48 protein-coding genes and 1 pseudogene (1 of these 49 cut by a window edge) are annotated in these 57,382 nt (G+C 74.1%); 27 read left to right on the plus strand and 22 right to left on the minus strand.

The window, feature by feature from the left end:
* Nucleotides 1-2,517, plus strand: a 2,517-nt coding sequence (locus ABZ885_RS01955; RefSeq protein WP_360182168.1) for a molecular chaperone Hsp90, incomplete at its 5' end; no start/stop codon positions are given.
* Between the two features lie 53 nt (nt 2,518-2,570).
* On the opposite strand, the gene ABZ885_RS01960 is transcribed toward ABZ885_RS01955, so the two are convergent.
* The 3 genes from ABZ885_RS01960 to ABZ885_RS01970 all read right to left on the minus strand — a co-directional run bounded on the left by ABZ885_RS01960 (nt 2,571) and on the right by ABZ885_RS01970 (nt 5,964).
* Nucleotides 2,571-2,804, minus strand: a complete 234-nt coding sequence (locus ABZ885_RS01960) for a hypothetical protein (protein ID WP_360182171.1) — start codon at nt 2,802-2,804, stop codon at nt 2,571-2,573.
* 222 nt (nt 2,805-3,026) lie between these two features.
* Complete coding sequence (locus ABZ885_RS01965) at nt 3,027-5,603, minus strand: HAD-IC family P-type ATPase (RefSeq protein WP_360182174.1); 2,577 nt, start codon at nt 5,601-5,603, stop codon at nt 3,027-3,029.
* Nucleotides 5,604-5,655: 52 nt separating this feature from the next.
* Nucleotides 5,656-5,964, minus strand: a complete 309-nt coding sequence (locus ABZ885_RS01970) for a DUF2530 domain-containing protein (RefSeq protein WP_360182177.1) — start codon at nt 5,962-5,964, stop codon at nt 5,656-5,658.
* A 246-nt stretch (nt 5,965-6,210) separates the two neighbouring features.
* On the opposite strand from ABZ885_RS01970, the gene ABZ885_RS01975 reads away from it, so the two are divergent.
* Nucleotides 6,211-7,671, plus strand: a complete 1,461-nt coding sequence (locus tag ABZ885_RS01975; protein WP_360182180.1) for an NCS2 family permease — start codon at nt 6,211-6,213, stop codon at nt 7,669-7,671.
* Between the two features lie 78 nt (nt 7,672-7,749).
* Here the strand turns inward: ABZ885_RS01975 and ABZ885_RS01980 are convergent, their stop codons facing one another.
* Both ABZ885_RS01980 and ABZ885_RS01985 read right to left on the minus strand, forming a co-directional pair.
* Entirely contained in the window at nt 7,750-8,109 is a 360-nt protein-coding gene (locus tag ABZ885_RS01980) for a hypothetical protein (RefSeq protein ID WP_360182183.1), read from the minus strand.
* Between the two features lie 19 nt (nt 8,110-8,128).
* Entirely contained in the window at nt 8,129-8,896 is a 768-nt protein-coding gene (locus tag ABZ885_RS01985; protein WP_360182186.1) for a transcriptional regulator, read from the minus strand.
* A 332-nt stretch (nt 8,897-9,228) separates the two neighbouring features.
* On the opposite strand from ABZ885_RS01985, the pseudogene ABZ885_RS01990 reads away from it, so the two are divergent.
* Nucleotides 9,229-9,492: pseudogene (locus ABZ885_RS01990) on the plus strand (methyltransferase domain-containing protein); the annotation flags it as partial.
* A gap of 248 nt (nt 9,493-9,740) precedes the next feature.
* Nucleotides 9,741-10,097, plus strand: a complete 357-nt coding sequence (locus tag ABZ885_RS01995; RefSeq protein ID WP_360182317.1) for a hypothetical protein — start codon at nt 9,741-9,743, stop codon at nt 10,095-10,097.
* An 80-nt stretch (nt 10,098-10,177) separates the two neighbouring features.
* Here ABZ885_RS01995 and ABZ885_RS02000 read toward each other — a convergent pair whose 3' ends face one another.
* From ABZ885_RS02000 to ABZ885_RS02020, 5 genes are all read right to left on the minus strand, one after another.
* Nucleotides 10,178-10,672, minus strand: a complete 495-nt coding sequence (locus ABZ885_RS02000; RefSeq protein WP_360182189.1) for a SitI3 family protein — start codon at nt 10,670-10,672, stop codon at nt 10,178-10,180.
* Nucleotides 10,673-10,746: 74 nt separating this feature from the next.
* On the minus strand, nt 10,747-12,090 hold the full coding sequence (locus ABZ885_RS02005) for a putative T7SS-secreted protein (protein WP_360182192.1): 1,344 nt from the start codon (nt 12,088-12,090) through the stop codon (nt 10,747-10,749).
* Complete coding sequence (locus ABZ885_RS02010; RefSeq protein ID WP_360182195.1) at nt 12,090-12,416, minus strand: hypothetical protein; 327 nt, start codon at nt 12,414-12,416, stop codon at nt 12,090-12,092. The genes ABZ885_RS02005 and ABZ885_RS02010 overlap by 1 nt, the downstream gene beginning before the upstream one ends.
* 128 nt (nt 12,417-12,544) lie before the next feature.
* Nucleotides 12,545-13,033, minus strand: a complete 489-nt coding sequence (locus tag ABZ885_RS02015; protein ID WP_360182198.1) for a SitI3 family protein — start codon at nt 13,031-13,033, stop codon at nt 12,545-12,547.
* 84 nt (nt 13,034-13,117) lie between these two features.
* A complete protein-coding gene (locus ABZ885_RS02020; protein ID WP_360182296.1) occupies nt 13,118-13,561 on the minus strand; it encodes a VOC family protein in 444 nt (147 codons plus the stop codon).
* Between the two features lie 158 nt (nt 13,562-13,719).
* Between ABZ885_RS02020 and ABZ885_RS02025 the strand changes: the two genes are divergently transcribed.
* On the plus strand, nt 13,720-14,622 hold the full coding sequence (locus tag ABZ885_RS02025) for a DUF4231 domain-containing protein (protein ID WP_360182201.1): 903 nt from the start codon (nt 13,720-13,722) through the stop codon (nt 14,620-14,622).
* A 61-nt stretch (nt 14,623-14,683) separates the two neighbouring features.
* Here ABZ885_RS02025 and ABZ885_RS02030 read toward each other — a convergent pair whose 3' ends face one another.
* Nucleotides 14,684-15,079, minus strand: a complete 396-nt coding sequence (locus ABZ885_RS02030) for a VOC family protein (RefSeq protein ID WP_360182204.1) — start codon at nt 15,077-15,079, stop codon at nt 14,684-14,686.
* Between the two features lie 226 nt (nt 15,080-15,305).
* Between ABZ885_RS02030 and ABZ885_RS02035 the strand changes: the two genes are divergently transcribed.
* Together ABZ885_RS02035 and ABZ885_RS02040 are read left to right on the plus strand one after the other, a co-directional pair.
* Complete coding sequence (locus tag ABZ885_RS02035) at nt 15,306-15,740, plus strand: MarR family transcriptional regulator (protein WP_360182207.1); 435 nt, start codon at nt 15,306-15,308, stop codon at nt 15,738-15,740.
* Between the two features lie 123 nt (nt 15,741-15,863).
* A complete protein-coding gene (locus tag ABZ885_RS02040; protein ID WP_360182210.1) occupies nt 15,864-17,387 on the plus strand; it encodes an MFS transporter in 1,524 nt (507 codons plus the stop codon).
* A 55-nt stretch (nt 17,388-17,442) separates the two neighbouring features.
* On the opposite strand, the gene ABZ885_RS02045 is transcribed toward ABZ885_RS02040, so the two are convergent.
* Nucleotides 17,443-17,979, minus strand: a complete 537-nt coding sequence (locus ABZ885_RS02045; RefSeq protein ID WP_360182213.1) for a GNAT family N-acetyltransferase — start codon at nt 17,977-17,979, stop codon at nt 17,443-17,445.
* A gap of 74 nt (nt 17,980-18,053) precedes the next feature.
* Here ABZ885_RS02045 and thpR point away from each other — a divergent pair, with 74 nt between their 5' ends.
* Nucleotides 18,054-18,671 (plus strand): RNA 2',3'-cyclic phosphodiesterase, encoded by a 618-nt coding sequence (gene thpR, locus ABZ885_RS02050; protein WP_360182216.1) that lies wholly within the window; start codon nt 18,054-18,056, stop codon nt 18,669-18,671.
* A gap of 234 nt (nt 18,672-18,905) precedes the next feature.
* On the opposite strand, the gene serC is transcribed toward thpR, so the two are convergent.
* Together serC and ABZ885_RS02060 are read right to left on the minus strand one after the other, a co-directional pair.
* On the minus strand, nt 18,906-20,024 hold the full coding sequence (gene serC / locus ABZ885_RS02055) for a phosphoserine transaminase (RefSeq protein WP_360182219.1): 1,119 nt from the start codon (nt 20,022-20,024) through the stop codon (nt 18,906-18,908).
* A 162-nt stretch (nt 20,025-20,186) separates the two neighbouring features.
* The gene (locus ABZ885_RS02060) at nt 20,187-21,287 is read right to left on the minus strand and encodes a citrate synthase 2 (protein ID WP_360182222.1); all 1,101 of its coding nucleotides are present in this window, start codon (nt 21,285-21,287) and stop codon (nt 20,187-20,189) included.
* 414 nt (nt 21,288-21,701) lie between these two features.
* On the opposite strand from ABZ885_RS02060, the gene pdxH reads away from it, so the two are divergent.
* The 11 genes from pdxH (at nt 21,702) to ABZ885_RS02115 (ending at nt 39,794) form a co-directional block, all read left to right on the plus strand.
* A complete protein-coding gene (gene pdxH / locus ABZ885_RS02065) occupies nt 21,702-22,334 on the plus strand; it encodes a pyridoxamine 5'-phosphate oxidase (protein WP_360182299.1) in 633 nt (210 codons plus the stop codon).
* 234 nt (nt 22,335-22,568) lie between these two features.
* Nucleotides 22,569-22,751 carry a hypothetical protein gene (locus ABZ885_RS02070; protein ID WP_360182225.1) on the plus strand — a complete coding sequence of 61 codons (183 nt, stop codon included), beginning with the start codon at nt 22,569-22,571 and terminating at the stop codon, nt 22,749-22,751.
* A gap of 154 nt (nt 22,752-22,905) precedes the next feature.
* Nucleotides 22,906-24,300: a TIR-like protein FxsC gene (locus ABZ885_RS02075; protein ID WP_360182228.1), complete on the plus strand. Its 1,395-nt coding sequence runs from the start codon at nt 22,906-22,908 to the stop codon at nt 24,298-24,300.
* Nucleotides 24,297-28,316 carry an FxSxx-COOH system tetratricopeptide repeat protein gene (gene fxsT, locus ABZ885_RS02080; protein ID WP_360182231.1) on the plus strand — a complete coding sequence of 1,340 codons (4,020 nt, stop codon included), beginning with the start codon at nt 24,297-24,299 and terminating at the stop codon, nt 28,314-28,316. The genes ABZ885_RS02075 and fxsT (ABZ885_RS02080) overlap by 4 nt, the downstream gene beginning before the upstream one ends.
* 215 nt (nt 28,317-28,531) lie before the next feature.
* Nucleotides 28,532-28,717 carry a hypothetical protein gene (locus ABZ885_RS02085; RefSeq protein WP_360182234.1) on the plus strand — a complete coding sequence of 62 codons (186 nt, stop codon included), beginning with the start codon at nt 28,532-28,534 and terminating at the stop codon, nt 28,715-28,717.
* 41 nt (nt 28,718-28,758) lie between these two features.
* Nucleotides 28,759-31,188 (plus strand): FxsB family cyclophane-forming radical SAM/SPASM peptide maturase, encoded by a 2,430-nt coding sequence (locus tag ABZ885_RS02090; RefSeq protein WP_360182237.1) that lies wholly within the window; start codon nt 28,759-28,761, stop codon nt 31,186-31,188.
* Between the two features lie 291 nt (nt 31,189-31,479).
* Nucleotides 31,480-32,253, plus strand: a complete 774-nt coding sequence (locus ABZ885_RS02095) for an AAC(3) family N-acetyltransferase (RefSeq protein ID WP_360182240.1) — start codon at nt 31,480-31,482, stop codon at nt 32,251-32,253.
* Nucleotides 32,254-32,459: 206 nt separating this feature from the next.
* Nucleotides 32,460-33,284: an AAC(3) family N-acetyltransferase gene (locus ABZ885_RS02100; RefSeq protein ID WP_360182243.1), complete on the plus strand. Its 825-nt coding sequence runs from the start codon at nt 32,460-32,462 to the stop codon at nt 33,282-33,284.
* A gap of 147 nt (nt 33,285-33,431) precedes the next feature.
* Nucleotides 33,432-34,802, plus strand: a complete 1,371-nt coding sequence (locus ABZ885_RS02105; protein WP_360182246.1) for a TIR-like protein FxsC — start codon at nt 33,432-33,434, stop codon at nt 34,800-34,802.
* Nucleotides 34,803-34,936: 134 nt separating this feature from the next.
* Nucleotides 34,937-38,791, plus strand: a complete 3,855-nt coding sequence (gene fxsT, locus ABZ885_RS02110) for an FxSxx-COOH system tetratricopeptide repeat protein (RefSeq protein WP_360182302.1) — start codon at nt 34,937-34,939, stop codon at nt 38,789-38,791.
* A gap of 37 nt (nt 38,792-38,828) precedes the next feature.
* Nucleotides 38,829-39,794, plus strand: a complete 966-nt coding sequence (locus ABZ885_RS02115) for a D-glycerate dehydrogenase (RefSeq protein WP_360182249.1) — start codon at nt 38,829-38,831, stop codon at nt 39,792-39,794.
* Here the strand turns inward: ABZ885_RS02115 and ABZ885_RS02120 are convergent.
* From ABZ885_RS02120 to ABZ885_RS02130, 3 genes are all read right to left on the minus strand, one after another.
* A complete protein-coding gene (locus tag ABZ885_RS02120; protein WP_360182305.1) occupies nt 39,784-40,668 on the minus strand; it encodes an alpha/beta hydrolase in 885 nt (294 codons plus the stop codon). The genes ABZ885_RS02115 and ABZ885_RS02120 overlap by 11 nt on opposite strands.
* Nucleotides 40,669-40,755: 87 nt before the next feature.
* Complete coding sequence (locus tag ABZ885_RS02125; RefSeq protein ID WP_360182252.1) at nt 40,756-41,667, minus strand: DUF4231 domain-containing protein; 912 nt, start codon at nt 41,665-41,667, stop codon at nt 40,756-40,758.
* A gap of 167 nt (nt 41,668-41,834) precedes the next feature.
* A complete protein-coding gene (locus ABZ885_RS02130) occupies nt 41,835-42,599 on the minus strand; it encodes an SIS domain-containing protein (RefSeq protein WP_360182255.1) in 765 nt (254 codons plus the stop codon).
* A 220-nt stretch (nt 42,600-42,819) separates the two neighbouring features.
* Between ABZ885_RS02130 and ABZ885_RS02135 the strand changes: the two genes are divergently transcribed.
* The gene (locus ABZ885_RS02135) at nt 42,820-43,512 is read left to right on the plus strand and encodes a metal-dependent transcriptional regulator (protein ID WP_360182258.1); all 693 of its coding nucleotides are present in this window, start codon (nt 42,820-42,822) and stop codon (nt 43,510-43,512) included.
* 569 nt (nt 43,513-44,081) lie between these two features.
* Here ABZ885_RS02135 and ABZ885_RS02140 read toward each other — a convergent pair.
* Entirely contained in the window at nt 44,082-44,735 is a 654-nt protein-coding gene (locus ABZ885_RS02140; protein WP_360182308.1) for a bifunctional DNA primase/polymerase, read from the minus strand.
* Between the two features lie 360 nt (nt 44,736-45,095).
* Between ABZ885_RS02140 and ABZ885_RS02145 the strand changes: the two genes are divergently transcribed.
* A complete protein-coding gene (locus tag ABZ885_RS02145) occupies nt 45,096-46,472 on the plus strand; it encodes a transcriptional regulator (protein WP_360182261.1) in 1,377 nt (458 codons plus the stop codon).
* A gap of 273 nt (nt 46,473-46,745) precedes the next feature.
* Nucleotides 46,746-47,945 (plus strand): hypothetical protein, encoded by a 1,200-nt coding sequence (locus ABZ885_RS02150; protein ID WP_360182264.1) that lies wholly within the window; start codon nt 46,746-46,748, stop codon nt 47,943-47,945.
* 65 nt (nt 47,946-48,010) lie between these two features.
* Here the strand turns inward: ABZ885_RS02150 and ABZ885_RS02155 are convergent, their stop codons facing one another.
* Nucleotides 48,011-49,312 (minus strand): ABC transporter substrate-binding protein, encoded by a 1,302-nt coding sequence (locus tag ABZ885_RS02155; RefSeq protein WP_360182267.1) that lies wholly within the window; start codon nt 49,310-49,312, stop codon nt 48,011-48,013.
* Between the two features lie 173 nt (nt 49,313-49,485).
* On the opposite strand from ABZ885_RS02155, the gene ABZ885_RS02160 reads away from it, so the two are divergent.
* Both ABZ885_RS02160 and purU read left to right on the plus strand, forming a co-directional pair.
* Complete coding sequence (locus ABZ885_RS02160; protein WP_360182269.1) at nt 49,486-50,001, plus strand: hypothetical protein; 516 nt, start codon at nt 49,486-49,488, stop codon at nt 49,999-50,001.
* A gap of 169 nt (nt 50,002-50,170) precedes the next feature.
* Nucleotides 50,171-51,037, plus strand: coding sequence for a formyltetrahydrofolate deformylase (gene purU, locus ABZ885_RS02165; RefSeq protein ID WP_360182272.1), 867 nt, complete (start codon nt 50,171-50,173; stop codon nt 51,035-51,037).
* Nucleotides 51,038-51,133: 96 nt separating this feature from the next.
* Here the strand turns inward: purU and ABZ885_RS02170 are convergent, their stop codons facing one another.
* Nucleotides 51,134-52,336 carry a zf-HC2 domain-containing protein gene (locus ABZ885_RS02170; RefSeq protein WP_360182275.1) on the minus strand — a complete coding sequence of 401 codons (1,203 nt, stop codon included), beginning with the start codon at nt 52,334-52,336 and terminating at the stop codon, nt 51,134-51,136.
* Nucleotides 52,333-53,190 carry a sigma-70 family RNA polymerase sigma factor gene (locus tag ABZ885_RS02175; RefSeq protein ID WP_360182278.1) on the minus strand — a complete coding sequence of 286 codons (858 nt, stop codon included), beginning with the start codon at nt 53,188-53,190 and terminating at the stop codon, nt 52,333-52,335. Before ABZ885_RS02175 ends, ABZ885_RS02170 begins: the two co-directional genes overlap by 4 nt.
* A gap of 566 nt (nt 53,191-53,756) precedes the next feature.
* On the opposite strand from ABZ885_RS02175, the gene ABZ885_RS02180 reads away from it, so the two are divergent.
* Nucleotides 53,757-54,266, plus strand: coding sequence for an ATP-binding protein (locus tag ABZ885_RS02180; RefSeq protein WP_360182281.1), 510 nt, complete (start codon nt 53,757-53,759; stop codon nt 54,264-54,266).
* A gap of 475 nt (nt 54,267-54,741) precedes the next feature.
* Here the strand turns inward: ABZ885_RS02180 and ABZ885_RS02185 are convergent, their stop codons facing one another.
* Nucleotides 54,742-55,719 (minus strand): helix-turn-helix domain-containing protein, encoded by a 978-nt coding sequence (locus ABZ885_RS02185; protein WP_360182284.1) that lies wholly within the window; start codon nt 55,717-55,719, stop codon nt 54,742-54,744.
* A gap of 217 nt (nt 55,720-55,936) precedes the next feature.
* On the opposite strand from ABZ885_RS02185, the gene ABZ885_RS02190 reads away from it, so the two are divergent.
* Nucleotides 55,937-57,235, plus strand: coding sequence for an MFS transporter (locus tag ABZ885_RS02190; protein ID WP_360182311.1), 1,299 nt, complete (start codon nt 55,937-55,939; stop codon nt 57,233-57,235).
* Nucleotides 57,236-57,256: 21 nt separating this feature from the next.
* Nucleotides 57,257-57,382 carry the 5' portion of a GNAT family N-acetyltransferase gene (locus ABZ885_RS02195; RefSeq protein WP_360182287.1) on the plus strand. The gene runs 402 nt beyond the window's last position, so the window shows 126 of its 528 coding nt (coding positions 1-126); it begins with the start codon at nt 57,257-57,259; its stop codon lies beyond the right edge, outside the window.

Here is a 57,382-nt window from a genome sequence, read left to right on the forward strand (position 1 = left end):
GGGCAGCTGCGGCGGACCGTCTGGCAGACCGCCGGCGCGTCCGGCGGCCTGGACGCCGGGCTGCTCGCCGACCGCCCCACCGAGGAGCGCGCCCGCCCGTACTGGACGGTCACCTGGGCCGTCCCGGTCGGCGCCGACGGCGGCCCGCAGCGGCCCGCGGTCGCCCCGGTGCTGCACGCGCCCACGCCCAGCGACGAGCCGCTCGGCCTGCCCGCGCTGCTGATCGCCTCCTACCCGCTGGACTCCACCCGCCGGCACGTCGCCCCCGGCCCGCTCACCGACTTCCTCACCGAGCGCGCCGCCGACGCCTACGCCGACCTGCTGCGCGCCCGCGGCGCCGACCTCGGCTCGCTCGGCCTGGTGCCCGGCCCGCTCGGCGACGGCGCCCTGGACAACGCGCTGCGCGCCGCGATCCTCTCCCGGCTGCCCGGCACGCCGTTCCTGCCCCACCCCGGCCGGGTCGAGGAGGACACGCCCGCGCTGCGGCCGCGGGACGCCACGCTCCTGGAGGGCGCGGACGGCTCGGTGGTCGAGGCGCTGGCGCCGATCTTCCCCGGGCTGCTGCCGGCGGGCCTGGAGCGCCGGACCGAGCTGCGGGTGCTGAACGTGCGCCGGGTGCCGCTGGCCGAGGTGGTCGACCAGCTCGGCGGCCTGGACCGCGAGCCCGCCTGGTGGCGCAACCTGTACGCGGCGCTCGGCGCGGCCGACCCGGAGGCGCTCGGCGCACTGCCGGTGCCGCTGGCCGACGGGCGGACGGTCACCGGCCCGCGCCGCGTCCTGCTGCCCTCCGACGACGCCGACTGGGCGGCCTTCCCCGGCTACCCCGGGTCGCTGGCCGGCGCGCTGGCCCTGCTCGACCTGCGCCTGGCGCACCCGGAGGCGGCGCACCCGCTGCTGGCCAAGCTCGGGGCGGGCACCGCCACCCCGGCCGGCGTGCTGGACACGCCCGAGGTGCGGGCCGCCGTCGCCCGCTCCTACGCGCTGGCCGAGGACGACCTGGAGGCCGCCGTCGACCTCGCCGACTCGGTGCTCTCCCTGGTGAAGGCGGCCGCCCCGGCGGTCGGCGAGCACCCGTGGCTGGCCCGGCTGGCGCTGCTGGACGACGAGGGCGAGCCGGCCCGCGCGGGCGAGCTGATCCTGCCCGACAGCCCGCTGGCCGCGGTCGCCCGGGAGGACGACGCCGGCTGGGTGGACGACGAGCTGCTGGACCGCTGGGGCCCGGACGTCCTGGCCGCCGCGGGGGTGCTGGCGGACTTCGTGCTGGTCCGCGCCGAGGACGTGGTGCTCGACCCGGACGACCTGGAGCGGCTCGACCCGACCGCCCCCGCCGACCGGGCCGCCGGCGGCCACCCCACCGGCCTGCTGGACGAGGCGCCGGACGGCCTGGCCGAGTGGGCCGAGGACGCCCTGGAGGCGCTGCACGCCGACGACGAGGACGCGGTGGGCGTGCCGCCGGTCGCCGCCGAGCTGCTGGCCGTCCGCGACCTCGACCTGGTGGACGACGACGCCTGGCCGGAGGCGCTGGCCGCGCTGGCCCGCCCGCCGTACCGGGACGCCGTGGTCAACCCCGTCCGCACCCTGCTGCCCGACGGCTCGTACGCCGACCTGCCGCCGTACACCGCCTGGTGGCTGCGCGACCACCCGGTGCTGGACGGCCGCGAGCCGGCCGGCCTGCGTGCGGCGGGCGCCGACCCGCTGCTGCGCGGCCTCTACGACGAGGCCCGGACCACGCTGGACGAGCAGTTCCTGCACGCGCTGGGCGTGCGCACCACGCTGGCCGCGCTGCTGGCCGAGCCGCACGGCCCGGAGGAACTGCTGGACCGGCTGACCGACCCGGCCTCCGAGGTCGGCCACCGTCAGCTGCACGGCATCCACACGGCACTGGCCCGGGTCGAGGCCGAGCGGGTCGAGCCGCTGGACGTCGTCCGGGCGCTGCCCCCGCTCGACCCGGAGACCGGGCGCCGGCCGGCCCGCACGGTGCTGGTGGACGCCACCGAGGCGGTCGTCGCGGACGCCCCCGACCTGGTGCAGCTCCTGCACCCGTACCCGCTGCTGCCGGTCGCCCCGGCGCTGGCCGCGGACCTCGCCGAGCGGCTGCACGTCTCGCTGGCCAGTGAGGTGGCCGGCGGCCGGGTGCTCTCCGAGGGCGTGCTGCACCGGGTGCCCGCCGTGGTCCGGGAGCTGCTGCCCGGCTGCCCGGTGGCCTACGAGGAGCACGAGGAGCTGCTGGTGGTCGGCCCGGACGGCGACGAGGCCGCCGTGGACTGGCGGTGGGACACCGCCGCGGACACCCCGGAGGCGCCCTACGACCCGGATGCGGCCGAGGCGGAGGACGAGGACGACGAGTTCGAGCTGCCGCCGGTGGCCGGGCTGCTGCACGCGGCCACCCCGGAGGGCCTGGCGGCCGGCCTGGCCTGGTCGGTCGGCCAGTGGCACCGCCGGTTCGAGGTGCTGGCCGCGCTCACCGAGCCGGACCGCGCCTACGAGCTCTCCGCCGCCCGGGACTTCGAGGGCTAGCGGGTCGGCGGGCTACGAGGGCCGGCCGGTCGTCGGGCCGGCGGGTCAGCGGGTCAGCGGGTCCGTCCTCCGGGGCGGACCCGCCCGCCGCGCCGGAGCCTCCGGTAGAGGCCGGCCGTCGTCGCCGGCCAGACCACCGCGACCAGCAGCTTCGCCGCCCTGGGCACCCACGGCTCCGAGGGGACGGCCACCGCCGTGGCCGTCATCACCCAGCCCGCGCCCAGCAGCGCCGACACGGTCAGCCCGGCCGCCAGCAGGCCGCCGAGGAAGGCGGTGAACGCCTCCACCTGTCCGGTCTCGCGCTCCGCCTGCCCGGCTCGGGGCTCCGCCCGCCCGCTCCCGCGCTCCGCCTGCCCGGCTCGGGGCTCCGCCCGCCCGCTCCCGCGCTCCGCCTGCCCGGTTTCGCGCTCTGTTTCCCCGCCCCTGCCCCGGTCGGTCATGTCGGCACCCCCTGGAGGCATCATCCACGGCGGGCGGGCCGTCCGGGCGCAGACCGCGGGACCGGCGTGTCAGGCGTCCGCCCTGCGCCTCATGAAGCGCCAGGTGATCTCCAGCGTCACACCGGCGATCAGCGCGATGACGACGGCGATCCACGGGTCCCGGGTGCCGGCCAGCGAGAGCTCGAAGAAGTCCGACAGCGCCGGCACCATCAGGACCAGCGCGAACGCGCCGGCCATGGTGCCGATCAGCAGCAGCCGCCACCAGTTGTACGGGCGGGCGACGATGGCGAGCACCCAGAGCGCGACCAGGAACAGCGTCAGGGTGGCCACGCTGGTGTCGGCCTCGAGGTCGGTGGCGTGGTTGGCGCGGGCCAGCGCGTAGGCGACGAAGGTCGCGGTGCCCGCGATGATGCCGCCGGGCACGGCGAACCGCAGGACGCGGCGCACGAAGCCGGTCCGGGCCCGCTCGTTGTTGGGCGCCAGCGCCAGGAAGAAGGCCGGCACGCCGATGGTGAGCGTGGAGAGCACCGTGGAGTGCCGGGGCAGGAACGGGTACGGCGAGTGCGTGAAGATCACCAGCAGGGCGAGCAGCACCGAGTAGACCGTCTTCACCAGGAAGAGCCCGGCGACCCGCTCGATGTTGCCGATCACCCGGCGGCCCTCGCCGACCACCGAGGGGAGGGTGGCGAAGGAGTCGTTCAGCAGCACGATCTGGGCGACCGCCTTGGTCGCGTCGCTCCCGGTGCCCATCGCCACGCCGATGTCGGCGTCCTTGAGGGCCAGCACGTCGTTGACGCCGTCGCCGGTCATCGCCACGGTGTGCCCGCGGGACTGCAGCGCGCCGACCAGCTCGCGCTTCTGCTGCGGGGTGACCCGGCCGAACACCGTGGTCCGCTCGGCGGCGTCGGCGAGCCCGGCGGGCTCGGCGGGCAGCGTCCGGGCGTCCAGCGGGTTTCCGGCCCCGGGCAGGCCGAGATGGGCGGCGACCGCGCCGACCGAGACGGCCGCGTCGCCGGAGATCACCTTCGCCTGGACCTGCTGCCCCTCGAAGTAGCGCAGGGTGTCGGCGGCGTCCTGCCGCAGCCGCTGCTGGAGCACCACCAGGGCGAGCGGCTGGAGGCCGTCGGCCGGGTCCGGGGCGTCCAGCGGGACGGGCGTGCGGCCGAGCAGCAGGACCCGCAGGCCCTTCGCGCCCAGCTCGTCCACCTCCGTGAGGGCGGGGTGCCCGGCCGGCAGCAGCACGTCCGGCGCGCCGAGCAGCCAGCTGGCCTCGCCGCCCTGTGGTTCCAGCAACTGCACGCCGCTCCACTTGCGGGCGGAGGAGAACGGCATCGCCTCGATCACCCGCCAGCCGTTGCCGCCGCCGTTGCTCCCGGCGCTGCCGCTGCCGTCGCCGCTGCCGTTGCCGTCGTCCGTGCCGTAGGCGTCGATCACGGCCTGCATCGACGGGTTGGGCCGGGCGTCGGCGCCGGCCATCACGCCGAGCGCCTGCTTGATGACGGCCGGGTCGGCCGGGTCGGCCGGGGCCTGCCGGGCGGGCGGGGCGTCCGGGGCGTCCGGGGCGTCCGGTCGCTGCCGGCCGTCGGCCCCGGGGACCTGCGGCAGGGTGCGCAGCTCCACCACGTCCATGCCGCCCTCGGTCAGGGTGCCGGTCTTGTCCAGGCAGACGGTGTCCACCCGGGCCAGCCCCTCGATCGCCGGCAGTTCCTGCACCAGGCACTGCTTGCGGCCGAGCCGGACCACGCCGATCGCGAAGGCGACCGAGGTCAGCAGCACCAGCCCCTCGGGGACCATCGGCACGATGCCGGCCACCATCCGGCGGACGGCCTCCTTCCAGTCCCGGCCCTCCACCGCGAGCTGGCTGATGACCAGGCCGACGGCGGTGGGGATCAGCAGCCAGGTGATGAACCGCAGGATGCTGTCGATGCCGCTGCGCAGCTCCGACGCGACCAGGGTGAACCGGCTGGCCTCCTCGGCGAGCTGCGCCGCGTAAGCCTCGCGGCCCACCTTGGTGGCGGTGAACGCGCCCGCGCCCGCCACCACGAAGCTGCCGGACATCACCTGGTCACCGGGCTGCTTGAGGACGGGGTCGGGCTCGCCGGTGAGCAGCGACTCGTCGATCTCCAGGCCGTCGGCCTCGGTGACCTCGCCGTCGACGATCACCTTGTCGCCGATGCCGAGCAGCACGGTGTCGTCCAGCACGATCTGTCCGGTGGGGATCTGCTGCACGGTGCCGTCCCGGCGGACCTGCGGCCTGGCCTCGCCGATCAGCGCGAGGCTGTCCAGGGTCCGCTTGGCGCGCAGCTCCTGGACGATGCCGATCGCCGTGTTGGCGACGATGACCAGGCCGAACAGGCCGTCCTGGATCGGACCGACGACCAGGATGATGCCGAACATCACGCCGATGATCGCGTTGAACCGGGTGAAGACGTTGGCCCGGACGATCTCCCGGGCCGAGCGGCTGGACCGCACCGGGACGTCGTTGACGTCCCCGCGGGCGACCCGTTCGGCCACCTCGGCGCTGGTGAGGCCGCCGCGCCGTCCGGGCAGCAGCCCGAGCGGGTGGGCACCGTCGTGGCGGGTGCTCTCGCTGTCGCGGTCCCGGTCGCCGGGCGTTTCGTCCGCGGGCTGCGCAGGCTGCGTCATGGCACCGACTCTACGGGCGCCTTATGTCCGATGCGTGCTACTAAAGGGCTATTCAGTCCGACCGGGTGGCCGGGTCCGCGCCGTTCCCTTCGGCGGCCGACTCCGCGGCGGCGGCCTCGGCCGCGCGGCTGCGGGCGATGGCGTCGCGGCGGGCGCGGCAGTACCAGAGGCCGATCAGGCCCAGGCCGGCGCCGGACAGGCAGATCCACGGCCAGCTGCCGTGGCCGTGCTCGGAGAGCGTGCTCTGGAAGGGGACCAGCGCCAGGAAGGCGGCGAACCACAGCACCGTGCCACCGCCGACGATGGCGACGTCGTTGGCCTCCAGCGGCGGGGGCGAGGGGTGCAGCGGGGTCTTCGGCATGCGCCCTAGCGTACGGCTCCGGGGCGCGGTGTCCGCTACTGTGCCGGATGCGTTCGCTCCGCTTCGGGTGCCGAAGGGTCTACGCGCGAAGATAGCGTGTGTGCGATCGGGGAACCCATACTGAGGCTTCCGGTTGGCCGTGCCATGCCCAGGACGCCTGTGTTCACGCCCGTCCCGCCGGGTTGCGCCCGGCCACCGTCGCTCCGGGCGTCCACCCCTCCTCAGCCCCCACCAGAGGACGCACGCATGCCTGTGGCCCAGCCGACCACCCAGTCGCCCGAGCCCGCCTCCACCGCGCCGAAGCCCCCCGCCGGCGCGCTGGACCGCTACTTCCGGATCACCGAGCGCGGCTCCACGCTGCCGCGCGAGATCCGCGGCGGCATCGCCACCTTCTTCACCATGGCCTACATCCTGGTGCTGAACCCGATCATCCTCGCGAGCGCCACCGACATGACCGGCGCCCACCTGGACAGCGCCCAGCTGGTCACCGCCACCGCCCTCACCGCGGGGCTCACCACCCTGCTGATGGGCGTGATCGGCAACGTCCCGATCGGCCTGGCCGCCGGCCTCGGCGTCAACACCATCGTCGCCCTCCAGCTCGCCCCCAAGATGACCTGGCCGGACGCCATGGGCATGGTGGTGCTGGCCGGCTTCGCGATCCTGGTCCTGGTCGCCACCGGCCTGCGCGAGCGGGTCATGAACGCCGTCCCGCTCGGCCTGCGCAAGGCCATCGCGATCGGCATCGGCCTCTTCATCGGCCTGGTCGGCCTGGTCGACTCCGGCTTCGTCAGCCGCATCCCGGACGCCGCCCACACCACCGTCCCGGTGCAGCTCGGTGGCAACGGCCACCTGCTCGGCTGGCCGGTCCTGGTCTTCGTGCTCGGGCTGGTGCTCACCCTGGTGCTGATCGTCCGCAAGGTCCCCGGCGCGATCCTGCTCTCCATCGCCGCGATGACCGGCCTCGCCGTGGTGATCGACAAGCTCGCCGACATCCCGGCCCTCAACTGGGGCCTCACCGTCCCGACCTGGCCCGGCAACCCGGTCGCCGCGCCCGACTTCGGCCTGGTCGGCAAGGTCAGCCTGTTCGGCGGCTTCGAGAAGGTCGGCGCGCTCACCGGCGTGCTCTTCGTCTTCACGGTGCTCATGTCGTGCTTCTTCGACGCGATGGGCACCATCCTCGGCGTCGCCGACGAGGCCCACCTGCTGGACGAGAAGGGCGACCTGCCGGGCATCAACCGGATCCTCATGGTCGACGGCATCGCCACCGCCGCCGGCGGCGCCACCTCCTGCTCCGCCAACACCTGCTACGTCGAGTCCACCGCCGGCGTCGGCGAGGGCGCCCGCACCGGCTTCGCGTCGGTCGTCACCGGCCTGCTCTTCGTGGTGGCCCTCTTCCTCACCCCGCTGGCCACCATGGTCCCCGCCCAGGCCGCCACCCCGGCCCTGGTCGCCGTCGGCTTCCTGATCCTGGCCAACTCGGTCAAGGAGATCGACTGGGCCGATTACACCCTCTCGATCCCGGCCTTCCTCACCATCGTGATGATGCCGTTCACCTACTCCATCACCAACGGCATCGGCTTCGGCTTCATCACCTTCTGCCTCCTCCGCCTTGCGGCCGGCCGCGGCCGCGAGGTCCCCGCCGCCATGTACGCGGTGTCGGCGGTCTTCGCCTTCTACTACCTCATGCCGGCCCTCGGCCTGCTGTGATGCACGGCTGAGCCGTGGATGCCGTCGGCCCCGTCCTCCACGGAGGACGGGGCCGACGCCGTGTCCGGGGGCCGGCCTTCAGACCTCCTGCTCGATCCGCTCGAAGATGTCCGCGTCGGTCTCCTGCTGCCAGCCGGGGAGCGCGTCCCAGTCGGCGACGTAGCCGGGCTTCGGGTCCTCGATGTGCTTGTAGATCTGGGCGATCCAGCACAGGGCGACGAACCGGCCCTTCTGCTCCCGGTTCAGCTTGGCGGTCGTGCCTCCGCTCACGACGACGAAGTCTCGGACCTGGCCGAACACGGCGGCGGCGCACCGGCGCTCCCACTCCGGGGTCTCCTCCCACGGCGTGACATACCCCGGCTTCGGTTCACCGGGGAAGTGCTTCGTGACCCCGGCGATCCACGCCTCGCGGAAGATGCGACCGTCTTCGTTCTGCATGCTGAATCCTTTTGTCGTTTCAGGATGGGATTGCGGGCAGGCTCGCGATCTGACTGCTCAGGGTGGAAACGCGCCGGTCGTTCATGAACGGCTCAAGATGCCCCAGTAAGCCCTGTGGTTTGCGGCTCACGTATCCCGATCCGCTCTGCCGGACGAGCTCCAGGGCTTGACCGGCGTAGGACAGCAGATGATCGGTGTCCTTGCGTTGGACTCCGAGTATCGCGAGATCAGTGAGAACGCTCCCCTGGCGGCGCAAGGAAAGCGTCTGGCTCAGAGCCTCTGTCAGTGCCTTCTCGGCGAGATCGGGCCGCCCGAGTGCGATGTAGCAGGTGCCTCGCTCCTCGGCCAGCCGCGAACCGTCGAACCTGAGCCAGCCGCTGTTGTGAACCCGGCCACTCAAGGCGTGAACCTGCCCGGCATGGTCCAAGGCTCGTGTGCAGGAGTCGAGATCGCCCAGACCGGCAAAAACCTCGGCCTGGACGGCAGCGACCCAATGGCGCGTTGAGAGCTCCTGGTCACCGCGCTGAGCCAGGGAGGATGCGGCACTGAGCATCGGCACGGCCTTGGCGAACTTCCGCTCGTGCAGGCTGATGAAGGCGTGCCGTGTCAGCGCGCATGCCCACAGGTCGTGGGCGGCGGCTTCCCGGGCTGCGCTGGCCGCGAGCGTGTAGCAGTGTGCGGCATCGGTATATCGATTGCCGTCGAAGAAGACCTCTCCGGCAAGCTGGAACAGGTCCGCAGCGAGGGTGCAGAGCTGCCTGTGTGCGGCTTCCCCGTGCGTCCGCACAAGGACGGCGACAAGAAGTGACGCCCGCTCAGGCTGAGGAGCAGGCCGCCTCGCGTGGCCTGCTCCGCTCCGTCGCTGATGATCTCGGACGCGGGATCCCGGACGAGTGGGTCAAGGCGTTCACGGCGGTCCCTCGACACCTGTTCATCCCGGACCGGATCTGGGTGGGTGACGACAACGAGCCGCTGAGCCGCGCCGAGGACCCTGGTGGATGGCTGAGCGCCGCGTACGCGAACGCCCCGGTGGTCACACAGGTGAACGACGGTGCCGAACCGTCGGACGGTGAAGTGTGGCCGTCCTCGTCCGCGTCGATGCCGTCGGTCGTGGTTCGCATGCTGGAGGACCTCGATGTCCGTGAAGGCCTGAAGGTACTGGAGATCGGGAGCGGCACCGGCTGGAACGCGGGCCTCCTCGCGTACCGCCTGGGCGAAGCCAACGTGACCACGGTCGAGGTGGACGCGCAGGTGACCGCCGCTGCCCGGGCCGCGCTGGTCCGGGCCGGACTGCACCCCGAGGTGATCTGTGCCGACGGCGGCGCCGGCCGGCCGGCCGGTCAACCCTTTGACCGGATCATCTCCACCTGCGCCGTGAACCGGGTGCCGACCGCGTGGCTCGATCAGGTGCGCGCCGGCGGGGTCATCCTCACACCATGGGAGAACCCCTGGATCGGCTGGGGAACGCTCCGGCTGACAGTGCACGACGACCGCGCGGAGGGCCGGTTCTTGCCGTACGGCTCGTTCATGCTGATGCGCGGTCACCGCTCCGATCTGCGCATCTTCCGTGATGTGGTGTGCGATGAGCACGTACCCCGAACGAGTCGGCGACCGATCTGGACCCCTGGGCGGTGGCCGGCCCGGACCTCGACGCCCGGTTCGCCATCGGCGCCCGCCTCGGGGACGTCTGGCACGCCCGCCAGCATGACCCGGACGTCGAGGGGGTCGCGGTGCGGTTGTGGCTCGCCACGACCGATGCGTCGTCCTGGGCGGCCGTGGACTGGGACGGCACCAAGGGCGCAGGCAGCTTCACCGTCTGGCAGTACGGCAGGCGGCGGTTGTGGGACGAGACCGAGGCCGCCTACCGGTGGTGGATCGACACCGGTCGTCCTGGCCCGGAGCGGTTCGGCCTCACGGTGACGAAGGAGGGACAGGCCGTCTGGCTCGACGTGCCTTCCGATCGTGCCCGGGCCGCCGGTCCGGTCTGAGTGCAGCAGGTGAGCGACGGGCCCGCTCCCCACGCTGGTGGGGAGCGGGCCCGTCGTAGTTCCAGGGGGCTCGTGCGGGCTCAGTCGTCCTCGGGGAACTCGAACTCGTGGGACTCCCGGCGGTAGGGCGCGGGGACCTCGGCGAGGCGGTTGGCGGGCCAGAGGTCGGCGCGCTCGCTGAGGCTCAGTGCGCCGTCCAGACGGACCAGCCAGACGTCCTCGTAGTCGAGGTGGAGGACCGCGTCGCCCGGCACCCGGGAGAGCAGGGCGACGGCGAGGCGGACCATGTCGTCCTGCTGGCCGGAGATGTCGTCGTCCTTGCCGAGCCGGAGGGCGACCGAAACGGTCGGGGTGAAGGCACGGCCGCCGATCAGCGGGTCGCCCCACGGGGTGGGCTTGCGCGTCACCACGCGCGTCCAGGTGCCGTACGCCGTGGTCGCGCCGTCGTCGAGCAGCACGTCGGCGGTCGTGGACGGGTCGAAGAGCCGCAGCGAGCGGGCGACCTCGGCGAACTCCTGGGCGACCGCGGCCGTCGGCAGCGGGGTCACGAGTTCGAGGCTGTAGGAGATGGCCATGTTCGTCTTTCTCTGTGTGGCTCTTACCGGCTCGGTCCGGCGGAGAACGGCTTAGGGAGCAGTCCGGACAACGCCTAGGGGTACAGGGGGACCACGTTGCCGGCCTTGTCGATCACGGTGACCTCCTTGAGACCGTCGATCGGCCAGTCGTTCAGCTGCTTGCGCATGGCGGCCAGGTCGACGTCGCTGTCGGACAGGTTCAGCACGATACGGTCCGCCTGGCCCTCGTCCACCTTCTTCTGCATCCCGGTGGCGATCGAACGCGGGTTCTTGGCGGTGGGCGCGTAGCAGTCCATGACCTCGCCCTCGACGCGGTAGTCGGGGTTCTTGGTCGTGTCGGTCAGTTTCGGGTTCTGTTCGACCTTGTAGCCGTTCTTCGCCAGGATGTCGGCCGACTCGTTCTCCCGCGTGAACGCGCGCCTGGTCGTGTCGTCGGCGTTCTTGGGGATGTTGGTGGTGTGCCCCTCCGGGGTGGCGTTGGGGTCGGTGGCCCGCGAGGGCTGGGTCCGGACGTTCGGTGTGCTGCTCCCGCCGCCTCCGCCGTTGCCCTCCATGTGGACCCGGTTGGGTCCCACCGCGTCCTGGGCGATCTGACTCGCACCCACGCCGGCCAGGCCGAGGCCGGAGGCGATGACGCCGGCGGACACGACGTTGAGCGGCACGCCGAGGGCCGCGCCGGCTCCGGTGAGGTCGAGGCCGAAGCCGAGGACCTCGCCGCCGGCGCCCAGGGCCGCGAGGCCGAGGCCGCCGGCCACCTCCAGGGCCGCGCCGGGGTTGTGGAGCATCGCGTTGCCGACGGAGGCCAGGTCCTCGACGGCGACCTGGCCGACGTCGAGGAGGAAGTCCCCGGCGTCGGAGAAGAAGTCGCCGATGTCGTCGAGCCAGTCCGGCTCCTCGGGGGCCTTGTCGCGCACCTTGGCGATCTTGTCGGCGGCGGTGTCGCCCGCGCTCTTGAGCTGGCTCCGCGCGGTGTCGAGCGTGTGCCGGGCCGTCCCGCGGGCGCCCTCGCCCGGGTCGGTGAACGGCAGGTCGTGGCCGGCGTCCTTCACCGCGTCCTGGTGTTCGGACTTGGCCTTGCTCGTCGCGGCCTGGGCCGCGTCCCACTGCCGGATCGCGTCCGCGGCCTGCCCCTGGGCCCAGGCGAGGGTCGTCCCGTAGGCGGTGAGGGCGGTGGCGGCGTCGTGGAAGCAGTCGCCCGCGTCCAGCCACTTGGTGGGTTCGCCCTCGAAGGCCTCCCGAAAGGCGTCACCCGCGTCCCCGGACCACCCGTCCGTGGTGTCGATCTTCTTGAGGCCTTCGCCGGCCGAGTGCAGGGTGTCGCCGTAGCTCTTGAGCCAGGCGCTGGTCGAGGAGACCGAGTCCGGGTCGCCCGGAACCAGTTCCTTCGGGTCGGAGGTCTCTCCCAGTTCCTTCGCCACTACTTCGCCCCAGGATCCTTGCCGCTGTCGCGGCTCAACGTGCCGTCGAGATGGCCGACGATGCGGCCGTCGACCTCGCGGTAGGCCTTCACGCTCGCGTTCAGCCGCTGGGAGACCGCCTGGCCGTCCTTCGCCAGGTTCTCCACGCCGATCTCCCAGCGGGTGCAGAACTTCTCCAGGACGTCGGCCAGGTGACCGTGCCCGATGTCGTCCTTCTTCGGGTCGAGGTCGCTGACCTTCTTGAACTGCATCTTCGCCAGGGTGTCGGTGATGCCCGAGGCCGCGGCCTCCAGCGCACCCAGGTCGACCTTGAATCCCTCCGCCATGGACCCTCCCCGTCGTCCTCTGTTCGGCCGGCCCTACGAACGGCCAGTTGATAGGAACGCCAATCCTATGATCCCGGTTCCGAACGGGTCATAAGTGTGCAGACTGTGAAGAAGCCTCGGTCGGTTGCTCACTCCTGCGCGGAGAACTCGTAGGACTCCCGGCGGTAGGGCCCGGGCATGCCGGCGAGCCGGTTCGGCGGCCAGCAGTCGGAACGCTCACCGAGGATCAACTCACCGTCCAGGCGGACCAGCCAGACCACCTCTGACTGGAAGTGAAGGACGGCGGCACCGGGGATCCGGGCCAGGATTCCGGCAGTGAGACGCGTCATGTCGTCCTGCTGGCCGACGATGTCGCCCTCCTTGTCGAGGTCGAAGGACACCGAGACGGTGGGCGAGAAGACGCGGCCTCCGATGAGTGGGTCCCCCCAGGGGATCGGCGTCATCGGCGTCACGTAGACCGAGGTGCCGTGGGCCGTGACGGCCCCGTCGCCGACGAGCGCCCTGGTGGTCGCCGACGCGTCGAACAGCCGGAGCGGCCGGGCAGCCTCGCCGAGCTTCCGGGCGACCTCGTCCACGGAGAGCGGGGTCGTCAGTTCGAGGCTGTAGGAGAGAGGCATGTTCGTCTTCCCTCGGGTGTCGGGGCGGAGTGGACCGGGGTGTCGGCGTTCCCGGTCCGATGATCCCGGATCGGACCCGGGGCCTCAGTGCACGCAGAACTCGTTGCCCTCGGGGTCGGACATGACCGTCCAGGAGCCGCCCGGCTCGTCGACGTGGCGCAGGACGGTCGCGCCGAGGGCCTGCAGGCGATCCACGGTGGCGGGGCGGGCGTCGGGGCCGGGGTGCAGGTCGAGGTGGAGGCGGTTCTTGGCCGTCTTGGGCTCGGGGACCTGCTGGAAGAGGATGCGCCGCCCGAGACCGGTGCCGGTGGCGGGGTCGAACGGCTCCCCGGGGTGGCGGACGGCGGCGAGGGTGCGCCAGGCGGGGCGGCCGCCGTCCTCGGTGAGCTGGTCGGGGGTGATCGCGCCGGCCTGGAGCAGGCGCCCGATGAGGGCGCTGTGGTCCTCGACCGCGTAGTCGAGGGCGGCGGCCCAGAAGGCGGCCTGGCGGTGCGGGTCGGCGCAGTCGATGACGAGCTTCCAGTGCAGAGACATGTAACCAGTTCTACCGGTTACCCGGGTGACGGGCAATCACCGGCGGGTCCCGGGTGTCAAAAAGCTCTTCGTGTAGGGCAGTTGATGGTGGGCATACTGCCTGGACGGGAGACGGGGAGGGGGCTCGACCGATGGTGCAGGAAGATCCGCCCGTGGGTGACGAGGCGAAGCTGCTGCCGGAGCTGTTCTGGACGGCCGACCGGGCGTCGGTGGACGGCCAGCGGCAGACGCTGCGCTGGTACCGCGGACTGATCGCGATGCTGGTGATCGCCGCCGTGGTGGGCTCGCTGCCCGGGCCGGAGCACCGCGGGGACGGCGACATCACGCCGCTCTTCTCGGTGGTCGCGTTCCTGGTCGCCGGGTACTTCTGGTCCCGGCTGCGCCGCAGCAACCCGCAGGGGCGCTGGTACGAGGCCCGGGCGGCGGCCGAGTCGGCCAAGACGCTCGCCTGGAAGTACGCGGTGCGGGCCCGGCCGTTCGACGGCCCCGCCGAGTCCGGGGACGTGGACCGCGGCTACCTGCTCCAGGTGGAGGACGTGCTGCGCGCCTTCGAGGACCCGGAGATCGTGCCGCCGGAGACCGTCCCGGAGATCACCCCCGAGATGCGGCGGGTCCGGGCCGGCAACCTGACCGCCCGCCGGACGTTCTACCTGCGCACGCGGGTCGAGGGCCAGCGCACCTGGTACCGCTCGCGGGCCGAGGCCTGCGAGTCGCAGGCGGTCTCCTGGGGCCTGGGGGTCGCGGCGCTCATCATCATCGGTGCGGCGGCGGCCATCGCGCAGGCGGTCGGCGCGCTGCCGGTGCACGTCTTCGGCGCCAGCTCGGCGGCGGCCGCGGCGGTGATCGCCTGGACCCAGCTGAAGCAGCTGCGCCCGCTGGCCGCCGCGTACCAGCTGGCCGCGCGCGAGCTGGAGAACGTCGGCAACCAGCTCTCCGACCTGGACCTCAAGGCCCCGGACGCCGAGCAGCGCTGGGCCCGGCTGGCCGCCGAGGCGGAGGACGCGGTCTCCCGGGAGCACACCACCTGGCGGGCGCGCCGGGCCTTCCCGCGCTGACGGCGGGCCGGGTGGGGAACGGGCGCGCGCGGGGCGCGGCAGGCCGCCGGCCCCTTGGAGGTCACTCCAAGGGAGCTAGTCCGAACGGGTGGCCGGCCGGGTCGATCAGCACCTTGAGCGTGCGGCCGTGCTGGTACTGGGGCTCGGTGGCGCCGAGCGCGAGCGCCCGGGCGGTGGCCTCCTCCAGGTCGTCGACGTAGAAGTCCAGGTGGAAGTGCTTGCTGCCGTCCGGCTCGGTCCACGGCTCCGGCCGGTACCCGGCGACCCGTCCGAAGCCCAGCGGGCTGCCGCCCTCCGGGTTGTCCAGGATGGCGAAGTGCTCGTCCACGTGCCGGGTCTCCCATCCGAGCAGCTCGCCGTAGAAGGCGGCCAGGGCGACCGGGTCGGCGCAGTCGATGGTGACCATGGCGAGGCGGGCGAAGCCGGTGTCGCTCTGCTCGGTGGCGAGGTCGGACATTTCTGGTCGGCCCTTCTCCTGAGGGATGGGGTTCTCCTGAGGGGTGGGTGCGGAACCCGTCATGACCAGCATCGCGCTCGGCGCCGTGCGCGGCGCGGCAAGGCGGCGCGGCAAGGCGGGGCGGGGGAGCGGAGGGGCGGGCCGGGGCGGGCGCGGCCGGTGGGGCCGGCGGTGCGGCGGGGAAAGCAATTTTCCTTAGCGAGAGTAATGACGTAGGCTAAAGAACATGCCCGAGATGTCCGAGCAGGACCTCGCAGCCGTCAGTCAGCTGCGGTCGTCCACCATGCGCCTCTCCCGTCGCCTGCGTCACCAGCGGGTCGAGGAGTCGCTCAGCCCTACCGAGATGGGGGTGCTGGGCACCCTCGCACGCTGCGGGAAGGCCACACCGGGTGAGCTCGCCCGGAAGGAGCACGTCCAGCCGCCGTCGATGACCAGGATCGTGGCGATGCTGGAGGAGAAGGGCCTGGTGCGGCGCGAGCCGCACCCGGAGGACCGCCGTCAGGTGGTGGTCAGCAGCACCGAGCAGGCGGAGGTGATCCTCCAGGAGAGCCGCCGCCGGCGCAACGCCTGGCTCGCCGAACTCGCCGAAGGGCTCGACGAGGAGGAATGGGCCGTCCTCCGGGAGGCCGCGCCCGTGCTGTACAAGCTCGCACATCTCTGAGGCACACCCGTTCCGGTCAGCCGCCGGAGGACGAAGGAGAACCGCATCACCGCAGGACCGACCACCGACACCAGGAGCGCGACGGCCCCCCGACGGGTCGTCGCGCCGCGAGGGGAGACCACCGTGACACCGCCGGCCGCAGCCAGCGCCGCCGCCATCCGTACCGACGACCCGACCACCGACCCCGCCGCGGACAGTGCCGCGGCCGCCGACGCCCAGGCACCCGCCCCGACGGGGCTGCCCGGCAACGGCGACGACGACCCCGACGAACGCACCGCGGCGGTCCACTCCGCCGCTCCAGGCCGGTCCCGCCCGGCCGCATCTCCCACAGGCGCCCGCTTCACCAGGCCCGGGGGGATGTTCTCCTCCCTGCGCGTCCGCAACTACCGCTACTACTTCGCCGGCCAGGTGGTCTCCAACACGGGGACCTGGATGCAGCGGATCGCCCAGGACTGGCTGGTCCTCAGCCTGACCGGCAGCCCGCTCGCCGTCGGCATCACCACCGCGATGCAGTTCCTGCCGATGCTGCTGCTCGGCCTGTTCGGCGGCGTGCTCGCCGACCGGATGCCCAAGCGCCGCCTGCTGGTCTACACCCAGGGTGCGATGGGCCTGCTCGCCGCCGGCCTCGCGGTGCTGACCATCGCCGGCGTGGTGACGCCGTACTACGTGTACGCGTTCGCGCTGCTGCTCGGCCTGGTCACCGTGGTCGACAACCCGGCCCGGCAGGCCTTCGTCGCCGAGATGGTCGGCCCGAAGGACCTCGCCAACGCGGTCAGCCTGAACGCCGCCAACTTCCAGACCGCCCGGCTGGTCGGCCCCGCCGTCGCGGGCCTGCTGATCGCCGCGGTCGGCAGCGGCTGGGCGTTCGCGGTGAACGCGCTCTCCTTCGCCGCCGTGATCGGCGGCCTGCTCGCGATGCGTGAGAGCGAACTGCGCCCGACCGAGCCGATCGCCCGCGAGAAGGGGCAGTTGCGGGAGGGGCTGCGGTACGTGAAGGAGCGGCCCGAGCTGCTGCTGCCGATGGTGCTGGCCGGCTTCATCGGCACCTTCGGGTTCAACTTCCCGACGCTGCTCTCCGGTTTCGCCTACGACACCTTCCGGGTGGGCGCCGGGCAGTACGGCCTGCTGAACACCGCGATGGCGGTCGGTTCGCTGGCCGGCGCGCTGATCGCGGCCCGCCGGGGCGCGCCGCGGCTGCGCCGGCTGGTGGGGGCGGCGCTGGCCTTCGGCACGCTGGAGGTGGTGGCCGCGTTCGCGCCCGGCTACTGGACCTTCGCGGTGCTGCTGACCCTGGTCGGGGTGTTCGGGCTGAGCTTCAACACCTCGGTGAACTCCGCGCTGCAGCTCGCCACCGACCCCGCGATGCGCGGCCGGGTGATGGGCCTGCTGGTGCTGGTCTTCACCGGCGGCACGCCGATCGGCGCGCCGGTGGTGGGCTGGGTGACGGCCTCGTACGGGCCCCGGCTCGGGCTGCTGGCCTGCGGGCTGGTCTCGGCCCTGGCGGCCGGCGTGGTCGGCCTGGTGCTGGCTCGCAGCGCGGACCTGCGGGTCCGGTTCGACCTGCACCCGGGCCGCGGCGGCCGGGTGGTGGCCTTCGTGCCGCGCACCCGCACCACCGCCAAGTCCGAGCTGGCCGCGGCCTGCTGACGAGGGGTGAGGGCCCCGGGGGCGTCCGCTCCCGGGGCCGGTGGCCGTCCGGCGGTCAGAGCCGGATCTCCAGGACCTGGCCGGGCCAGGGCCCGGCCGGCTGCTCGACCTCGAAGGACTCGGTCTCGGTGAAGCCGAGTGCCCGGTACTGGCCGACCAGCTTGCGGTCGGCGCCGGCGTAGCAGTCCACCCGGACCAGGCCGATGCCGCGGCGGCGGGCCTCGTCGAGCGCGTCGGCGATCAGCGCGGCGCCGATGCCCGAGCCCTTCCGGGACCGGTCGGTCACCAGGTTGCGGATGTACAGCTCGCGCTCCGGCACCGCCGGGATGTACGCCCCGCGCTCCTCGGAGACGACGCAGCAGCCGACCGTGCGGCCCTCGTCGTCCACCGCGAGCCGGATCAGGAACGGCTCGCGGGTGTACTTCTCGACGTGCTCGGTCCTGGCCGGGTTGGTGCTGAACGGCTGGTCGCCCCACTGGCCGGTGCGGCCCTGGGCGGCCAGCCAGGCCACCGCGCCGTCGAGCAGGGCCAGGATGTCGGCGGTGTCGTCGGGGCCGCCGGTGCGGATCTTCGTCGTGTTCACGGTTGTCACAGAGGCCGTTCTAGCCCAAACGGCCCCGCGCGGGAAGACGTCGCCGTGCTGCGCGCGGGCGGGATGATGGCTGTATGAGGCTCTTCGTGGCGGTGCTGCCGCCGGCCGAGGTGTTGCAGGGGCTCCACGACGCGGTGGCGCCGGTGCGCGGGCTGCCCGGGGCGGAGCGGCTGCGCTGGACCACCGTCGAGGGCTGGCACCTCACGCTGGCCTTCCTCGGCGAGGTGCCGGAGCAGCGGCTGCCGGAGCTGGAGGCCGGGCTGGCCGCGGTGGCGGAGGTGAACCCCGTGCACCGGCTGCGGGTCTCCGGGGCCGGGCGGTTCGGCGACCGGGTGCTCTGGGCCGGCGTGGACGGCCAGACCTGGGCGCTGCGGCGGCTCGCCGAGGCGGTGTACGAGGCCACCGCGGACGTGACCGGCGAGACGGACGCGTTCGCCTTCCACCCGCACCTGACCCTGGCCCGGGCCGGCTCCTCGCGCGGCCACCGCCGGGCGGTGCAGCGGGTGGCCGCGGCGGAGCTGGACGGCCTGGCCGCGGCGCTCGCCGACTACCGGGGGCCGGAGTGGGAGGCCGCCGAGCTGCACCTGATGAAGAGCGAACCGGACCGCGGTGCCATGCACTACGCAACGGTCCGCGCCTGGGATCTGGCCGCCTGGGGCCGCCCGGGGGGCGGTTCCGGCCTCGGCGTCTGACCTCGGCGTCCGGCCGCCGCCCGGGCACGGGTACGCTCGATGACCGTGGACCCCAAGACTCGCATGCGTATCGTGACCGGCGCCCTGGTGCTGCTGCTGGCCGTTGTGGTGATCGGCGCGCTGGTCAACAAGTAGGCCGGCCGGCCGTGGACGCGCAGAGGGCCACCGCCCGCAGGCGGTGGCCCTCAGCCGTGCGTCGCGCCGGCCGAAGCCGGGCGTCGTGTCGGCGACCGGTCAGAGCTGCTCGACCACGTAGTCGATGCAGGCGGTGAGCGCCTCGACGTCCGCCGGGTCGATCGCCGGGAACATCGCGATGCGCAGCTGGTTGCGGCCCAGCTTGCGGTACGGCTCGGTGTCGACGATGCCGTTGGCACGCAGTGCCTTGGCGACGGCGGCGGCGTCCACCGCGTCGTCGAAGTCGATCGTGCCGACCACCTGCGAACGCTCGGCCGGGTTGGCCACGAACGGGGTGGCGAACGAGGACTTCTCGGCCCAGCCGTACAGCCGGGACGAGGAATCAGCCGTACGGGCGACGGCCCAGTCCAGGCCGCCGTTGCCGTTCAGCCACTCCAGCTGGTCGGCCAGCAGGAACAGCGTGGCGATCGACGGGGTGTTGTACGTCTGGTCCTTCGAGGAGTTGTCGATGGCCGTCGGCAGGTCGAAGAACGGCGGGATGTAGCGGCCGGAGGCGGCGATCTCGGCGGCGCGCTCCAGGGCGGCCGGGGAGAAGGACGCCAGCCAGAGCCCGCCCTCGGAGGCGAAGGACTTCTGCGGCGCGAAGTAGTAGACGTCGGTCTCGGTGATGTCGACCGGCAGGCCGCCGGCGCCCGAGGTGGCGTCCACCAGGACCAGCGAGCCCTCGTCGGCGCCGGCCGGGCGCCCGATCGGCATCGCGACGCCGGTGGAGGTCTCGTTGTGGGTGAGTCCGTAGACGTCCACGCCCGCCTCGGCGACCGGCAGCGGGTGGGTGCCCGGGGCGGTCTTGAGCACGGTCGGCTCGGCCAGCCACGGGGCGGCCTTGACCGAGGAGGCGAACTTGGACGAGAACTCGCCGAAGTCGAGGTGCTGGGACTTCTCCCGCACCAGGCCGAAGGCCGCGATGTCCCAGAAAGCGGTGGAGCCACCGTTCCCGAGCACCACCTCGTACCCCTCGGGGAGGGAGAAGAGGCTGCTCACGCCCTCGCGCACGCGCTTGACCAGGTTCTTCACCGGGGCCTGGCGGTGCGAGGTGCCGAGCAGGGAGGTCTCGGTGGCGGCGAGGGCACTCAGGGCCTCGGGGCGCACCTTGGACGGGCCGCAGCCGAAACGGCCGTCTGCGGGCTTGATGTCAGCGGGGATCTGGATCTGAGCCACGCTCGGCAGCCTACCGGCCGGCGCCCGGAAAGTGGGGCGGTTGTCCGTTCGCTGAGATGTGATCTTTTCGGCCCCCGGACACGTGGACAGCGGACCCGGTGGAATGCCGGATCCGCTGTCCCCGCAGCACTTTTCGGGACCTGTCGGGACAGGCCGGGCGGGTCAGTGCGCGATGGCGTCGTAGCCCTCGATGTCGCGCGGGCTGCGCGGGCCGGGGCCGATGTAGCGCGCGGCGGGGCGGACCAGCCGGCCCGTGCGCTTCTGCTCCAGGATGTGGGCCGACCAGCCGGCGGTGCGGGCGCAGGTGAACATCGAGGTGAACATGTGCGCCGGGACCTCGGCGAAGTCCAGCATGATGGCGGCCCAGAACTCGACGTTGGTGGCCAGCACGCGGTCGGGGCGGCGGTTGTGCAGCTCCTCCAGCGCGGCCTTCTCCAGCGCCTCGGCGACCTCGAAGCGCGGCGCGCCGAGCTCCTTGGCGGTGCGGCGCAGCACGCGGGCGCGCGGGTCCTCGGCGCGGTAGACGCGGTGGCCGAAGCCCATCAGGCGCTCGCCCTTGTCCAGCGCGTTCTTGACCCACGTGGTGGCGTCGCCGGTGCGCTCGATCTCCTCGATCATGCCGAGCACGCGGGACGGCGCGCCGCCGTGCAGCGGGCCGGACATCGCGCCGACGGCGCCGGAGAGCGCGGCCGCGACGTCGGCGCCGGTGGAGGCGATGACGCGGGCGGTGAAGGTGGAGGCGTTCATGCCGTGCTCGGCGGCGGACGTCCAGTAGGCGTCGATGGCCTTGACGTGCTTCGGGTCCGGCTCGCCGCGCCAGCGGATCATGAAGCGCTCGACGACGGTCTCGGCCTTGTCGATCTCGCTCTGCGGGACCATCGGCAGGCCCTGGCCGCGGGCGGACTGGGCGACGTAGGAGAGCGCCATCACGGCGGCGCGGGCCAGGTCGTCGCGGGCCTGCTCGGCGGAGATGTCGAGCAGCGGCTTGAGGCCCCAGACCGGGGCGAGCATGGCGAGGGCGGACTGCACGTCGACCCGGATGTCGCCGGAGTGGACCGGGATCGGGAACGGCTCGGCGGCCGGCAGGCCGGGGTTGAACTTGCCGTCCACCAGCAGGCCCCAGACGTGGCCGAAGGAGACGTGGCCGACCAGGTCGTCGATGTCGACGCCTCGGTACCGCAGGGCGCCGCCTTCACGGTCGGGTTCGGCGATCTCGCTCTCGAAAGCGACGACTCCCTCAAGCCCGGGTACGAAGTCGGACATGCGACGGCTCCTTCAGTTCTGCGATCGGCGGACCGCCGTTGGTGGGGCGGCGCACCAGTGACCGAATGGTGGTTGGCACTCGGTGCCAGCGTGACAGGCACAGGGTGCATTGCGCCATACACCACGTGGTGATGTTTGCCGCGGGCCCGCTTGACTTTTCGCCCGGAGGCCGGTCGTGCCCGGGGAATCCCCGGAACCAAACCGCAGGTTCCGGACAATTCACCGTAGGCCGGGCGGCCTAGCGGTGGCGAGTCACCTTATCTCCCACCGGGGTTTGTCCGGAGGTAGCGGTGGCGGTTGCTTGTCATACGGGAAGATGTTGGGGTGACCCCGGAACGCGCCCAGTCGACGCCCCTGAGCCCCGCCACCCGGATCCTGGCCGACGAGGCCCGGCCCGGGCCGGACCTCACCGTGATGCGCAAGCACTACACGCACGAGGGCCTGGTCGAGGAGCAGCTCGCCGCCGAGCCGATCGGCCAGTTCACCCGCTGGTTCCACGAGGCGGACGACGCCGGGGTGGTGGAGCCCAACGCGATGGTGCTCTCCACCGCCGACGCCGAGGGGCGGCCCAGTTCGCGGACCGTGCTGCTGAAGGGCTTCGACGCGCGCGGCTTCGTCTTCTTCACCAACTACGGCTCGCGCAAGGGCGCCGAGCTGGCCGAGAACCCGTACGCGGCGCTGCTCTTCCCGTGGGTCCCGCTGGCCCGCCAGGTGATCGTCCAGGGCCGGGTGGAGAAGGTCGGCCGGGACGAGACCGCCGCCTACTTCCGCACCCGCCCGCACGGCTCCCAGCTCGGCGCCTGGGCCAGCGAGCAGTCCAGCCCGGTCGGCTCGCGCGAGGTGCTGGAGCAGCGGTACGCGGAGCTGGAGCGCCGCTACCCGGAGGGCGAGGGGGTGCCGGTGCCGCCGTTCTGGGGCGGGTACCGGGTGGTCCCGGAGCGCGTGGAGTTCTGGCAGGGCCGGGAGAACCGGCTGCACGACCGGCTGCTGTTCCTCGCCGACCCGTCGGTCCCGTCGGGCTGGCGGGTGGAGCGGCTCTGCCCCTGACGCCGCGGGGCCGTGGTGCTCGCGGTGGGGTCCGGGGGTGCGGGCCGGGCTCCGGGGTGTGCCGGACGGCGGGTGCGCCGTGGCGGACGGGACCGTGCGCCCGCCGTGCGCTCCTGCGTGAACCGGCCGCCCTCCGCTGCGATCTGACCCTGCGTCACTCCGGGCGGTAGCGTGGAGGAAAGGCCCCGGCTGCGGGCCGGGGCCACCACTCCTCCTGAGAGGGTGAGGCAATCGATGAGTGACACCGCCACCCCCGCCGGCGCGGCCGTCGGGCCGACCGACGGCTCCGAGCGCCCGACGCTCGGCGAACTCGCCGCCCGGGCACCGTCCTTCGTCGGTGAACTGGTCCGCCGGGCGGGCGTGGACGAGGACCGGCCCGGCGCCGTGCCGGTGGCCAGGTTCCAGTCCGCGGTCTGACCCGTCCGGGGGCGCCGCGTCCGCCGGACGTGACCGCCCCGAGGCGCGACCGACCGTGAGCCGAGCCGGGATCTTTCCCCAGTCCCGGCTCCAATTCCGGTCAACTCCCCGATATCGTAAGCCGAGTTCGCGAACCGGCCCGGGGGGTGCTGCAGTGCGGCCGTACTTCTTCTTCAGCTATGCCCGGCGGGACCACGAGGCCGGCGGGGCCTTCGTCGACCAGTTCTTCAGCGACCTCCGGGACGAGCTGGCCCGGATCGAGCCCGCGGCCGGCCCGGGCGAACTCGCCTACCGGGACACCGAGCGGCTGCGCGTCGGCGACGACTGGGAGCAGCAGCTCTCCCGGATGGTCGCGGTCAGCCGCACCATGGTGGCGCTCTACTCCCCGGCCTACTTCGCCAGCCCGTACTGCGGCAAGGAGTGGACGGCCTTCCACGGCCGGATGCGCCGGCACCAGAAGCTGACCGGCGAGGCGGTGCCGGCCCTGATCCCGGTGCTCTGGGAGCCGCCGCCGGGTGACCTGCCGGCCGAGGTGCTGCGGATCCAGTACGTCCAGCACGACCTCGGCGCCCCGTACGCCACCGGCGGGCTGCGGGACCTGCTGCGGGCCGACCCGCACGGGCCCGACTACCGGCGGGTGGTCCGGGCGATCGCCGAGCGGGTGCGGGAGGCGGCCGTGCAGCCGGTGGCCGAGCTGGCCCAGCTGGACCTGGGCCGGGTCGAGGGCTGCTTCCCGGTGCCCGCGACCGTGCCGCCGCCGGGCCGCAGCGGGATGGTCCGCATCTTCGTCGCGGCCGGTCACACCCCGGCCCGCCGCCCCGCGGCCGCTCCCGCGCCGGCGCGGCACCAGCAGCAGCATCAGCATCAGGGCCAGGACGGCCACCGGGACCAGGACCGCTACCGGGGCGGCTGGTACGGCGACCGGCCGTGGGACTGGGCGCCCTACCATCCGCCGCGGCTGCCCTCGCTGGTGGTGCAGGCCCAGCAGGCGATCACCCGCGCCGGGCACAGCACCACCCTGGACGAGGTCGGCCCCGGCCTGGCCGCCAGCCTGGACCGCGCCCGGGAGGACAACGAGGTCAGCGTGCTGCTGGTGGACCCGTGGGCGGCCGGCGCGGAGCCGTACCGGCAGGCGCTGCACGAGTTCGACGACCAGAACCACCCGGTGACCGCGGTGCTGGTGCCGGTCGGCACCGACGACCCGCCCTCCGGACCGGCGCACAGCCGGCTCTGGGGCGGGGTGCGCGACGTCTTCCCGCGCAACTGGCTCCACCGGTCGGGGCCCGAACCCCTCTTTCGGGTGCGCGTCTCCCGGGAACGCTTTGAACGCGAGTTGTTACGGACCGTGTCCGTAGCGCAGAACAAGCTGTTAGACGAGGCGGAGGAGGACGATCCTCTTTCGGTCAGAGCGGCCTTCGGGCTGGGAGGCCCCGGCACCGCCCCGGCCCTGCCCGGCCTGACCATCCCGGCCTGGCCGCCGGCCGCGCCGCCGGGCCCGCCCCCGCCCCCGGCACCCGGGGAACCCCGCGAAGGAGACACCGAACGATGACCGCCGACCAGGTCACCCTGGCGGGCAGCGAGTCCGCCGCCGAGTCGACACCCGGGACCGGATCGGTCGTCACCTTCTACTCCTACAAGGGCGGCACCGGCCGCACCATGGCGCTGGCCAACCTCGGCTGGATCCTGGCCAGCCAGGGCCTGCGCGTCCTGGTGGTGGACTGGGACCTGGAGGCGCCCGGGCTGCACCGGTACTACCACCCGCTGCTGATCGACCCCGAGCTGCACACCACCGACGGCCTGATCGACCTGCTCCGGGCCTACGTCGAACAGGCCCTGCCCCGCCCGGGGGAGGAGCCCGGTGCGGACCCCCGGCGGTGGCTCGCCGAGCCCGGCCGGCTCGACCGCTACCTGTGCGGCCTCGCGCTCGACCTGCCCGCCGGCGGCCGCCTCGACCTGATGCCGGCCGGCCGCCAGAACGCCGCCTACTCGGCCGCCGTCACCAGCTTCAACTGGCGCACCTTCTACACCCGCGGGGACATCCGGGGCGCCGAGTTCCTGTACGCCCTGCGCGAGCGGTGGACCGACTCCTACGACTACGTGCTGATCGACAGCCGGACCGGGGTCAGCGACACCTCCGGCATCTGCACCGTGCTGATGCCCGACACCGTCGTGGACTGCTTCACCCTCGGCGCCCAGAGCATCCGCGGCGGCGTCGACGCGGCCCGGGCTATCGTGGACGCCGACGAGCGCGACATCCGGGTGCTGCCCGTGCCGATGCGGGTCGAGGACGCCGAGCGGGCCGGCCTGGCGGCCGGGCGCGACCTCGCCCACGACGCCTTCGCCCCCTACCTGGACCGCTGGCTGAGCGCCGAGCGCCGGGCCGAGTACTGGCGGGACGTCGAGGTGCCGTACAAGCCCTTCTACGCATACGAAGAGGTTCCGGCCACCGTCGTGGACCGGCCGCGGCAGGACCGCAGCCTGCTCGGCGCGTTCGAGCGGCTGGCCGCCTGGCTCACCGACGGCCGGGTCCGCGAGCTGCGGCCCGTCCCGGACCGGGCCCGCCGCCGGCTCTACGCGGCCTACCTGCGCACCGGCCGCACGCAGTCCCGCCAGGTGTACCTCAGCTACGCACCCGAGGACCGGATCTGGGCCGAGTGGGCGGCCGCCGTGCTCACCGGCTTCGGCTACCTCACCTCGCTGCACAGCGCCGCGGCCCCGCTGGACGACGGGCCGCCGGAGTACGCCCCGCTGCCGGAGGCCGACAGCCCGCTGGACGGCGACGGCCGGGTGCTGGTGCTGCTCTCCGCGGCGTACGCGGCGCTGCCCCGCGGCCGGGAGATCTGGCGCCGGCTCACCTCGCCCGAGGGGGACGGCGGTTCGGGCGGACTGCTGGCGCTCTCGGCCGAGTGGGATGGCGCGCTGCCCGAGCCGTTCACCGGGCAGCAGGTGCTCAGGCTGGCCGGCGCCGCGGCCGGCCCGGCCGAGACCCGGCTGTTCGAACTGCTCGGCCCGCCGCCCGGCGCCGGCCGCTGGCTGGAGGCCGAGGAGGAGGCCGACCCACCGCCCGCCCGCTTCCCGGCCCGCCGGCCGGAGACCGCGAACCCGCCGCCGCGGCTGGCCGCCTTCACCGGCCGGGCCCGGCTGCTGGAGACCCTGCGGGACGGCTTCACCCTCGGCCCGGGCGAGCCGGTGCAGGTGCTGTACGGCATGGGCGGGGTCGGCAAGTCGCAGTCCGCCGTCGAGTACGCCCACCGGTTCGCCGCCGCGTACGAGGTGGTCTGGTGGGTGCCGGCCGAGGACCCGGCCGGCGTCCCGCAACGGCTCGCCGAACTCGCCCCCGGGCTGGGCCTGGAGGCCGGCCCCGACGTGGCCCGCACCGCCCGGGCGGTGCTGGAGGCGCTCGCCGCGGGCCGCCCGTACCGGCGCTGGCTGCTGGTCTTCGACAACGCCGAGGACCCGGAGCAGCTCGCCCCCTGGCTGCCGGACGGCTCGGCGCACGGGCACGTCCTGGTCACCTCGCGGGACCGGCGCTGGGCCGGGCACCGCGGCCGGACCGAGGTCGACGTCTTCGACCGGGCGGAGAGCATCGCCCTCGTCCGCCGGTTCAACGCCGGGGTCGCGGCCGCGGACGCCGGGCGGATCGCCGAGCTCCTGGGCGACCTGCCGCTCGCCGTCGGCCAGGCCGCCGCCTGGCTGCACGAGACGCCGATGCCGGCCGGCACCTACGCCGACCTGCTGGACGAGGCGCTCACCGACATCCTCGACCGGTCCGTCCGGGCCGACGCCGAGTACTCGACCGTCGCCGCGGCCACGTGGCGGATCGCCGGCTCGGACCTGCGCCGGATCAACGCCCCGGCGGCCCGGCTGCTGGAGGTGTGCGGCTTCCTCGGACCGGACGCCATCCCGATCCGGCTGCTCTACAGCGCGCCCGTGATCGAGGCCATCGGGCTGTCCCCGGACTCCGCCGACGGGCCGTTCGCGATCAGCGGCCTGCTGCGCGCCGTGGGCCAGTTCAACCTGGCCCGGTACGACCTCACGGGCGGCACGCTGAGCGTGCACCGGATCACCCAGGCGCTGCTGCGCGAGCAGGTCGCCGGGGCCGACCGCGAGCGGCTGCGCGCCGCCGTGCACGCCGCCCTCGCGCTCGCCGACCCGGGCGACCCGGACGTCCCGGCGAACTGGCCCCGGTACGCCGAACTGCTGCCCCACCTCTGGCCGTCCGGCGCCGCGGAGTCGGACGACCCGGCGGTGCGGCAGTGGATCGTCCGCTCGGTCCGCTACCTCTGGCAACGCAGCCTGAACGACGCCGGACGCGAGCTCGCCGAGCGGGTGCTGGCCCGCTGGGGCGGCGCCGGGACGGGCGACGTCCCCACCCTGCTGCTGCGGGTCGAGCTCGCCAACGTCCAGCGGCTCCAGGGCCTCGTCCAGGAGGCCCACGAGACCGACCGGGACGTGCTGGAGCAGCTCACCGCCGTGCTCGGACCGGACCACCTGCACACCATCGCCGTGGCGAACGGCCTCGGCGGCGACCTGCGCCACCTCGGCCGCTACCGGGAGGCCCTGGAGCTGGACCGGCGGACCCTGGCCGCCGCCCAGCGGGTGCTCGGCTCCGACCACCCGCGCACCCTGATGAGCGGCAACAACCTGGCCGTGTCGGCCATGCTCTGCGGTGACTTCGACGAGGCGATCCGCCGCCACCGGGAGGTCCACGAGCGCCAGCACGAGCTGCTCGGCGCCGACAACCCGTACACGCTCACCTCGGCCACCAGCCTCGCCCACGACCTGGGCGCGTCCGGCCGGCTGCAGGAGGCGCTGGACCTGCTGCAGGCCGCCCTGCGCCTTTGGACGGGGGCGTTCGGCGCCGACCACCACGGCCTGCTCCGGGCCCGCCGCTACCTCGGCATCGCGCTGCGCCGGCTCGGCCGGACGGCGGAGGCGCTCGCCAACGACGAGGACGTCCACCGCCGGATGCTGGACCGGTACGGCACCGACCACCCGGGCACCGCGGCCGCGGCCGGCAACCTGGCCGGCTCGCTCGCCGCGGCCGGGGCCACCGCGCGGGCCCTGCCGTACGCCGAGGAGGCCCACCGGTACTACCGCACCCACCTCGGCGACCGGCACCCCGGCACCGCCGCGGCCGCCGCCAACCTGGCCGTGCTGCTGCGCCGGTCCGGCCGGACCGAGGAGGCCCGGCGGCTCTCCGCCGAGGCCCTGGCCGGGCTGCGCGAAGCCCTCGGCGGGCGCCACCCGTACGTCGGGACCGCGATGCTCAACCACGCCAACGTGCTGGCGCTGACCGGGGATCCGGCGGCGGCCCTGGCGCTGGACGAGGAGGCCCTGCCGCTGCTGGCCGGGCGGCTCGGCGCGGCCCACCCGGACGCCCTGGCGGCGGCCTCCAACCTCGCGGTCGGACTGGCCGCCGCCGGCGACCGGGAGCGGGCGGCGCGGCTGGCCGCGGACGCGCTCGCACGGGCCCGGGAGGCGCTGGGCGAGGAGCACCCGGTCACGGTGGCGGTGCGGGAGGGAGCGCGGCTGGACGGGAGCATCGAGCCGCCGCCGGAGTGAGCCGCGGCGGCCGCCCGTGTGGCGTGCGACGCTCCGATGCGACCGCCGAGTGGGTGAACTTTCCACGTGACATCGCAGCACGGCGGGGTGCAGGGCACGAAGGTGCACGGAACAGTACGGCGCTGCTGTCGCGCGGGCACTACATTGGTCGGCAAGCCGGGCGGTATACCCGGCGTCTGCTCTCTCTAATCCCCCATCGTGGAAGAGAATCGAACATGACACCCGCACTGGACACCAGGCCCACCAGCGAACTGACGGACCCTCAGGCCGACGCGGACCGGCCCACCCTGGCCGACCTCGCCGCACTCGGGACGGATGAGCTGGCGGCGCGGCTGCGACGCGCACTCCCCGGCTCCGATTCCGGTCTGGTGCCGGTCGCGGCCTTCAACTCCTCCATCTGACCAGCCGATCCTCCATCGGCTCCGGCTGAAACCGGCTGACCATGACGCGATCCCTGCTCCCGTTCACGCAGTTCGTGGTGAAGGTGCACAGCCGGTGCGATCTCGCCTGTGACCACTGCTACGTCTACGAGCACGCCGACACCAGCTGGCGTGCCCGGCCCAAGGTCATCGGCGACGAGGTCCTGGCCAAGGCCGCCGAACGGATCGGCGCGCACGCGGCCGGACACGGCCTCACCGTCGTCCGGGTCGTCCTGCACGGGGGCGAGCCCCTGCTGGCCGGCCCGGACCGACTGCGCCGCGCCGCCGGGGAGTTCCGGGCCGCCCTCCCGCCCGGCTGCGCGCTCGACCTGCGGATCCACACCAACGGGGTGCTGCTGAGCCCCGCCTTCTGCGAGCTCTTCGACCGCGAGGGCATCAAGGTCGGCATCTCGCTGGACGGCGACCGCGCGGCCAACGACCGGCACCGGCGCTTCGCCGACGGCCGCAGCAGCCACCCGCAGGTGCTGCGGGCGGTGGGCCTGCTCCGCCGGCCCGAGTACCGGCACCTCTACGCCGGCCTGCTCTGCACCGTCGACGTCGAGAACGACCCGGTCGCCGTCCACGACGCGCTGGCCGCACTCGAACCCCCGGCCGTCGACTTCCTGCTCCCGCACGCCACCTGGGACCAGCCGCCGAAACGCCCGGCCGGCCACGGGCCGACCCCGTACGCCGACTGGCTGCTGGCCGTCTACGACCGCTGGGAGGAGACCGGCCGGCCGTTCGCCGTCCGCACCTTCGAGTCGGTGCACCGCACCCGGCACGGCCTCTCCAGCCTGACCGAGTCGCTCGGCCTGGAACCCGCCGCCCTGGTGGTGCTGGAGACCGACGGCAGCTTCGAGCAGGCCGACAGCCTGAAGACCGCCTACGACGGCGCGCCCGCCACCGGCCTCGACGTCTTCGCGCACAGCCTCGACGAGGTCGCCCGCCACCCCGGCATGGCCGCGCGGCAGCTCGGGCTGGACGGCCTCAGCGCCACCTGCCGCGCCTGCCCCGTCGTCCGCTCCTGCGGCGGCGGCCTGTACGCCCACCGCTACCGGAGCGAAGGTGGTGGCGGCGGTTTCGACAACCCCTCCGTCTTCTGCGGGGATCTCATGACACTCATCAACGGCATCGCCGACCGGGGGGAGCCGCTCCCCGGCCCCGGCGTACCCGCCCAGGCCGGCGAGCCGGCCGTACCCGCCGGCCTCACCGACCGGCAACTGGACGAGCTGGCCCGCGGCCACGGCGGCACCGACACCGTCCGCGCCCTGGTCCGCTCCCAGCTCGCGCTCACCCGGGCCATGCTGGCCGCCGTCCGGGGCACCTCGGGGCTGCGCAGCTCGGCCGCCTGGGACCTCCTCGCCGAGCTCGACTCCGCCGCGCCGGCCGGGCTGGACGCGGTGCTCGGCCACCCGTACGCCCGCGCCTGGGCGGCCCGGCGGCTCGCCGGAGACCCCGGCGCCGGACTCGGCCCGCTGGCCGAGCTGGCGGCCGCCGCGGCCGTCCGGGCCGGGCGGGGCGACCAGGTGGCCGTCCCGGTCCGGGCCGGCGCCCTGCACCTGCCGACGCTGGGCCGGCTCGCCGTCGGGACGGGCGCCGGCGAGGCGCTGGTCACCGGCCGCACCGGCGGCGGCTTCACCGTCCGCACCCCCGACGGGGAGACGGTGACGGTGGCCGGCGGCCCCGCCGACCCGCGCTGGCAGCCGGTCCGGCGGATCCGGCCGGCCGGTGGCTGGACGCTCGCGCTGGAGGACACCGACCCGCAGCGCGACAGCCACCAGTGGCCGGTCGCCGACCGGCTCGACGAAGCCGAACTGCTGGCCTGGTCCGGCGGGTTGCGCGAGGCCGCGGAGCTGCTCGACCGCGACCTGCCGGCCTACGCGCAGGGCCTGCGGGCCGGCCTGACCACCGTCACCCCGCTGCGCCCCGGCCCGCCCGGACGGGACGTCAGCGCCGCCGCCCGGCAGGCCTTCGGCGCGGTCGGGATCGCCCGCCCGGCCACCGCGCCGGTCCTCGCGTTGCTGCTCGCGCACGAGTTCCAGCACGTCAAGCTGGGTGCGGTGCTGGACCTGATGGACCTCTACGACCAGGCCGACACCACGCTGTACGACGCGCCCTGGCGGCCCGATCCCCGCCCGGTCGAGGGGCTGCTGCAGGGCACCTACGCGCACCTCGCGGTGACCGCCTTCTGGGGCACCCGGACGGCGATCTACGACGGCCTGCCCGGGGTGGCCGCCGAGCACGCCCGGGCGCAGTTCGCGCTCTGGCGCCGCTACACCGCCGAGGCGGTCGAACGGCTGGCCGGTTCGGGCTCGTTGACCGCGGCCGGGCTGCGCTTCGCGGACGGCATGCGGGAGACGGTCGCCCCCTGGCTCGCCGTGCCGCTGCCGAGAGCCGCCGAGCAGGCCGCCCGCGAGGCGCGGGAGGCCCGGCGGCCCGCCGCCGCCGGCTAGGGCCTGCCCGGCGGGAGCCCGGCCGATCGGGCACGACCGACAACCGTCACCGTCAATCGATCACAACTCGTCGGACACGAGCGGTGGTTGACCGGCGTCCCCTGCCGTTTCGCGCGCCGTTCCGGCGGTACGCTCGATCCATCCCCCCCCCAGTTGGCTCGGAGGACCCCGAGCCCATCACCTCCGGGAACCGCCATTCCTCACGAACTGCGTCCCGTACGACCCCCGCGGGACATATCAGAACAAAGGCTGACCCGGGCCGAACTCGCCCGGCAGCTCACCGGCCTCGGCGTGCGGCCGGGTGAGGTCCTGCTCGTCCAGGCCTCGCTCCGGGCGCTCGGCCCGGTGGCCGGGGACACCACGGTCGTCGACGCCCTGCTGGACGCACTCGGCGGCCCCGAGGAGGGCACCCTGGTCGCCTACACCGCCACCCCGGAGAACTCGGACACCTCCCGGCTGGTCCGGACCATGACCGCGACCTGGACGCCCGAGCAGGTGGCCGAATGGCGGGCGGGCATGCCCCCGTTCGACCCGGCCGAGACGCCCTCCTCGCCGACCATGGGCCGGCTCTCCGAGCTGGTCCGCACCCACCCCGGCGCGGTGCGCAGCACCCACCCGCAGTCCTCCTTCGCGGCCGTCGGAGCCCGCGCCAAGGAGATCACCGAACTCCACCCGCTGGAGAGCCACCTGGGCACCGACTCCCCGCTCGGGCGGATGTACGAGATCGACGCCCGGGTGCTGAGCATCGGCGTCGAGCCCGCCAAGTTCACCGCCTTCCACCTGGCCGACCTGCGGATGCCCGGCATCCCCGTCCGCCACTACGGCTGCGTCGTCAAGGACGGCGGCCGCAGCCACTGGGTCCGCTTCGACGGCCCGCTGCTCGACGACCTGCACTTCCAGGTCCTCGGCGAAGAGGTCCTGCGCCGCGCCACCGGCGTGGTGACCGGCCGGGTCGGCGCCGCCGACTGCCGGCTGGTCCCGATGCGCGAGGCGGTCGACCTGGCCGTCGGCATCCTGCACGAGCGTCCCGAGCTGCGCCCCGGCGCCCCCCAGCTCGGGGACTGACCCGGCGGCCCGCAGCGCCGCGGGCCGCCCACCACCACCACCTTCCCCCGGCACGGTCCACCACCGCACCGTGTCCGCCGCGCCCTGCCCGTTGTTCCGCAGGAGAAGCCGTTCGCCGGCCCGAGCCGCTCGTTGCCGCGAACCGCCCGTCGATGTCGTTCCGTCCCCGGACACCCTCACCGGGGGTTGCCACCCAAGGAACTGTCATGCTCACTGCCGCCAGCCCCTTCCGCCGCCGTGACGAACGCGCCGAACTCCGCGAGGAACTCGCCGCCCTCGGGATCCAGCCGGGCGAGGTCCTGCTCGTCCAGGCCGCCGTGCGCCACCTCGACCCGTTGGAGGGCGGGGCCGCCACCGTGGTCGACGCACTGTTGGACGCCCTGAACGCTCCGCACGGGGGCACCCTGGTCGCCTACACCGCCACCCCCGAGAACTCCGCCACCTCGCGCGAGGCCCTCGCGGCGACCCGCGGGTTGTCGCCGGAGCAGATCGAGGACTTCCGGGCCCGCATGCCCCCGTTCGACCCGGCCACCACCCCGTCCTCGGCGACCATGGGGGTGCTGTCCGAGATCATCCGCACCCGCCCGGGGGCGGTGCGGAGCTCCCACCCGCAGACCTCCTTCGCCGCGATAGGCCGGCAGGCCCGGTTCATCACCGACGACCACCCCCTGGAGTGTCACCTGGGGGAGCGCTCCGCGCTCGGCCGGCTCTACGAGCTCGACGCCAGGGTGCTGTTGATCGGCGTCCCGATGGCCCGCTTCACCGCCTTCCACCTGGCGGACCTGCGGATGCCCGACGTGACCCTCCGCGAGTACCGGTGCCGCGTGGGGGAGGGCTGGATAGCCTTCAGGGCGCCGGACCTGAACGACGGTCACTTCGCCGCCCTGGGCCGGAAGGTCCTGGAGCGGGTCACCGGGGCGGCGAAGGGGCGGGTCGGCGGCGCCGACTGCCTGCTGGTCCCGGTCCGCGAAGCGGTCGACCGGGCCGAGCAGGTCCTCCTGGAGCAACGCGGCCGCGGCCCCGTCGGGTAGCGGTGGTCCGGGGGCTGTCGTTTCGGTCATGTCAATTCGTGCGGGTCGTTGTGCTATTCCATTGGACCCTCAGTCGTTCCTACACTGAAGCCCCGCGTACGGGGACTCGCGGGAAAGAGGTTGCCGGCGGGCCAGGGGGAGGCGCGTGTGAACGACCATGGCTGGGACGAGGACGCCTCCCGGCCGTACTTCTTCCTCAGTTACGCCCACACCCCGAAGGCCGGTGCCCGCGGTGCCGGTGATCCGAACCACTGGGTGCGGCAGCTGTACCGCGACCTCTGCGAAGCGGTGCTGCAGCTCACCACCGTGCCTGCGGGAGTGCCGGTCGGGTTCATGGACGAGTCCATGCACCAGGGGGAGTTGTGGGCCGAGCGGCTCTCCGAGGAGCTGGCCACCTGCCGGGTCTTCGTGCCGCTGTACTCGCCGCGGTACTTCAACAGCCTGCCGTGCGGGCAGGAGTGGCACTCCTTCACCCGCCGCCCGGTATACCCGGCCAACCTGGACTCCGTGCTGACCAGCGGCATCGTCCCGGTGCTCTGGGCGCCGATGAGCCGCTACCGGCTGCCCCAGGTGGCGAGCGAACTGCAGTTCAACCACGCCGGGTTCGGCCCCGAGTACGCCACCGAGGGCCTCTACGCCCTGATGAAGCTGAGCTACTTCCGCTCCGCCTACGAGCTGGCCGTGTACCGGCTGGCCCGGCGGATCGTCGAGGTGGCCGAGGAGACGGTGATCCCGGTCGGGCGCCGGCTGGACTTCAACGCCCAGCCCAGTGCGTTCAACGTCACCGCACCGACCAGGCAGCTGCGGATCTCGGTCCTCGCGCACCGCCGCGACGAGGTGCCGCCGGAGCGCAACCCCGACTACTACGGTCCCAGGCGCACCGACTGGCACCCGTACCGGCCGGCCGCCGCCCGCCCGCTGGCCGAGCACGCGGCGCGGATCGCCCGGCAGCTGGGGTTCCAGGCCACCGTGCACGAGTTCGACGGCGAGGCCGAGACGATCATCGCGGGCGGCGAACCCACCGCACCCGGCCTGCTGCTGCTGGACCGCTGGGTCCTCCAGGACGAGCGGTGGCGCGAACTGGTCCGCCGGTTCGACGCCTCGGACTGCACCTGGGTGAGCGTCCTGGAGCCGTGGAGCCTGGACGACCCGGAGTGCGCCGACCGGCACCGCGATATGAGCGACCTCAGCGACCGGACCCTGCGGTTCACCCACCGCTCGGTCCGCCCGAGCTTCCTCGGCGCCACCGGGGGCCGGCCCGGCCTGGGCACCCTGGAGGAGTTCGACGACGCCCTGCCCCGGGCCGCCATGAAGGCCAAGTACGCCTTCGAGGGCCGGACCAGGACCGAACCGGAGGAACCGCCGCCGTCCCGCCCCAACCTGCGGGACGCCTTCCGGCACGGACTCGGCCGGGACGGGCCGGGCACCGACCCCTTCTCCGCCGAAGACGACCAGCCAGCACGCGACTCAGGCGAACGCCCGGACGACGGGGCGCCGTACGGGGGAGGAACCCGATGAGCGATATCCGCACCAGGAACCTCCGGATCGGCGGCCTGAGCGCAGCCGAACTCGCGGCCCAGCGGGAGGCGGAGCAGGACCGGCAGGGCCGGATCATCACCTTCTACTCCTACAAGGGCGGCACCGGGCGCACCATGGCGCTCGCCAACACCGCCTGGATCCTGGCGGCCAACGGCTTCCGGGTGCTCACCGTGGACTGGGACCTGGAGGCGCCGGGCCTGGCCAAGTTCTTCCACCCGTTCCTGGACCCGGCGGTCCTGGCCGGCACCACCGGCATGATGGACCTGATCGCCGAGTACCGGGAGGAGGCGCTCCGGCCGGTCGACCACGCCGAGGGCTGGCACCTCGACTTCGCCCGGGTGCACCCGCACGCGCTCTCGCTGTCCTGGCCGATGTTCCCCGCCGGCGGCAGCCTGGACTTCCTCTCGGCCGGCCAGTTCAACCGGGACTACTCCGAGGCCGTCACCCACCTCGACTGGGACATCTTCTACGACCGCTTCGACGGCGGGCAGTTCTTCGACGCACTGCGCGCCGACATGAGCAAGCGCTACGACTACGTGCTGATCGACTCCCGGACCGGCCTCTCCGACATCGCCGAGATCTGCACCGTGCAGATGCCCGACGACCTGGTGGTCTGCTTCACCCTCAGCGACCAGTCGATCGACGGCGCCTCCCGGATCGCCCAGCACATCCACGAGCGCTACCGCGAGCGCGGCATCCGCATCCTGCCGGTGCCGATGCGCATCGACGAGGGCGAGAAGGAGAAGGCCGACGCCGGCCGCGCGCTCGCCCGGGTCCGCTTCGACGGCCTCCCGGCCGGCCTGGGCGGCGAGGAACTCGCCCACTACTGGGGCTCGGTGGAGATCCCGTACCGGCCGTTCTACGCCTACGAGGAGATCCTCGCCACCTTCGGCGACCAGGTCGGCACCCAGACCTCGATGCTGGCCGCCTGCGAACGGCTGACCGGCGTCATCACCGAGGGCCGGGCCACCGCGCTGCCGCCGGTGGACGAGGAGGTCCGGCTGCGGTACGTGGACGCCTTCACCCGGCGCCGCCCGTCCGTGCCCGCCGACCTCTACCTCTCCTACGTGCCCGAGGACCGGATGTGGGCGGACTGGATCGAGTCCGTCCTGACCCGGGCCGGGTTCCGGGTGCTGCCGCGGGACCTCTCCGCCGGCTCGGACCCGCGGCAGGAGACCGAGCGCGGCATCGACGCCGCGTACCGGACCGTCGCCGTGCTCTCGCCCGCCTACCAGCGCTCGCCGCAGGCCCGCGCGCTCTGGGAGTCCGTGGTCAGCTCCGACCCGTCCGGCACCCGCCGCCAGCTCGTCCCGGTCCGGGTCGGCGACGTCCGGCTCACCGCGCCGTTCAGCAACCGCAACCCCGTCGACCTGGTCGGCCGGGACGAGGCGCAGTCCGTGCAGACCCTGCTGCGCGCGCTCGGCCGCGGCGAGGTGCCGCTCGCCGAGACCACCGGCACCGGCCCGCGGTTCCCCGGGAGCAAGCCGCAGGTCTGGGACGTGCCGCCGCGCAACCCGTCCTTCACCGGCCGCGCCGCCGTCCTGGAGCAGCTGCGCAACCAGCTGCGCGGCGGTATGGCCGCCGTGCTGCCCACCCCGCAGACCCTGTACGGGCTCGGCGGCGTCGGCAAGACCCAGGTGGCGCTGGAGTACGCGCACCGCTTCATGTCCGACTACGACCTGGTGTGGTGGATCGACGCCGAGCAGACCGAGCTGGTCGCCCCGGCCCTGGCCGACCTGGCCCGCCGGCTCGGCCTGCGGGTCGGCGACTCGGTCACCGAGGCCGCCGAGGCCGCCCGCGAGGCGCTGCGCCGCGGGGTGCCCACCTCGCGCTGGCTGCTGATCTTCGACAACGCCGACGAGCCCGCCGAGATCCGCCGGTTCTTCCCCGGCGGCTCCGGCCACATCCTGGTCACCTCCCGCAACCAGGCCTGGTCCGGGCACGCGGAGGCGCTGGAGGTCGACGTCTTCACCCGCGGCGAGAGCGTCGAGCACTTGTGCCGGCGCGCCCGCGGCCTCTCCCGCCCCGACGCCGACCGGGTCGCCGAGGCGGTCGGCGACCTGCCGCTGGCCGTCGAGGTGGCCGCCGCCTGGCTGGACACCACCGGCACCCCGGTCGACACCTACGTCGCCCAGCTCCAGGCCGAGGCCGCCCGCGCCCTGGCCGGGGCCCGGCCGGCCGACTACCCGACCCCGGTCGGTGCGACCTGGAACGTCTCGATCACCCGGCTGCGCACCCAGTCCCCGGCGGCGGTGCGGCTGCTCCAGCTCTGCGCGTTCTTCGCGCCCGAGCCGATCTCGATGAACCTCTTCTACAGCGACCAGATGATCCGCGCGCTGGTCCAGTACGACGCCGACCTCAGCGACAAGTTCATGCTGGGCAAGGTGATCCAGGCGATCGGCCGGTACGCGCTGGCCAAGGTCGACGCCGGTACCAACAGCTTCCAGGTGCACCGGCTGGTCCAGGCGGTCATCCGGGCCGAGATGACCGAGGACGAGCAGGAGACCGCCATCCACGAGGTGCACCGCATCCTCACCGGCGCCCGGCCCGTCCTCGGCGACACCGACGACCCGGCCAACTGGCCCGCCTTCGACGAGATCTGGCCGCACCTCTCGCCCTCCAAGGCGCACAACTGCGACGAGGCCGACACCCGGCAGCTGCTCATCGACCGCGTCCGCTACCTGTGGAAGCGCGGCGAGCTGGACCGCGCCCGCGACCTCGGCCACGCCCTGGACGACGAGTGGACCAGGAAGCTCGGCGAGGACGACCGGCAGACCCTGCTGCTGCGCTTCCAGCTCGCCAACGTGCTGCGCTCGCAGGGCAACTACGCCGAGGCGCTGGCCCTGGACGAGGCCACCCTGGAGCGCCAGCGCGCCCTCCTCGGCGAGCACCACCCGTACACGCTGATGACGGCCGGCTCGCTCGGCGCCGACCGGCGGGCGCTCGGCCGGTTCCAGGCCGCGCTCGAACTGGACCGCGAGATCCTCGACCAGTTCCGCGAGCTGTTCGGCGACGACCACCCGCGCACGCTGGCCATGGCGAACAACCTGGCGATCGACTACCGGCTGGTCGGCGAGAGCGAGGCCGCCCGCGAACTCGACCAGGAAACGCTGGACCGGCGCACCGCCGTGCTCGGCGCGCGCCACCCCTACACCCTCAACACCAAGTCCGCGCTCGCCCGTGACCTGCGCGAACTCGGCGACTACCGGGGCTCGGTGGAGCTGCTCCGGGAGGTCACCAACGACCTCGGCGACGTGCTCGACCCGGACCTCCCGGAGAACCTGCGCAACGCCAAGTCGCTGGCCGTCTCGCTGCGGCGCACCGGCCAGCTCGCCGAGGCCCGCCGGATCACCAAGGAGACCTACGAGCGCTACCTGGAGCGGTACGGCGCCGACGCGCCCGACGCGCTGGCCTGCGCGCTCAACCTGGCCGCCGACCACAGCGCCTCCGGCGACAAGGAGGCCGCCCGCGACCTCTGCGCCACCGTCTACGAGGGCCACCGGCGGCTGTTCGGCGACGAGCACCCGTTCACCCTGGCCTGCGCCAACAACCTCGGCATCTACCTGCGCGGCAGCGGCGACGTCCAGGGCGCGATCGAACGCGGGGTGGCCACCGTCGAGGGCCTCACCCGGTCGGTCGGCCCGGACCACCCGTACACCCTCAACGCGATGATCAACCTGGCCAACGCCTACGGCGAGGACGGCCAGATCGCCGTCGCCGAGGAACTCGGCCGCACCGCGTACGCGGGCCTGTGCGACCGCTACACGCCCCGGCACCCGGACGCGGTGGCCTGCGAGGCCAACCTGGCCGTCACCCTGCGGGTGGCGGGCCGCCACACCCAGGCGGCCGAGCTGCGGGCCAGGGCGATCGCCGAGCTGATCCGGCAGTTCGGCGAGGAGCACCCCAACACCGTGTCGGCCCGCGGCTGGAAGCGGATCAACCGCGACCTGGAGCCGCAGCCGGTCTGAGGCCCGGGGAGGGCCCGGAGCGTATGCTTCGGGCCCTATGAACGAGCAGCTGCCCCCGGTCCTGGTCACCCGCCGCCTCGCGCCCGGGGTGATCGAGCGGCTCACGGCCCACCACGCGGTGACGCAGCACGACTCCGACCTGCCGCTGCCGCGCGCCGAGCTGCTGGCCGCCGTGCGCGGCCGGTCCGCGGTGGTCACCACGCTGGACGACGTGGTCGACGACGCGTTCCTGGACGCGGCCGGCCCGGACCTGCGGATCGTCGCCAACCACGCCGTCGGTCACCACAACGTCGACCTCGCCGCCTGCGCCGCGCGCGGCGTGCTGGTCAGCAACACCCCCGGCGTGCTCACTGCGGCCACCGCCGACATGGCCTGGGCACTGCTGCTGGCCGCCACCCGCCGGCTCGGCGAGGGCGAGCGGTGGCTGCGTTCCGGCCGGCCGTGGGCCTGGGCGCCGAACTTCCTGCTCGGCCTGGAGCTGGCCGGCACCCCGCTCGGCATCCTCGGGATGGGCCGGATCGGGCAGGCGGTGGCCCGCCGGGCCCGCGCCTTCGACATGCCGGTGAGTTACCACAACCGCCGGGAGCTGCCGCCCGGCCAGGCCGAGGGCGCCACCTGGCTGCCGTTGGACGAGCTGCTCGCGGCCTCCGCCGTGCTGGTGGTGACCTGCCCGCTCGGCGAGGCCACCCGGCACCTGCTGGACGCCCGCCGGCTGGCCCTGCTGCCGCAGGGCGCCGTGGTGGTCTCGATGACCGCCGGCGTGGTGGACGAGGAGGCGCTGGCCGCCGCGCTGGAGTCGGGTGCGCTGTTCGCCGCCGCGGTGGACAACTTCGAGCGGGAGCCGGCCGTGCCGTCCGCCCTGCTCGCCCAGGAGCGCGCGGTGCTGGCCCCGCACCTGGGCAGCGCCACCGTCCGGACCCGGCAGGCGATGGGCGGGCTGGCGGTGGAGAACGTGCTCGCGGTGCTGGCCGGGGGTGCGCCGGTCACCCCGGTCACGGCGTGAGGGCCGGTCCGGCCGAGGTGTGACCGGCGGCCCAGGCCAGGGCGGTGGTCATCACCCGGAACGCGCCGAAGTGGGCCGCGCCGGGCTCCAGGAAGAGCGCGGCCCCGGGGATCTGGTCGGCCAGCCAGCGGGAGTGCTCGACCGGGGAGAACTGGTCGTCGGCGCCGTGCCAGAGCCAGGTCGGCACGGTGATGTCCTGCACCTGGAAGCCCCAGTCGGTGGTGAACGCCAGGACGTCGTCGATCCAGCCGTCGGCGCCGTGCCGGAACGCCTCGCGGTAGTTGCTCTGCAGCATCCGGCGCAGCCCGGTGTCGGCCACCACCTCGCGGTCGGTGGGCGGAAGCTCCGGCCGCAGGCCCTTGAGCAGCCGGACCGGGTCGGCCTTGATCTGCTCGGAGCGGAACCGCATCGCGTCGGCGATCCGGTGGTGCCCGCGTTCCGCCTCCCGGTACGCGTGGACGTTGGACTCGGTCATGCCGCCGTACCAGTCCAGGCCGGCGGCGTTCCGCGGCGCCAGGCTGACCAGGACGGCGACCCGGGCGACCCGGTCGGGCAGCAGTGCCGCACAGGCCAGCGCGTGCGGGCCGCCGCCGGAGCGCCCGAGCACCGCGAAGCGGTCCAGCCCCAGCTCGTCCGCGATGGTCCGGACGTCGGCCGCGGCCGCGCTCACCCGGCGGCCGGGCAGCCGGGTGGAGTCGCCGTAGCCGGGGCGGTCGAAGGAGATCAGCCGGATCCCCAGGCGGTACAGCACGGTGGTGCGCGGGTGCGGGCCGACCCGGCTGCCGGGCATGCCGTGCAGCAGGAACACCGGGCGGCCGCGCGGATCGCCGACGGTCTCGACGGCGATGGCACGGCCGTCCGGTGCCTTGATCATCCGTAACGACACGCGCGGCCTCCTCGGTACGGCTGTTGCTGCTCGGTGGTGCCGGGCCCGGTGGTCCCGGCCCCGGTGGTGCCGGTCTCAGTGGTCCCGGTCGGTGGTGCCGCGGACCTCGCGGCGGGCCTGCCAGGTGGTGTGCTCCCGGGACACCGCGTCCTCGGCGTCCCGGGCGAGCCGGGCCCAGATCTCCTCGGCGTCGGGCGCCCCCGCGTCCAGCCCGGCCAGCTGGCTGCGGATCAGCTCCAGCTCGTCGGCGGCCAGGCCGTAGGCGGCGGCCAGCGGACGGTACTGGCGCAGCTGGGCCCAGGCGGTGACCGAGGCGGCCACCGCCGAGACGGTGCCGAGCGCGTCGTAGCCGAACTCGCCCATCGCCCGCAGCACCGCCACCACCAGGCCGAGCACCGGCAGCGCCACGCCCAGCACGCCGGTCCAGAAACCGGCCCGGGCGCAGTACCGCGCCTTGGAGCGGTACCAGTCGTGCTGCACCTGGATCCGCTCCCGCAGGTACACCTCGCGGCGCACCTCCAACGGCTGGTCGCGCAGGCTGCGCATCGCGTCGGTGATCCGCGCCCCGGTGCCCTCGGTGCCGGCCGTGCCGACCGCGCGGCTGTCCCGGAAGGCGTTCAGCACCCGGCCGAGCTGGAAGCTGTACAGCCCCTCGGCGTCCGGCAGGGTGCGCGGCGGCGGCTGGTAGGCGTCGGCCCGGACGGCGAACTTCCAGGCCAGCGTCTTCACCGACTCGGCGGCCGCCCGGCCCTCGTACCAGAGCCCCTGGGGGTTCTGCCGGCTGATCAGCAGGGCGAGGCAGATCGCGCCGAGGTAGGCCACGGCGGCCGGCCAGGCCCACGGCGCGCCGTCGGCGGAACCGAAGGCGGCGGCCGCGACCAGCAGCACCAGCTCCCAGGCGGAGAGCAGCACCGAGCGGCGCTGCCCCTGCAGGGACGCCGAGTCGGCGGACCAGAACAGCGCGGGCAGCAGCTCCTGCTCGCGCACCCTTCCCATCGGACCCGTCCCCGACGCCATCCTCGGCCCCCACCCGTCGCTCCGGTCGCACCGCTCTCCTGCCCCGCCCGCCGGGCCGGTACGCCTGGCCACGGCCCGGCCCGGCCGCATTGGCCGGGATGCCGCCGGAGGTTGTCCGGTACACGGGCACCCGCCCGTCAGTAGGTGTAGAAGACCCGGTCCGCGTTGTCGGCCATCTGCTTGGCGTTCCACTCGGTGCCGCCGGGCACGTTGCCGGAGCGGAACAGCGGCGGGGTGGGGCCGGTTCCGGCCGCCGCCGCGTCGGCCAGCCGGCCGACCGCCGAGGCGACCACGGCCTGCATCAGCGCGCTGGTCACGATGGTGGAGACCGGGCCGAAGGTGGTCTCGGCGGCCGGGTGGTCCAGCTCGCCGTCCCCGACCGCGATCTTGCTGTCCAGGACGACGTCGCAGTGGTCCTTCAGGTAGGTGCCCGACGGGTGCGCCGAGGGGACCTCCCCCGGGTACGCCAGCGAGGTGACCCCCACCACCGTCAGGCCGCGGCCGCGCGCGTACTGCGCCAGCTCGACCGGCATGACCTGCCGGCCGGAGAGCGAGACGACGAAGAGCAGGTCCCCGGCGGCGGCCGGGGTGAGGTCGAGGGTGGTGGTGGCCAGGCCGGAGACCCGCTCCAGCGCGCTGGAGAGCGGGGCCGGCATCACCGTCACCCCGGACATCCCGGGGACGTCCAGCAGGTTCACCGGGACGAGCCCGCCGGCCCGGTAGACCACGTCCTGGGCGGCCAGCGAGGAGTGGCCGGAACCGAAGGTGAAGACCCGGCGGCCCTCGGTCACGGCCTCCGCCAGCAGCGCGCCGGCCGCCTCGATGCTGCCGGCCTCCTCCGTGCGGACCCGCTGGAGGTGGGCGATGGCGGCGTCGAAGTACCGGCCGACCAGGTCGTTCATCTGTGCCTTCGCTCTCTGCCGGCGGGGGAGCCGGCCGGGTGGGGAGGTCCGGCTGGTCCAGACCGCCGATGGAGAAAGCTACGGCGAGCACCGTGCTGCCTCACCCGTGCCGCTGTCAACAGGAACGAAAAGCCGTCCCCGGGGCCCCTGCACGGGCCCGGTTGTCGGTGCGGTAGGACAGAATTGGCGGTGAGGACACCGAAGAACGGAGCCAGCGGCGATGTCTGGGCTGATCGACACCACTGAGATGTACCTTCGCACCATCCTGGAGCTGGAGGAGGAGGGCATCACCCCGATGCGTGCCCGGATCGCCGAGCGACTGGAGCAGAGCGGCCCCACGGTCAGCCAGACGGTCGGCCGGATGGAGCGCGACGGTCTGCTGCAGGTCGCGGGCGACCGCCACCTCGAACTCACCGAGGAGGGCCGCCGGCTCGCGGTGCGGGTGATGCGCAAGCACCGCATCGCCGAGTGCCTGCTGGTCGACGTCATCGGGCTGGAGTGGGAGCAGGTGCACGAGGAGGCCTGCCGCTGGGAGCACGTGATGAGCGAGACGGTGGAGCGCAAGGTGCTCGCCATGCTCGGCCACCCCACCCAGTCGCCGTACGGGAACCCGATCCCCGGCCTGGACGAGCTGGGCGACGCCAAGGCGGAGGGCGAGGGCTTCGACGCCGCGCTCGTCCCGCTGGACTCGGTCAGCCCGGGCGACGCCGGGGCCGACGTGGTGGTCCGCCGGATCGGCGAGCCGATCCAGACCGACGGCGAGCTGATGCGCACGCTGCGCCGGGCCGGGATCCGGCCGGGGTCGACGGTGCGGGTCACCGCCGGGGTCGGCGGGGTGCTGGTCGGCAGCGGGGACAACGCGGCCGAGCTGGGCAAGGACATCGCCTCGCACGTCTTCGTCGCGCAGTCCTGAGCCGCGCGGTCCTGACCGCAAGGCTTCCGGGGGTGCGGTGAGCACGGCCGGACGAGCAACCGAATGAGCAGGGCCCGGTGCATCCCCGTGCACCGGGCCCTGCTCGTCCTCCCCGTTCCTCCCCTTCCCTCCCTGCCCTCCCGCTCCCTCCCTGCTTCCGCGGCACCGGCCTCCCCGAACCCGGCCGGTGCCACGACCCCTCCCGCTCCCCTCCTGCTCCCTCCCGTCCCCTCCGCTCCCTCCCGACCGCCCCGCCCGGCTTCCCCGTCCGAGCGTCCCTTTCGGCGTCCCCTCACGATGGAATTCCTCCCCTCGGCAGATCATGGCAATCCTTGAGCGTTGTCACTCGTACGAGGGGCTTGTGCCGTTGACCAGCGGGTACACCGAAGCCTTATCCGTACATGCGTCTGACGGGCCCCGCCTCCGGTGGGAGGCAAGGCCCGTCAGTCGCGCGCGGGGTGTCGCGCATCGCGCACCCTCACCCGATAGGCGTAGGGCGGCCGTTCACGGGACGGTGAATCTCCGGACGCTCCCCGGGGCCGTCCGGTCCTGAACCGGTCCGGAAGGGGTCAGCGCACCGCGGCCGGCTGGGCCGGCTGCGCGCGGGGCGACGGGGCCTCGCGCCCGCAGGCGTAGGCGAGCGGGCTGATCAGCTCGGCGGCGTCCGGCAGCCAGCGGTTGACGGAGGAGGGCGAGCGGGCCCACTGGGCGAAGCCGCTCTGGCCGACCCGGGACGGCGGCGCCACCGTCCAGTCGCCCTCGCCGCGGGCCACCAGGTCGAGCCGGCCGGGCGGCCAGCCGAGCTTGCGCAGCATCTCCGGCAGCTTGGCCGCCACACCGGGGAGCACCAGGAAGTGCAGCCGGCGCCCGGACCGCCCGGGCGCGGCCGGGACGACGACCACCGGGCCGAGCTGGAGGTCCATCCGCTCCATCCGGGCCAGCGCCAGGCAGCCGGCCACCTCCGGCACGTCCAGCACGTCGAAGGACCGGCCGGTGGGCAGCAGGATCGACGCTTCCGGACGCTCGGTCCACCAGCGCCGGACCGCGCCCGGGCCGGCGCTCGCCTTGCGGGCCCAGTCCGTGTCGATCGGGTGCGCGCCGGGCAGCGCGCAGCGCAGGTCGCCGCAGGAGCAGCGGGCCGGCCCGTCGCCGTCGATCAGCCAGGCGCCCGGCGCGACCTCCCAGTGCCGGCTCTCGGCGTAGCCGACGGCTTCGATGAGCATCGGGGGGAGTCCGGCGGTGCCGCCCTGGTCGGGGGAGTCTGGGATGTCTTCCACGGGCTGCTCAACTACCGTGCGTGAGGCTGGTTACGGCCGAGTGGGGGGCGGTCTGCCGCGTGTCGGCAATGTCACCCGAACCGGTGAGGCAACCGAGTTGGTGCGGGCGGGGGTGGGCGCAGTGGGGGCGCACGGGAGCATTTACCAGGGCGCGTGGGGGGTGGGGATCGTCACCGTGGGTATCCCGGTGGCGTTGCTGATCGCTAACCTGGTGTCAGATTCCTTGGACGGTCGGACAGTCGGCAACAGATCAGCAGAATCGTCGCCCGCCGGCCGGGACCGGAGGGTGTGGGGAGGCGAAGCCCAATGGCCGCGAGACCACTTGTCGCACGACAGCCCAACGAGCGTCTGCAGCAGCTGATCCAGGAGGCCAGCTGCTCCAACGCCGGCCTGGCGCGGAGAGTCAACCTGTGCGGCGCGGAGCACGGTCTGGACCTGCGGTACGACAAGACGTCGGTCGCGCGCTGGCTCCGCGGCCAGCAGCCGCGCGGGCAGGCCCCGGCGGTGATCGCCGAGGCGCTCGGCCGCAAACTGGGGCGGAGCGTGTCGGTCGAGGAGATCGGCATGGCGGACGGCAAGAACCTCAGCTCCGGGATCGGGCTGCAGTTCGCGCCGACGCTGAACGCCGCGCTGGAGCAGGTCTGCGAGCTGTGGCGCAGCGACGTCGGCCGGCGGGACTTCCTGACCGGGGCGACGGTGGCGGCCTCCGCGCTGGTCGAGCCCAGCCGGGACTGGCTGATCACCCCGCCCGACCCGGTGGTGGCCCGCACCGGCGGCACCCGGGTCGGTCCGACGGACGTCGCGGCGATCAAGGCGACCACCGCGATGCTGGTCGACCTCGACCACCGCTTCGGCAGCGGGCACGTCCGCCCGGTGGTGGTGCACTACCTCAACAGCGTGGTCTCCGGGCTGCTCGGCGGCGCCTACCGGGAGGAGACCGGGCGGCAACTCTTCGCGGCGGTCGCCCGGTTGACCGAGCTGGCCGGCTACATGGCGGTGGACACCGGGCAGCCGGGCCTGGCCCAGCGCTACTACATCCAGGCGCTGCGGCTCGCCCAGGCCGCGGACGACCGCGGCTACGGCGGGTACGTGCTGGCGGCCTCGATGAGCCACCTGGCGGCCACCCTGGGCAACCCGCGGGAGATCGCCCAGCTCGCCCGCGCCGCGCAGGAGGGCGCCCGTTCGGTGGCCACCCCGACGGCGATGGCGATGTTCTATGCGGCCGAGGCGCGCGGGCACGCGCTGCTCGGCGACGCCCGCTCCTGCGAGGCGGTGGCCGCCAAGGCACTGGAGGCGATGGAGCGGCGCCGTCCGGAGGACGACCCGGACTGGATCGTCCACTTCGACGACGCCTACCTGGCGGACGAGCTGGCGCACTGCCACCGGGACTTGGAGCAGGCCGGCCAGGCCGAGCACTACGCCCGCCGGGCGCTCGACCTGCACCCGCCGACCCGGGTGCGGCGCCGTGCGGTCGACCTCGTCCTGCTGGCCACGGCCCAGTTGCAGCAGCGGGACCTGGAGCGGGCCTGTGAGACGGGCGCGCAGGCGGTGCGGCTGTTGAGCGGGCTGCGGTCCAACCGGGGCGTGGAGTACCTGGACGAGTTCCGGCGGCGGCTGGAGCCGTTCCGGGAGCAGCGGGTGGTCCGCGAGTTCCAGGCCCGGGCCGAGGCGGAGGCGGCCTGACCGTCGGCTGACCGGTGCCCGGCCGACGGCGGCCGGGCGGCGGTCCGGCGGCGGTCCGGCGGCGGGCCGGTGCCCGGTCGGTGCCTGGTCGGTGCCCGGTCGCGCGGTTCGGCGTGCGCGGGGAGGGACGGTGAGGGATGGGCCGCCCACGTGGTCACCCGGTTCGGTGAACCGGTAGCGTGGGCGCGACGTCCAAGGAACTGTGATGCTCCCAAGAACCGACGAGATGTGGTCCGCCGTCAGCGCGCGGTCGTGCACAGGTGAGGAATCGCGTTGAGCCAGCGCCGCTCGTACCCCAACTCGGGTGACTTCAACCTGGACGACCTGTTCCGCCCCGAGCCCGGTCAGCCGCAGCCCGGTCAGCCGCAGCCGGGCCAGGCCCAGGGCGTGCCCGGCCAGCAGCCGCCGGCCGGCCCGGCGTACGGGCAGCCGTCCGGCCAGCCCGAGTACCTCGGTGAGGGCGCGCACGCGCTGCCGACCCAGGCGATGCCGGCGCAGGCGATGCCGGCACAGGGCGCCCAGTGGGGCGGTGCCCCGCAGCCCGGGTACGGTGCCGCGCCGCAGGCCGACCCGGCCCCGGACACCCAGTACCTGCCGCCCTACCCCACCGCGGACCCGCAGGGCGGCTACCCGGCCGCCCAGCCCGGCTACCCGCAGCCCGGGCCCGCCCCGGTGCAGGCGGCCCCCCAGAGCTTCCCGCCGCAGGCGCAGCCCCCAGCCCCGGGCTACCCGGCGTACCAGCCGGCCCAGCCCGGGCACCCGGCCCAGCCGGAGTACGCCGGGCAGGACCACCCGACCGGCCCGGTCGCCACCCGCGGCGGCGGTCTGGGCGGGCGTTCGTCCAACAAGCTGATCATCGGCGGCGTGGTGGCCGGCTGCGTGGCGGCCGGCGTCCTGGTCGCCGTGCTGATGAGCGGCGGCGACGACAAGACCGGCTCGGAGAAGCAGGCCGCCCCGGTGGCCACCGTCGGCGGCACGCCCGCCGGCACGCCGGCCGCGAGCGGATCGGCGGCGACCGTCAGCCCGGAGGTCAAGGCCCAGGCCCAGCCGCTCTCCGACCTGCTCGGCACCGCCGGCGACAGCCGCACGGCGGTGGTCAACGCCGTCGGCGCGCTGCAGAAGTGCGACAAGCTGCCCGAGTCCCAGCAGGCGCTGACCGACGCCGCGGGCAAGCGCCGGGAGCTGCAGTCCAAGCTGTCGGCGCTGAAGACGGACAAGCTGCCGGGCGGCCCGCAGCTGGTCGAGCAGCTCAACGCGGCCTGGACGGCCTCGGCGACGGCCGACGACGAGTACGCGGCCTGGGCCGCGGACATGCAGGGCGGCTGCGACGCCAAGAAGACCGACAACCAGCACTACAAGAACGCCGTCCAGGCCAGCGGCGCGGCGACCACCGCCAAGAAGCAGGCCTCCGGCCTCTGGAACACCATCGCCGGCCAGACCGGCCTGCCGACCCGCGGCGACGGGGACCTGTAGGAAACGCGGAGGGGCCGTGCCGGCTGTCCGGTACGACCCGTTCCGTCCGTTCCGCCCACCCGCGGTCACGCCGGCGGCTTGCTCCCGGTGAGCACCCAGCGCACGTCCACGAAGCCCGGCTGCTGCAGGGTCATCCGCCCGCCCTTGACCACCTGGTACGTCACCCAGGTGTTCACCAGCCGCGGCGACTCGGTGCTCGGCAGCATGTTGGTGGTGCCCCAGTTCAGCGGCGGCGTCAGCCCGACGTCCACCTGCTCCCCGCTGTCCAGCAGCGCGGTCACCGTCTTGGCGGTGACCGGCCTGCCCGCCGAGCTCAGCCGCTCGGTGACCTGCCGGAACACCTCGTACGCGACCCAGGTGGTCTGCACGCCCGGGTCGGCGACGTCGATGCTGCGCCCGCCGGCGGCGTCGCTGCGGACCACCGCGCGCAGCCCGTCCCAGATCCTGGCCGACTCCGGCGGGTACCAGCCGGTCACGTAGGCGCCGGCCAGCGGGCCGCTGTCGCCGCCGGTGGAGTCCACCACCGACTGCTGGACGCTGCCGATCACCGAGGCGACCCGGGTGTTCTTCGCTGCCACCCGGCGGTAGGAGTCGAGCAGGTTGCCGGTCGGCTCGGCGGCCAGGGCGGAGGTGATGCAGTTGCCCGGCTCGTCCTTGCCGACCGCCTTGCGGATCACCTGCGTGTAGTCGGAGGACTGCTCCGGCGCCTTGACGTCGAGCAGCTTGATCCCGGCCGGCTTGAGCGCGTTGGCCAGGTAGCCGAGCAGGTTGTCGCCGGCCGGGGTGTCCGGCCGGATCAGCGCGACGGCCTTGCAGCCGGCCTCCACCAGCTGCCGGCCGCTGCCGCCGATCAGCGCCGGCATGCCTCCGGCCACCGGGTACGACAGCGGGCTGCTGAACTCGGGCTGGGTGAGCCCGTAGCCGCCGATCAGCGGGATGCCGGCGCGCTCCAGGACGGGCATGAACCGGTCGCCGTACTGGCTGTAGGAGCCGATCACGGCGACCGCCTTGGCGTCCACCGCCTGCTGGGCGCAGGCCGTGGCACCGTCCGCGGTGTTGTGCTCGTTGCAGGTGAGCACGCGGATCCGGCGGCCGTTTAAGCCGCCCTTGGTGTTGACGTCCCGGCCGATCGCCTCGGCGAGGGCGGTCATGCCGGGCCGGTCGGCGGAGCCCGTACCGGACGGTGCCCAGGTCATCACGGTCAGGTCGTCGGCGTTGGTGGCGGCATCGGCCGGTCCGCCGCACGCGGAGGCCGTGAAGAGGGTGGGGAGCAGCGCCACCGCGGTGGCGGCTGCGGCGATCGGACGGCGGCGGCGCCGCGGCGCGATCGGTGGCTGAGCCTCGAACGAGCCCCTTCGGCTGGTCATCGGTCTTCCCTCCCGGGGCGCTCGGCAGCGCACCGGCACCAGCCAAGCCCCGGCGCCACACGCCGAGAGGGCCTAAACGGGAACGGATGGCAAACGGCGGCCGAACTCCGGACGCGGACGCGTGTAGAGCCGGAGTGGAGTACGAACGGTGGGGGAACGTACGATCGTCGACCATGTCCGCCAGTACAGATTCTTCGCATCGGTCCGCCCGAACCCCTTCTCGTCCGGGCCACCGCTCCAGCACGATGGGCGGCATGCCGCTCAACGACCTGCCCTGGTGGCGCTGGCGCGCCCGACTGCGCTCGGCGCTGCACATGCTGTCCGACCCCGGATTCCAGGAGGAGACCTGGCTGGCCGGCCGGGAGGGCTTCGGTGACGTGACCGACGCCGTCTACCGGCTGGTGGAGGACACCTGGCTGGACCGCTGGTCGGCGGAGAAGTACGTCGGCACGATCTTCCGGGACTCCGCCGAGGCCGCCGTCGTGGACGTCGCGGTGCTGCGGGTGGTCCGGATCCTGCACGAGGTCGGCGCGGACGCCCCGGCCTCCGCCTACCTCGGCCACCACGGCTGGCCGGAGGCGGTCCGGGCGGCCCGCGAGGCACACGTCAAGCTGGCCCTCGGCGACGGCGAGGACCCGGACGCCCCGCCGCGCTCGCTGGACGTGCTCCGCATCCTGACCTCCAGCTGAGGTCCCGGCCCCGCCGGGAGTGCGGGTCCGTGGCCGGATGCCGGCGGCCGGTACCGGCCGATGTCCGGCCGCCGTCCCGGAGTGCGGGCAGCCCTGCGGTGGCTGTCCACGATGTGACACGCTGGACCACCAACCGACGACACGACCTCAGGACGGGACGAACCCCACCGTGGAACAGCAGACGGCCAGTGCACAGTACGTCCTCACGCTGTCCTGCCCGGACAAGCAGGGCATCGTCCACGCGGTCTCCAGCTACCTCTTCATGACCGGCTGCAACATCATCGACAGCCAGCAGTTCGGGGACGGGGACAGCGGGCTGTTCTTCATGCGGGTGCACTTCTCCGCCGCCGAGCCGGTCACCGTCGACAAGCTGCGGGCCAGCTTCGCCGCGATCGGGGCCTCCTTCGGGATGGACTGGCAGATCCACCCCAGCGAGGAGCGGATGCGGATCGTCCTGATGGTCAGCAAGTTCGGGCACTGCCTGAACGACCTGCTGTTCCGCAGCCGGATCGGCGCGCTGCCGGTGGAGATCGCCGCGGTGGTCTCCAACCACACCGACTTCCAGGACCTGACCGAGGGCTTCGGCATCCCGTTCCACCACATCCCGGTCACCAGGGAGACCAAGGCCGAGGCCGAGCAGCAGTTGCTGGACCTGGTCGCCAAGGAGAACGTCGAGCTGGTCGTGCTGGCCCGCTACATGCAGGTGCTCTCGGACCAGCTCTGCACCGCGCTGTCCGGCAAGGTGATCAACATCCACCACTCGTTCCTGCCGAGCTTCAAGGGCGCCAAGCCGTACCACCAGGCGCACGCCCGGGGCGTCAAGCTGATCGGCGCCACCGCGCACTACGTCACCGCCGACCTCGACGAGGGCCCGATCATCGAGCAGGAGGTGGCCCGGGTGACCCACGACGTCACCCCGGACCAGCTGGTCGCACTCGGCCGGGACGTCGAGTGCCAGGCGCTCGCCCGCGCGGTGAAGTGGCACAGCGAGCACCGCGTGCTGCTGAACGGCAGCCGCACCGTCGTCTTCGCCTGAGCACCCCGAGGCCCTGAGCACCCCGAGGCCCTGAACCCCCGAGGCCTGGGGCCCCGCGGCGTTCAGGGCCGGGTGGCGCTCAGGGCCCCGCGGCGTTCAGGGCCGGGAGAGCAGCGGTGCCGCGTGCAGCACCTCGCGGATCGCGGCCCGGTCGCCGTGCTCGCCCACCGGCAGCCGGTCCGGGTCGCGGTGCGCGGCGGCCAGCTGGCAGAACTCCAGCCCGTCCAGCACCATCGCGGCCACCGGCTCCCCGCCGGGCGGGCCGCTCTCCGGGCCGTCCAGGGGGATCAGCCACTCGCCGGCCGCCGGGCCGTCGATCACCAGCCGGACCAGCCGGCCCGTTCCGCCGTGCCGGCCGTCGCCGTCCCGCGCCGCCGCGGGCGCGCCGGCGTGCTCGGGCCGGGCGGCGCGCAGTCCGGCCAGGGCCGGCGGGAGCATCCGGACGGCCAGGTCGACCATCTGCCGCAGGTGCTGCGGCGCCGGCGGGTCGTACGGGTAGGCCACCGCGCGGGCCACGTCCTCGCCGTGGACGTAGCACTCGAAGGCCCGGTCGACGAAGGCGTCCCGCAGCGGGACGGTCGCGAAGCCGTAGTCGACCGGGGTGTTGCCGTGCGGGGCCAGCGCGGCGGTGCGGACCAGTTCGTGGCAGTGCCGGCGCCACCGGGCGCGCACCGTCTGCGGAGGCTGCCCGGCCTGGTCGGCGGTCAGCCGGGCGGTGCGCTCGGTGATCCCGGCCCACGGGCCGCCCTGCGCGGGGACCCTCGGTGCCGGCGGGGCCGGGTCCTGCGGCGGCACCCGGCGGGCGGCGGCGGGCCCGGGCCCGCCGAGGACGGGGACGCCGGGGACGGGGTCGGGCAGGCCGAGCGCGACGGCCAGGAAGCCGTCGACGGCGGCGAGGTGGCAGAGCACCTCGGCCGGGCGGAGGTACTCGGTGCCGCCGTGCCAGGGGAGTTCGGCCACCTCCTGCCACTCCTCCGGGCCGAGGTCGCGCAGCAGTGCGTCGAGCTTGGCGGTCTCGGCGGTGTAGGCGGCGCCCCAGGCCGGGACCGGCAGGTCGGCCGGGCGCCGGGCCAGGCACCAGTCGAGCACCTGCTGGCGCAGCGAACCGGGCTGGTCGAGCGGCTCGTCGAGGGCGAGCCAGCCGGCCGCCTCGCGGAGCCGGGCGGCCTCCTCGGCGCAGTCCCGGCAGGCCCGCAGGTGCGGTTCGAGTTCGGCGGCCTCGCGGGGCGGGCAGGCGCCCAGGGCCCAGGCGCCGAGCAGCGAGCGGAGGGCCTCGTGCTGCTCCTCGGTGGTCGTCACGTGCCCCCGTCCTCGTTCCGGTGCCGGTCGTCGTGCGCTGATTCGTCGTGCGCTGGTTCGTTGCGTGCGGTTCCGTGGTCGGCGGTGCGCTCGTGCCCTGTCGCGTCCCGCGGCGCCGCCCGGTGCCGCTCCGCTCTGGGCGCCGCGGCTTCCTCCCGGGCGGCCGCGCTGGGCTTCGGTTCGTGCGGGGCCTCGTCCGGCCGGTGGCCGCGCTGCCCGGCCTGCCGGGCCTGCTGCTGGCGGTCGCGTTCCCGGGCGAGCTCGGTGGCCAGCAGCTCCAGGCCGAGCCGCATCCGCTGCTTGGCGATCTGCTCGCTGATGCCGAGCCGGCGGGCGGTCTCCTGGTAGGTGCGGCCGCCGTAGTACGACACGGTGATGGTCTCCCGCAGCGTCTGCGGCAGGGAGTCGACCACGTACTGGATCCGCGCCGCGGTGGCCACGGTCCGGATCTCCTCCTCGACGGGGGAGTTCTCGTCGTACCGGCTCCCGCCGTACGGGCCGCCGCCCGGCCGGCTCCCGTCGTACCCGCCGCGGGCGCCGTGGTCGGGGCCCTCGCCCTCGGCGGCGCGCCGGACCCGGAGCCGGTCCACCGCGCGGCGGTGCGTCAGCGAGCCGATCCAGGAGCGGAGCGAGCCCTGGGCCGGGTCGAAGGCCTCCGGGTGCTCCCAGACGTGGGCGAAGATCTCGCGGGTGAGCTGGGCGGCGGCGGCCTCGTCGGCGAGTATCCGCCCGGCCAGCCCGTGCACCATCGGCGCCAGCTGGTCGTAGAGTTCGCCGAGCGCGGTCTCCTCGCCGCGGGCGAGCCGGCGCTGGAGCTGTTCGTCCCAGCGCGGGGAGCGGCCGGGGGCGGCCATCGGGAACCACCCTCCTACCGTGGGGTTCGCGGACTTACCCAACGGTATCTTGCGGCCTTCCGGGGGCGGGCGGATTCGGTGAAGAACGGATCTCGTGGTTTCGGATCGTCACATCGTGGGACCGGCCGCCGGGTCCGGCCGTTCGAAGCCCTGCTGGACATATGTCGCACGGGTGGTTCGCGAGTGGCGGGCCCGGCGCCGGGGGCGTCCGGCGGTAGGTTCACCCCTGCGTGTCCGGCCGGCCGGGACCGGGCCGGACGAGCGCCGGTGCGAGGCTCGCGAGAGTGAACGGGACAGTATGCACTGCGCTGTCCCCCGATCGCTGGAATATGCCCGAAGCGCTTGCTGCACCCCTCCCGCCGACTCATCCTGAGGCGTATTCGTGTCGCAGCCAGTGCGCGACGGACGAGATGCGCGGGCGCGACGGACCGGGTGTGACGTGCGGTGGGCGACACCCGCGGCGCGGCCCGGGGTGTGCGGTGGCCCGGCGGGTGCCGGGACCGGCCGGCTGGACGAACCGGCCCGACCGGGACGACGGCCGAACTGCGAGTGCGGGTGGTGGAGCGGTGCAGGTTCTTCAGGTACAGCTGGCGGTACGGGCCGATCCTGCCGAGGTCGGCCGGGCCCGCCGGTGGGTGCGTTCGCGGCTGCTCAACCACGGCGTGGGCCCGGACGCCCCGCTCGCCGAGACGGTGGTCCTGGTGGTCTCCGAGCTGGTGACCAACGCCGTGGTGCACACCGGTCGTCCGGCCGTGCTCCGGCTCTGCTTCCCGATGGAGTGCACTGCGCCGGGCGCGGACCCGGCGGCGGCCGGCGCCGGGGGATCCGGGGCGCCCGCCCTCGGCCTGCTCCGGGTCGAGGTCGCGGACGCCAGCCGGACGGCCCCCGCCCCCCGGCACGCGGGTGCGGACGCCGACGCCACCAACGGGCGCGGCCTGGAGCTGGTCGAACTGCTCTGCGACCGCTGGGGTTGGTATCCGGACGGTTCGGGCAAGCGGGTCTGGTGCGAGATCGGCACGGACACCACGCCGGTGGACCCGCTGACCGCCGTGGACTGGGCCGCGCTGGCGCAGTGACGCCGCCGAAGGGCCCATGGGCAGGCCCGTGTCCGGCTGCGACGATCATCGGGCCGAAACCTGACGCAACCATTCCGAATTTCCGACAACCCCATTGACGTGACGTATCCGGCTGATCACGCTTGGGAGCAGCGCTCCGTTGCGAGGGGACGCCGAGGGAACACCCGCATACCGCTACGGTGCTGCTGTCCAGGGGGACCATGCCAGCAGGGGGGCCGTAGCCGGTCGATCACGCGGTGGTTCCTCGGCGAGTGCGGAGAGCGGTGGTGCGGGTTCAGGGCCCGTGCTTGGTGGTTGGATGGCGGCCGGCCGCACCGTGCTCGGGGTGCGTGCGACCCGCCGCCATCCGATCCCCGTCCCGGCGGTCGCTTTCCGGCCACCCGCCGGATCGTTTTCCGGTCGCTCCGACGGCATCGCCCGTGCTGGACCGCTCCGGCGCCGGCCCGCCGGCGGGCCCGTCGTCAGCAGGCCGTCGTCAGCACGCCGGTTCGGTCGTCCGGAAGGTGCGCCGGTACGCGCTCGGCGCGACGTCCAGCCGTCCGCGCAGCTGCAGCCGGAGCGAGGCGGCGGTGCCGAAGCCGGACTCCCGGGCGACCTGGTCGATCGTCAGGTCGGTGCGCTCCAGCAGCTGCCGGGCCCGTTCGGTGCGCTGCACCGTCAGCCACTGGCCCGGGCTGGCACCGGTCTCCTCGCGGAACCGCCGGGTGAAGGTCCGCACGCTCATCCCGGCCCGGTCGGCGAGCAGGCGCAGCGGGAGCGGCCGGTCCAGGTGCTCCAGCGCCCAGGCCCGGACGGCGGCCGTGCCGGGGCCGGTCTCGACGGTCGGGCGGGGGAGCGTCACGTACTGCTTCTGGCCACCCTCGCGCCACGGCGGCACCAGGCAGGTGCGGGCCACCGCGTTGGCCACCGCGCTGCCGTGGTCGCGGCGCACGATGTGCAGGCAGAGGTCGACGCCGGCGGCCACCCCGCCCGAGGTGAGCACGTCACCGTCGTCCGTGAACAGCACGTCCGGGTCGAGCCGGACCTTCGGGAAGAGCGCGGCGAAGCGGTCGGTGTAGCTCCAGTGGGTGGTGGCCGGGCGGCCGTCGAGCAGGCCGGCGGCGGCCAGCACGAAGGAGGCGGTGCAGATCGAGACCAGCCGGGTGCCGGGCCGGATCCGGGCCAGGGCGGCCGTCAGGGCGGGGCCGAGCTCGGCGTCCACCTGCTGGGGGCCCGGGTCGGCGGAGGCCGGGATCACCACGGTGTCGGCCCACTCCAGGAGTTCGGGCCCGTGGTCGACGGAGACCCGGAAGTCCGTGCTGGTGGCGACCGGCCGGCCGTCCACGGTGCAGGTGGCCACCTGGTAGTACGGGACGCCGGCGGCGTCCTTGGCCGACCCGAAGATCCGCGCGGGGATGCCCAGTTCGAAGGCGATCACCCCGTCGAGGGCCAGTACCGCGACCTTGTGCGCCACCCCGTGCTCCCTTCGGTCCGTTCGTCGGGCCTTCGTCGGGCCTTCGTCGGGCCAGCGTACGCCGGGCCGGTGGCCCGATCTTTGCGAAAGCTGGCAGCCAGGCCACTCGAAGGCGCCCGGGCCGTTCGGGAGACTCGGCCGGGTGAACCAACGGAACGCCCCCGCACCCGACGCCACCCCCGCCTCGCCCGCACCCGACACCACCCCCACCTCCTCCATCTCCGCCACGCCCGGCTCCGCCGCCCCTGCGAGCCCCCGCGCTCCGCGCGTGCACTACGCCTGGGTGGTGGCCGCCGTCGCCCTGCTGGTACTGCTCGGCTCGGCCGGGTTCCGCTCCACGCCCAGCCTGATGATGGACGCGTTGCACAACGAGTTCGGTTGGTCGATGGCGACGATCTCCAGCGCCACCTCGGTCAACCTCACCCTCTACGGCCTCACCGCCCCCTTCGCCGCGGCTCTGATGGACCGGTTCGGCGTCCGGCTGGTGGTGGTCTGCGCGCTGCTCACCATCTCGGTCGGCGCCGGCCTGACCATGCTGATGCGCGAGCCCTGGCAACTGGTGCTCTGCTGGGGCGTGCTGGTCGGCCTCGGCAGCGGCTCGATGGCCGGCGCGTTCGCCACCACGATCACCGGCCGCTGGTTCACGGCTCGGCAGGGGCTGGTCACCGGCGTGCTCACCGCGGCCGGTGCGGCCGGCAACCTGGTGTTCCTGCCGCTCGGCGCCTGGCTGGTCGAGGCGCACGGCTGGCGCTCGGCGGTGGTGGTGGTCTCGCTGGCGGCCAGCGCGGTCGCCGTCCCGGTGCTGCTGCTGATGCGCGAGCGCCCGGCCGACCTCGGCCTGCTCCCGTACGGTGCGACCGAGGAGCCCCCCGCCCCGGCCGCGGACCGGCGGGCGCTGGCCCGCTCGCTGCGGGTGCTGCGCGACGCGGCCCGCAGCCGGGCGTTCTGGCTGCTGGCCGGCTCCTTCGCGATCTGCGGCGCGACCACCGCCGGGCTGGTCGGCACCCACTTCATCCCGGCCGCCCACGACCACGGCCTGCCGGTCACCACCGCGGCGAGCCTGCTCGCGCTGATCGGTGTCTTCGACGTGGTCGGCACGATCGCCAGCGGCTGGTTCACCGACCGCGTCGACTCCCGGCTGCTGCTGGTCGTCTACTACGCGCTGCGCGGGCTGTCGCTGGTCCTGCTGCCGCAGCTGTTCGCCGGCTCGCTGGAGCCGCCGATCCTGGCCTTCGTGATCTTCTACGGCCTGGACTGGGTGGCCACCGTGCCGCCGACCGTCGCCCTCTGCCGCCGGCACTTCGGCGAGGACGCGCCGATCGTCTTCGGCTGGGTGCTGGCCTGCCACCAGATCGGCGCCGCCGTGGTGGCCGGACTGGCGGGCCTGGCCCGGGACGCGCTCGGCACCTACGACCTCGCCTGGTACGCGGCCGGCGGGCTCTGCGCGGTCGCCGTCGTGCTCTGCCTGGCCCTGCGGGGGACCGGGGCACCCCGGGTGGTCCCGGCGTTGTCCTGAGGGGTGGGTAGGTTCGCGGTCATGACGCTCTCCTTCACCCTGGACCCCGTGCTCGACCCCGACCTGCGTGCCCGGATCGTCCGGCTCTGGACGGACGTCACCAACGCGGGCGGTGCCGTCGGCTTCGTCGCGCCGGTGACGGAGGAC

Origin of the sequence: Kitasatospora sp. NPDC047058, from assembly GCF_040643935.1 — a bacterium.
Lineage (GTDB): Bacteria > Actinomycetota > Actinomycetes > Streptomycetales > Streptomycetaceae > Kitasatospora.

Excerpts from the sequence above, each read along its gene's own strand:
- ABZ885_RS01965 (WP_360182174.1), bottom strand. The coding sequence starts at position 5,603 with ATGACGCAGCCTGCGCAGCCCGCGGACGAAACGCCCGGCGACCGGGAC.
- ABZ885_RS01970 (WP_360182177.1), bottom strand. The coding sequence starts at position 5,964 with ATGCCGAAGACCCCGCTGCACCCCTCGCCCCCGCCGCTGGAGGCCAAC.
- ABZ885_RS01975 (WP_360182180.1), top strand. The coding sequence starts at position 6,211 with ATGCCTGTGGCCCAGCCGACCACCCAGTCGCCCGAGCCCGCCTCCACC.
- ABZ885_RS01980 (WP_360182183.1), bottom strand. The coding sequence starts at position 8,109 with ATGCAGAACGAAGACGGTCGCATCTTCCGCGAGGCGTGGATCGCCGGG.
- ABZ885_RS02000 (WP_360182189.1), bottom strand. The coding sequence starts at position 10,672 with ATGGCCATCTCCTACAGCCTCGAACTCGTGACCCCGCTGCCGACGGCC.
- ABZ885_RS02010 (WP_360182195.1), bottom strand. The coding sequence starts at position 12,416 with ATGGCGGAGGGATTCAAGGTCGACCTGGGTGCGCTGGAGGCCGCGGCC.
- ABZ885_RS02015 (WP_360182198.1), bottom strand. The coding sequence starts at position 13,033 with ATGCCTCTCTCCTACAGCCTCGAACTGACGACCCCGCTCTCCGTGGAC.
- ABZ885_RS02030 (WP_360182204.1), bottom strand. The coding sequence starts at position 15,079 with ATGTCCGACCTCGCCACCGAGCAGAGCGACACCGGCTTCGCCCGCCTC.
- ABZ885_RS02035 (WP_360182207.1), top strand. The coding sequence starts at position 15,306 with ATGCCCGAGATGTCCGAGCAGGACCTCGCAGCCGTCAGTCAGCTGCGG.
- thpR (WP_360182216.1), top strand. The coding sequence starts at position 18,054 with ATGAGGCTCTTCGTGGCGGTGCTGCCGCCGGCCGAGGTGTTGCAGGGG.
- ABZ885_RS02060 (WP_360182222.1), bottom strand. The coding sequence starts at position 21,287 with ATGTCCGACTTCGTACCCGGGCTTGAGGGAGTCGTCGCTTTCGAGAGC.
- pdxH (WP_360182299.1), top strand. The coding sequence starts at position 21,702 with ATGCGCAAGCACTACACGCACGAGGGCCTGGTCGAGGAGCAGCTCGCC.
- ABZ885_RS02070 (WP_360182225.1), top strand. The coding sequence starts at position 22,569 with ATGAGTGACACCGCCACCCCCGCCGGCGCGGCCGTCGGGCCGACCGAC.
- fxsT (WP_360182231.1), top strand. The coding sequence starts at position 24,297 with ATGACCGCCGACCAGGTCACCCTGGCGGGCAGCGAGTCCGCCGCCGAG.
- ABZ885_RS02085 (WP_360182234.1), top strand. The coding sequence starts at position 28,532 with ATGACACCCGCACTGGACACCAGGCCCACCAGCGAACTGACGGACCCT.
- ABZ885_RS02090 (WP_360182237.1), top strand. The coding sequence starts at position 28,759 with ATGACGCGATCCCTGCTCCCGTTCACGCAGTTCGTGGTGAAGGTGCAC.
- ABZ885_RS02100 (WP_360182243.1), top strand. The coding sequence starts at position 32,460 with ATGCTCACTGCCGCCAGCCCCTTCCGCCGCCGTGACGAACGCGCCGAA.
- fxsT (WP_360182302.1), top strand. The coding sequence starts at position 34,937 with ATGGCGCTCGCCAACACCGCCTGGATCCTGGCGGCCAACGGCTTCCGG.
- ABZ885_RS02115 (WP_360182249.1), top strand. The coding sequence starts at position 38,829 with ATGAACGAGCAGCTGCCCCCGGTCCTGGTCACCCGCCGCCTCGCGCCC.
- ABZ885_RS02120 (WP_360182305.1), bottom strand. The coding sequence starts at position 40,668 with ATGATCAAGGCACCGGACGGCCGTGCCATCGCCGTCGAGACCGTCGGC.
- ABZ885_RS02130 (WP_360182255.1), bottom strand. The coding sequence starts at position 42,599 with ATGAACGACCTGGTCGGCCGGTACTTCGACGCCGCCATCGCCCACCTC.
- ABZ885_RS02135 (WP_360182258.1), top strand. The coding sequence starts at position 42,820 with ATGTCTGGGCTGATCGACACCACTGAGATGTACCTTCGCACCATCCTG.
- ABZ885_RS02140 (WP_360182308.1), bottom strand. The coding sequence starts at position 44,735 with ATGCTCATCGAAGCCGTCGGCTACGCCGAGAGCCGGCACTGGGAGGTC.
- ABZ885_RS02145 (WP_360182261.1), top strand. The coding sequence starts at position 45,096 with ATGGCCGCGAGACCACTTGTCGCACGACAGCCCAACGAGCGTCTGCAG.
- ABZ885_RS02155 (WP_360182267.1), bottom strand. The coding sequence starts at position 49,312 with ATGACCAGCCGAAGGGGCTCGTTCGAGGCTCAGCCACCGATCGCGCCG.
- ABZ885_RS02160 (WP_360182269.1), top strand. The coding sequence starts at position 49,486 with ATGTCCGCCAGTACAGATTCTTCGCATCGGTCCGCCCGAACCCCTTCT.
- ABZ885_RS02175 (WP_360182278.1), bottom strand. The coding sequence starts at position 53,190 with ATGGCCGCCCCCGGCCGCTCCCCGCGCTGGGACGAACAGCTCCAGCGC.